10 protein-coding genes (1 of these 10 running past the window's edge) are annotated in these 57671 nt (G+C 72.8%); 6 read left to right on the top strand and 4 right to left on the bottom strand.

Features of this window, described 5'->3' with window-relative positions:
* The 3 genes in view from ABD932_RS18355 to ABD932_RS18345 are tightly spaced (at most 51 nt apart) and all read right to left on the bottom strand, a layout consistent with a single transcriptional unit that may run on beyond the window.
* On the bottom strand, positions 1 to 11730 hold the start of the coding sequence (locus tag ABD932_RS18355) for an SDR family NAD(P)-dependent oxidoreductase (RefSeq protein ID WP_345013966.1). 18090 nt of this gene lie to the left of the window's left edge; 11730 of the gene's 29820 nt are visible here — the first part of the coding sequence; the start codon lies at positions 11728 to 11730; its stop codon lies off the left edge, out of view.
* A gap of 24 nt (positions 11731 to 11754) precedes the next feature.
* Positions 11755 to 39693: a type I polyketide synthase gene (locus tag ABD932_RS18350; protein WP_345013963.1), complete on the bottom strand. Its 27939-nt coding sequence runs from the start codon at positions 39691 to 39693 to the stop codon at positions 11755 to 11757.
* Positions 39694 to 39744: 51 nt separating this feature from the next.
* Positions 39745 to 47607 (bottom strand): type I polyketide synthase, encoded by a 7863-nt coding sequence (locus ABD932_RS18345; RefSeq protein WP_345013961.1) that lies wholly within the window; start codon positions 47605 to 47607, stop codon positions 39745 to 39747.
* A gap of 263 nt (positions 47608 to 47870) precedes the next feature.
* Between ABD932_RS18345 and ABD932_RS18340 the strand changes: the two genes are divergently transcribed.
* Entirely contained in the window at positions 47871 to 48899 is a 1029-nt protein-coding gene (locus ABD932_RS18340) for an FkbO/Hyg5 family chorismatase (protein ID WP_345013959.1), read from the top strand.
* A gap of 97 nt (positions 48900 to 48996) precedes the next feature.
* Positions 48997 to 50619, top strand: a complete 1623-nt coding sequence (mhpA, locus tag ABD932_RS18335) for a bifunctional 3-(3-hydroxy-phenyl)propionate/3-hydroxycinnamic acid hydroxylase MhpA (RefSeq protein WP_345013957.1) — start codon at positions 48997 to 48999, stop codon at positions 50617 to 50619.
* A gap of 6 nt (positions 50620 to 50625) precedes the next feature.
* Here mhpA and ABD932_RS18330 read toward each other — a convergent pair whose 3' ends face one another.
* Positions 50626 to 53388 (bottom strand): helix-turn-helix transcriptional regulator, encoded by a 2763-nt coding sequence (locus ABD932_RS18330; RefSeq protein WP_345013955.1) that lies wholly within the window; start codon positions 53386 to 53388, stop codon positions 50626 to 50628.
* A gap of 370 nt (positions 53389 to 53758) precedes the next feature.
* On the opposite strand from ABD932_RS18330, the gene ABD932_RS18325 reads away from it, so the two are divergent.
* From ABD932_RS18325 to ABD932_RS18310, 4 genes are read left to right on the top strand one after another with little or no spacing between them, the layout of a single operon-like run.
* Positions 53759 to 55141, top strand: a complete 1383-nt coding sequence (locus tag ABD932_RS18325) for a glycosyltransferase (protein WP_345013953.1) — start codon at positions 53759 to 53761, stop codon at positions 55139 to 55141.
* Positions 55138 to 56199 carry a DegT/DnrJ/EryC1/StrS family aminotransferase gene (locus ABD932_RS18320; RefSeq protein WP_345013951.1) on the top strand — a complete coding sequence of 354 codons (1062 nt, stop codon included), beginning with the start codon at positions 55138 to 55140 and terminating at the stop codon, positions 56197 to 56199. Before ABD932_RS18325 ends, ABD932_RS18320 begins: the two co-directional genes overlap by 4 nt.
* Positions 56196 to 57398 (top strand): cytochrome P450, encoded by a 1203-nt coding sequence (locus ABD932_RS18315; protein ID WP_345013949.1) that lies wholly within the window; start codon positions 56196 to 56198, stop codon positions 57396 to 57398. Before ABD932_RS18320 ends, ABD932_RS18315 begins: the two co-directional genes overlap by 4 nt.
* Positions 57399 to 57432: 34 nt before the next feature.
* Positions 57433 to 57627, top strand: a complete 195-nt coding sequence (locus tag ABD932_RS18310; RefSeq protein WP_345013947.1) for a ferredoxin — start codon at positions 57433 to 57435, stop codon at positions 57625 to 57627.
* Positions 57628 to 57671: the final 44 nt, after the last annotated feature.

Genomic DNA, 57671 nt, shown 5'->3' with positions numbered 1-57671 from the left:
GATCTCGCCGATGGAGTGACCGGCGAGATGGTCGGGCTCAACGCCCCACGACTCCACCAACCGGTACAGGGCCACTTGCAGCGCGAACAGAGCGGGCTGGGTGTAACCGGTCTGGTTCAGCAGCTCCTCGTCCCCACCCCACATCACCTCACGCAGAGCCGGGTCCAGATGGACGAGTACGGCATCGAAGGCCTCCGCGAACACCGGGAACCGGTCGTACAACTCCCGCCCCATCCCCAGCCGTTGCGAACCCTGCCCCGAGAACAAGAACGCAAGCGGCTTACGGACAGCCACACCCCGAGCAAGTTCCACACCGTCCAGCAGCACCGCACGACGGTCGAACAACGTACGCGTCGTCAGCAACGAGTGGCCGATGTCCACCGGATCCCCGTCGAGACCCTTGATACGTTCGATCTGGCCCGACAGCGCCGCCTCAGACCTGGCGGACACCAGCCACGGCACGCCACCGACGGCCTCCATGTCCGGGGCGACCGGCATCTCCCCGACCGGCTGCTCAAGAATCACATGCGCGTTGGTGCCGCTGACACCGAACGACGACACCGCCGCGCGACGCGGCCGGTCAACTGAAGGCCACTCGACAGGACCGCCCAGCAGCTCCACCGACCCCGACTCCCAGTCCACCTGGGACGACGGCTCCTCCACATGCAGCGTCCGCGGAAGCACCCCGTGCTCCAGCGCCTTGACCATCTTGATGATGCCCGCGACACCCGCGGCGGCCTGGGTGTGGCCGATGTTCGACTTCACCGAGCCCAAGTACAGGGGCACATCGCGGTTCTGGCCGTACGTAGCGAGCAGTGCCTGCGCCTCGATCGGGTCGCCGAGCGACGTACCCGTACCGTGCGCCTCCACCGCGTCCACGTCGGACGTGGACAGGCCGGCGCTCGCGAGAGCCTGCCGGATGACGCGCTGCTGCGACGGACCGTTCGGCGCCGTCAGACCATTCGACGCACCGTCCTGGTTCACCGCCGAACCCCGCACCACCGCCAGAATCCGGTGACCGTTGCGCACCGCGTCCGACTGACGCTCCAGCACCAGCAGACCGACGCCCTCACCCCAGCCCGTGCCGTCCGCGCCGGCGCCGAACGCCTTGCAGCGGCCGTCGGCGGACAGGCCGCGCTGGCGGGAGAACTCGACGTAGGTGGTGGGGGTGGACATCACGGTGACGCCGCCGGCGAGGGCGAGGGTGCACTCCCCCTGCCGCAGGGCCTGTGCCGCGAGGTGGAGCGCCACAAGCGACGACGAGCACGCGGTGTCGACCGTGACCGCCGGGCCTTCGAAGCCGAACGTGTAGGACACCCGGCCGGAGGCGACGCTGCCGGCGCTGCCCTGGCCCTGGTGGCCCTCGAAGTCGTCGCCGTCCAGGAGGGAGGCGTAGTCGTTGTACATCACGCCCGCGAACACGCCGGTCGCGCTGCCGCGCAGGGACGTCGGGTCGATGCCGGTGCGTTCCAGCGCCTCCCAGGTCGTCTCCAGGAGCAGGCGCTGCTGTGAGTCGGTGGCGAGGGCCTCTCGCGGGGACATGCCGAAGAACTCGGGGTCGAACTCGCCCGCCTGGTGCAGGAATCCGCCGGAGACGGAGTACGTCGTGCCGAGGTGGTCGGGGTCGGGGTGGTAGAGGGCGTCGCGGTCCCAGCCCCGGTTGGCCGGGAACTCGGTGATGGCGTCGACGCCGTCGGCGACGAGCCGCCACAGGTCCTCGGGCGAATTCGCTCCGCCGGGGTAGCGGCAGGCCATGCCGACGATGACGATCGGGTCGTCGGTCGTCGACAGCGGCGCGGGGAGCAACCCGGCGGTGTCCCGGTCGGCGCCGAACAGCTCGTCCGCGAGGTGGGCGGCCAGCAGGGCGGCGGTCGGGTAGTCGAAGGTCAGCGTCGCGGGCAGCCGCAGTCCGGTGACCGCGCCGAGGCGGTTGCGCAGTTCGACCGCGGTGAGGGAGTCGAAACCGAGGCTCTGGAAGGCGCGTTCGGGGTCGACGGTGCCGGCGCCCGCGTGGCCGAGTACGGCGGCCACCTCGATACGCACCAGTTCCAGCAGCGATTCCAGGCGGGCTTCCGCGGAGAGTGCGTCGAGCCGTCGTACGAGGGAAGCGGCGGTGGCCGAGGCGGCGGTCCGCTTGGTGCGGGTCCGGATGAGTCCGCGCAGGACGTCTGGGATCTCGCCGCGCGCACGCAGGGCTGCGGTGTCGAGGCGCAACGGCAGCACGAGCCCGTCGCCGGCGGCGAGGGCGGCGTCGAACAGCTGGACGCCCTGGTCAGGGGTGATCGGCGGCATGCCGGACCTGTTCAGCCGCTCGGCGTCGGCTCCGTCGAGCATGCCGGTCCGGTCCCAGGCGCCCCACGCCAGGGACAGGCCCGGGAGGCCGAGAGCGCGACGGTGGGCGGCGAGGGCGTCGAGGAACGTGTTGCCCGCGGCGTAGTTGGCCTGTCCGGCCGTACCGAAGACGCCGGACGCCGAGGAGTAGAGGACGAACGCGCTGACGTCCTGGGCGAGTTCGTGCAGATGCCAGGCCGCGTCGATCTTCGGCCGCAGAACGGCCTCCAGCCGCTCCGGCGTCAGTGACTCCACCACACCGTCGTCCAGCACACCGGCCGCATGCACCACCGAACGCACGGGGTACCGCTCCAGCAGATCCGCCACCGCGGCACGATCCGCCACATCACAAGCCACGACCGACACCCTCGCCCCGGCCGCCTCCAGCTCACTCACGTCCGCCGCCTCACCCCGGCGGCTCACCAACACCAACTCATCCACACCATGCGCCTCGACCAGATGACGCGCGATCACCCGACCCAGACCACCCGTACCGCCCGTCACCAGCACCGGCCCTTCGAGCCGCACCGGCTCGGCGGGGGCGGTGAGGCGGACGACGCGCGGGACGCTCACCACGCCGTCACGGATCCGGAGTTGCGGCTCGGCGCCGCTGAGTACGCCCGCGGGCAGCGCGCCGCCAGTATCGGCGTCGGTGTCGACCAGCACGAACCGGCCCGGATGCTCCGACTGCGCCGACCGCACCAGACCCCACACCGCCGACGCCGCCAGATCACCCTCACGCGTCACGAAGACAAGTCGCTCGGCACGGTCCTCCGCGATCCACCGCTGCACCAGGGCGAGCGCGCGAGCGGCGAGCTCATGGGCCGACGCGACGACGTCGCCGTCGCTCACCAGGTACTCGACCACGGCGTCGGCGTCGGGGGCTTCGGGCGGCGCGATCGGGGTCCAGTCCAGGCCGAACAGCGAGTCGGTGGTGGCGGCGAGCTGCTGTGCCGAGACGGCGTGGGTAAGCAGGGAGTCGACGGAGGCGACGGGTGCTCCGGCCGTGTCGGCGAGCGCTAGGGACAGGGTGTTGTCCCCGCTGGTCGTGAGGCGTACCCGCAGCGCGGTCGCGCCCTCCGCGTGCAGCGAGACGCCCTCCCACGAGAACGGTACGGCTCCCTCGGTGCGCTGCCGCGCGAAGGCCACCGCGTGCAGGGCGGCGTCGAGCAGCGCCGGGTGGATGCCGAAGGTGCCGGGCTCCACGCCGTCGGGCAGCGCGACCTCCGCGAACACCTCGTCACCGCGCCGCCAGACAGCACGCAGTCCCTGGAAGACCGGGCCGTACTCGAAGCCACGGTCCGCGAAGGCGTCGTAGCAGCCCTCGATGTCGACCCGTTCGGCATCGGCCGGCGGCCAGACGGCGGCGTCGAAGTCCGCTGTCTCCGCGGCCGGGGCTAGGAAGCCGGTCGCGTGCTCGGTCCACGGCTGGTCGGCCGCGTTCTCGGGCCGGGTGTGCACGGCGACGGGCCGGCGTCCGGCGGTGTCGGCGATGCCGACGCGCAGTTGGAGCTGGGTCGCGCCCTCGACGACGAGCGGCACGGACAGGGTCAGTTCCTCGACCCGGCCGCAGCCGACCTCGTCCCCGGCACGCAGCGCGAGTTCGACGAGCGCGGCGCCGGGCAGGAGGGTGCGGCCGTGCAGCGTGTGGTCGGCGAGCCAGGGGTGGGTGCGGGACGACAGCCGTGAGGTGAACAGGAACCCTTCCGCTCCGGCGAGTTCGACAGCCGCGCCGAGGAGGGGGTGGCCGACGGAGTCGAGGCCGGCGGACCGCACGTCCGATGTGCTCGACGCCTCGGGCCAGAAGCGCCGGCGTTGGAAGGCGTAGGTGGGCAGGTCGACGCGGGTGCCGCCCGGGTAGAAGGACGTCCAGTCGACGGGGGTGCCGTGGACGTGCAGGGTGGCGAGGGCGGTCAGCGCCGCGGTCTCCTCCGGCTTGCCCTTGCGCAGGACCGGGATCGCCATCGCGTCGGCCACGTCCTGGGCGACCATCGCGGACAGCACACCGTCCGGGCCGATCTCCAGGAAGGCCACGTCACCCAGTGCCTGGACGTTGTCGTGGAAGCGGACCGCCTCGCGGACATGCCGCACCCAGTACTCGGCCTCGGTCACATCGCCGGACGCCACGAAGGGGATCTGCGGCTCATGGAACTCGATCTCGCCGATCGCCTCCCGGAAGTCCTCCAGCATCGGGGCCATCAGCGGCGAGTGGAAGGCATGGGACACCCGCAGCCGCTTCGACTTCCAACGCGACGCGATCTCCAGCACCTCAGCCTCGTCACCCGCGATGACCACGGACGCCGGGCCGTTGACGGCAGCGACGGAGACGTTCTCGGTCAGGTGCGGCAGCACCTCCTCCTCGGAGGCCACCACCGAGACCATCGCACCACCAGCAGGCAGCTCCTGCATCAGACTCGACCGCGCCGTGACGAGGAGGCACGCGTCCTCCAGGCTCAACACACCCGCGACATGCGCCGCCGCGATCTCGCCGATGGAGTGACCGGCCAGGTGATCGGGCCTCACGCCCCACGACTCCACCAGCCGGTACAGGGCCACTTGCAGCGCGAACAGAGCGGGCTGGGTGTAACCGGTCTGGTTCAGCAGCTCCTCGTCCCCACCCCACATCACCTCACGCAGAGCCGGGTCCAGATGGACGAGTACGGCGTCGAAGGCCTCCGCGAACACCGGGAAGCGGCCGTACAACTCCCGCCCCATCCCCAGCCGTTGCGAACCCTGCCCCGAGAACAAGAACGCAAGCGGCTTACGGACAGCCACGCCCCGAGCAAGTTCCACACCGTCCAGCAGCACCGCACGACGGTCGAACAACGTACGCGTCGTCAGCAGCGAGAACCCGACGTCCACCGGATCCCCGTCAAGCTCCCGGACCTGCTCGACCTGCCCGCGCAGCGCCTCCTCGGACTTCGCGGAGACGATCCACGGCGTCCTGGCAGGGGTGGTGTCCGTGGTCGCCGGTTCGGTGGCGGCGGGGCCCTGTTCGAGGATGACGTGCGCGTTGGTGCCGCTGACGCCGAAGGACGAGACACCGGCCCGGCGGGGGCGGTCGGCGGTCGGCCACGCGGTCCGCTCGACCGCGAGTTCCACCGCTCCGGCGGACCAGTCGATGTGCGACGAGGGCTGGTCGACGTGCAGGGTCTGCGGCAGTGCGCCGTGCTGCATCGCCAGGACCATCTTGATGACACCGGCGACGCCGGCGGCGGCCTGGGTGTGGCCGATGTTGGACTTCACGGAGCCGAGCAGGAGGGGCTGTTCGCGGTCCTGGCCGTAGGTGGCCAGCAGTGCCTGCGCCTCGATCGGGTCGCCCAGTGTCGTACCGGTGCCGTGTGCCTCGACCGCGTCCACGTCGGAGGTGGACAGTCCGGCCGATGCGAGCGCCTGCCGGATGACGCGCTGCTGCGAGGGACCGTTCGGCGCGGTCAGACCGTTCGACGCACCGTCCTGGTTGACCGCCGAGCCCCGCACCACCGCCAGGATCCGGTGGCCGTTGCGGACGGCGTCCGACTGACGCTCCAGGACCAGCAGGCCGACGCCCTCACCCCAGCCCGTGCCGTCCGCGCCGTCGGCGAAGGACTTGCAGTGGCCGTCCGCCGCGAGGCCGCGTTGGCGGGAGAAGGCCACGAAGGAGCCGGGGGTGGACATCACCGTCACACCGCCCGCGAGGGCGAGGTCGCACTCGCCGCCCCGCAGCGCCTGCGCGGCCAGGTGGAGGGCTACCAGGGAGGACGAGCAGGCGGTGTCGACAGTGACCGCGGGGCCCTCCAGGCCGAAGGTGTAGGCCACGCGGCCGGAGAGCACGCTCTGCGCGGTGCCGATGCCCTGGTAGCCCTCGAAGGCCTCGTCGCCGACGAGCGTGCTGTAGTCGTTGGTCATGACGCCGGCGAAGACGCCGGTGCGCGAACCGCTCAGCGAGGTCGGTGCCACGCCCGCCCGTTCGAACGCCTCCCACGCCGTCTCCAGGAGGAGGCGATGCTGGGCGTCGGTGGCCAGGGCCTCGCGGGGCGACATGTCGAAGAAGTCGGGGTCGAACAGGTCGGCGTCGTGCAGGAAGCCGCCCCGCATGACATGGGTGGTGCCGGGGTGGTCGGGGTCCGGGTGGTGGATGGACTCCAGGTCCCAGCCCCGGTTGTCCGGGAAGCCGGTGACGCCGTCGCGGCCCTCGATCACCAGCTGCCACAGGTCCTCGGGGGAGGCGACGTCGCCGGGGTAGCGGCAGGCCATGCCGACGATGACGATCGGGTCGTCGGTCGTCGACTGCGGCGCGGGCAGCTCCCCGGCGGTGTCCTGGTCGTCGCCGAACAGTTCGTCGCTCAGGTAGGCGGCCAGCGCGGCCGGGTTCGGGTAGTCGAAGATCAGCGTGGCGGGCAGGCGGATGCCGGTCGACGCGGTGAGGCGGTTGCGCAGTTCGACGGCGGTGAGCGAGTCGAAGCCGAGGCCCTGGAACGTTCGGGTGTGGTCGACGTCGTCGGCGCCGCTGTGGCCGAGCACCGTGGCGACGTCGGCGCGGACCACGTCCAGCAGCGCCGTCAGGCGCTCGTCGCGAGTGGCCCGGGCCAGGGACTGGGCGAGTCCGCTGGCGGCCGCGGCCCCCACGGCGGCGGCGCGGCGGCGCGGCGACTTGATCAGGCCGCGCAGCAGCGGGGGCGTCTCCGGGAGGCGGCGGAGGGTGGGCAGGTCGAGGCGGAGGGGCAGCAGGACGGGCTCGGCGGCGGCCACGGCGCCGTCGAAGAGGGCGAGGCCCTGCGTCACGGTGAGCGGCGGCATGCCGGAGCGCTCGACGCGCCGCAGGTCGGCGTCGGACATGGCGCTCGTCATGCCGACCGACTGCTCCCAGGCGCCCCACGCCAGTGCCACGGCGGGCAGGCCCTGGGACCTGCGGTGGCGGGCGAGGGCGTCCAGGTAGGCGTTGGCGGCGGCGTAGTTGGCCTGGCCGGCGCCGCCGAAGGTGCCGGCCGCGGAGGAGAACAGGACGAACGCCGAGACGTCACCGGCCAGTTCGTGCAGGTACCGTGCGGCGTCGGCCTTGGCCCGCAGGACGGTGCCGACGCGCTCCGGGGTCAGCGACTCGACGACGCCGTCGTCCAGGACGGCCGCCGTGTGCACCACGGCGCCCACGGGGTGCCGTTCGAGGAGGGCGGCCAGCGCGGCCCGGTCGGACACGTCGCAGGCCTCGATCTCGACGTGCGCGCCGAACTCGGTCAGTTCGGCGGTCAGCTGCTGCGCGCCGTCGGCGTCGGGACCTCGTCGGCTGACCAGCAGCAGGTCGCGGACGCCGTGCCGTTCGACCAGGTGCCGGGCCAGGACCGCGCCGAGGCCGCCGGTGCCGCCGGTGATCAGCACGCGGCCGTTCCAGGTGAGGGTCTCCAGGGGCAGTGCCACGCGGGCCAGCCGTGCGGCACGCACCTCGCCGTCGCGGACGGCCAGGCTGGGTTCGCCCGTGGCCAGGGCCGCGGACAGCAGGTCGGGGGCGTCGACGTCCGCCGTGTCGGCGTCCACACTGTCGACGTCCACCAGCGCGAACCGGCCGGGGTGTTCCGACTGGGCCGAGCCGACCAGGCCGCGTACGGCCGCCGCGGCGAGGTCGTCTCCCTCGATCGCGCCACGGGTGACGAACACGAGCCGTCCCGGCCGGTCCTGGCGCAGCCAGTCCTGGACGAGGCCCAAGGCGCGGGAGACCGCCGTGTGCACGTCCGCACCGCCGGCGAACGGCACGAGCACGTCATCGACATTCGCGTCCGCGGCCGCGGCTACGGCGTCCAGGTCGTCGTACACGAGTCCCAGCCCGAGGCCCACCACGTTCTGGCCGAGGCCGAGCGCGTCCGGCCCGAGGACCGCGACGCTCCGCCCCGCGCTCTGCGTCGTCGGCTCGACGGGCGTCCACTCGACCTTGAACAGCGAGTCGCGCTCGACGCCGGAGGCGGTCGGCGTGCCCTGCTCGTCGGCCGGGACGGGCCGGGTCTGCAGCGCCTCCACGGACGCCACGGGAGCGCCCGCCGGGTCGGCGACGGCGATCTCCATCGAGCCGTCGGCGCCGCGCGCCAGCCGCACCCGTACCGTCGAGGCGCCGGAGGCGTGCAGGGTCACGCCCTGCCAGGAGAACGGCAGTCCGCCCCGGCTGATGGAGCCGAGGTCACCGAATCCGGCGGCGTGCATGCCCGCGTCGAGCAGGGCGGGGTGCAGTCCGTACGAGGTGGCGTCCGCGTCGTCGGGCAGCGTGACCTCGGCGAAGACGACGCCGTCGCCGCCTCGCCACACGGCGCGCAGGCCGCGGAAGACGGGCCCGTAGTCGAAGCCCAGCTCGGTGAAGCGGTCGTAGGAGCCCTCGATGTCGACGGGTTCGGCGTCGGCGGGTGGCCACTGCGCGGCGTCGAATGCGACCGTGGGGGCCCCGGGCCCCAGCACACCGCTCGCGTGCTGGAGCCACGGGGAATCGATGTCTCCCTCGGGGCGGGAGAAGACCGCGACGGATCGCCGGCCGGTCTCGTCGGGGGCTCCGACGGAGACCTGCACCTGTACGGCGCCCTGCTCGGGCAGTACGAGGGGCGCGGCCAGCGTGAGTTCGTCGACGCGCTCGCAGCCGACCTCGTCGGCGGCGCGTACGGCGAGTTCGAGGAACGCGGTGCCCGCGAACAGCACGCGTCCGCCGACGACGTGGTCGACGAGCCACGGGTGGGTGCTCAGGGAGAGCCGGGAGGTGAACAGGAACCCGGCGGAGTCGGCGAGTTCGACCGCGGCGCCGAGCAGCGGGTGCTCCACGGTGCCCAGGCCGGCGGCGCGGACGTCACCGGTCGGGGTGGCGGGCCGCGGCCAGTAGCGCTCGTGCTGGAACGGGTACGTAGGCAGGTCCACGCGGCGGGCGCCGGTGCCCTCGAAGAGCGGCGCCCAGTCGACGGTCACGCCGCTCACGTGCAGCCGCGCCAGCCCTGTGACCAGCGCGGACTCCTCCTCGCGGTCCTTGCGCAGCACCGGGACGGCGACCGCGTCGAGGGCGGTCTCGGCGACCATCGCGGACAGCACGCCGTCCGGGCCCAGTTCGAGGAACGCGGTCACGCCCTGGTCGTGCAGGCGGCGTACGTTGTCGTGTAACCGCACGGCTTCGCGGACGTGCCGCACCCAGTACTCGGGGTCGGTCACGTCTCCCGTGGCGGCCACGGGAATCGAGGGGTCGTTGAAGGACAGGCCGCCGATGGCGGTGCGGAAGTCCTCCAGCATCGGTTCCATCAGGGGCGAGTGGAAGGCGTGGCTGACCTGCAGCCGCTTGGCCTTGCGGTCGCCGAGCCGGGCGACGACCTCCGCGACCTCCGTCCCGTCGCCCGCGACCACCACGGCGGACGGGCCGTTGACGGCGGCGATCGAGACACGGTCGGTGAGATGCGGCAGTACCTCCGCCTCGCTCGCCTGGACCGCCACCATCGCGCCGCCCGCGGGCAGCGCCTGCATCAGCCGGGCCCGCTCCGACACCAGCGTGCAGGCGTCCTCCAGTGACAGCACCCCGGCCACGTGCGCGGCCGCGATCTCACCGATGGAATGGCCCGCGAGCTGGTCCGGGGTGATCCCCCACGACTCCACCAGCCGGTAGAGGGCCACCTGGAGCGCGAACAGCGCGGGCTGGGTGTGACGGGTCTGGTTCAGCAGCTCCGCGTCCTCGCCCCACATCACCTCGCGCAACTGCGGGTCCAGGTGGGTGAGTACGTCGTCCAGCGCGCTCGCGAAGACCGGGAAGCGGTCGTACAACTCCCGCCCCATGCCCAGTCGTTGCGAGCCCTGCCCCGAGAAGAGCACGGCGAGACCGGTCTCCGCGTTGGCGACGCCGGTGGCGAGTTCGGTGCCGTCGGGGAGCAGTACGGCGCGGTGTTCGAGGGCGGCGCGGGCGGTGGCGAGGGTGTGGCCGACGTCGACCGGGGAGAGGGTGGCGGCCGCGGTCGTGAGCCGGGCTCGCTGTGCCTCCAGGGCGGCCGCAGAGCGGGCGGAGACCGTCCACGGGACGATGCCGGGGGTGACGGTGGCTTCCTCGGCGGTGTCGGGCTGTGCCGGGGCCTGCTCGATGATGACGTGGGCGTTGGTGCCGCTCACGCCGAACGCGGACACTCCCGCGCGGGAGGGCCGGTCGGCGGCGGGCCAGGGCCGCGCGGAGGTCAGCAGCTCCACCTTGCCGGAGTCCCAGTCGACGTTGGTCGACGGGGTGCCGACGTGGAGGGTCCGGGGCAGCAGTCCGTGCTGGAGGGCCATGACCATCTTGATGACGCCGGCGACACCGGCCGCGCCCTGCGGGTGGCCGATGTTGGACTTGATGGAGCCCAGCAGCACCGGGTTCTCGCGGTCCTGGCCGTACGTGGCGAGCACGGCGCCCGCCTCGATGGGGTCGCCGAGCGTGGTGCCGGTGCCGTGCGCCTCTACTGCGTCCACGTCGGCGGCGGACAGGCCGGCGTTGGCCAGCGCTTTGCGGATCACGCGCTGCTGCGACGGCCCGTTCGGCGCCGTAAGGCCGTTCGACGCGCCGTCCTGGTTGACGGCCGAGCCGCGGACCACGGCCAGGATCCTGTCCCCCGCGCGCCGCGCGTCGGAGAGGCGCTTGAGCACCAGCACGCCGACGCCTTCTGCCCAGCCGGTGCCGTCGGCGTCGTCGGAGAACGCCTTGCAGCGGCCGTTGCCGGCGAGACCGCCCTGGGAGGTGAACGCGGCGAACCCGGCGGGCGTCGTCATGATCGCGACGCCGCCGGCGAGCGCCAGGTCGCACTCGCCGCCGCGCAGGGCCTGGGCCGCGAGGTGCAGCGCGACCAGGGACGAGGAGCAGGCGGTGTCGACGGTGACGGCCGGGCCCTCCAGGCCGAGCAGGTAGGAGATACGGCCCGACAGCACGCTCGCGGCGAACGCGGTGGTGGCGTAGAGACCGACGTCCTCGGCGGACCGGGCGAGCAGGTCGGCGTAGTCCTGCGAGGTGGTGCCCAGGAACACGCCCGTCTGGGTGCCCCGCAGCGAGGAGGCGTCGATGCCCGCCCGCTCCAGCGCCTCCCAGGAGGTCTCCAGGAGGAGGCGCTGCTGCGGGTCCATGACGACGGCCTCGCGCGGCGAGATCCCGAACAGTCCGGCGTCGAAGCCCGCCACGTCGTCCAGGAAGCCGCCCTCGGCGGTGGCGCTCGCCAGCGCCGCCGTGTCCCAGCCGCGGTCGGCCGGGAACGGGCCGATGACGTCGCGCCCCTCGGCCACCACCTGCCACAGGTCCTCCGGCGAGGCCACCCCGCCGGGGTACCGGCAGCCGATGCCGACGATCGCGATGGGCTCCACCGCCGCCGCGATCAGCTGCTGGTTCTGCTTCCGCAGCCGGTCGACCTCCTTCAGTGACGACCGAAGTGCCTCGACGTACTGGTTGGCAGAGGAGGTCATCGCGCTTCCTTCTGGGGTCGGCCGTCAGTTCCCGGAGTTCTCGATCGCCAGGCGCAGCAGTGCTTCGCCGTCGAGGTCGTCGATCGAGTCCGCCTCGGGATCAAGCACAACAGAATCAGTGCTCGTGATTTCCCCACTGTCTTGAGCAAGTTGGAGCACGAGATCCAACAGGCCGGCCTTGCGCAGTCGGCTGATCGGGATCGAGGCGAGGGTCTCGCGGATGTGCGCCTCGGGATCGTCCGCCCGCCGCTCGCCCGTCTCGCCCAGCAGCTCGGTGCGGATGAACTGCGCCAGGGCCGCCGGGGTCGGGTGGTCGAAGACCAGGGTCGCGGGCAGCGCCACCCCGGTGGCCGCCTTCAGCCGGTTGCGCAGGTCGACGGCCATCACCGAGTCGAAGCCGACGTCGCGGAAGGCCCGGTTCGCCGAGAACGCGTCGGCCTCGTCGTAGCCGAGCGTCGCGGCGGCCTCGGCGCGGACCAGGTCGAGCAGGACCCGGCCGCGCTCGGACTCGGGCAGCGCGGCCAGCCGCTCCTTGAACCCGGAGTCGGACGGCTGCTGCGCCTCGGCTTCGGCCAGCCTGCGCACGTCCGGGATGCCGTCGAGCAGCGGGCTGGGCCGCTGTGCCGTGAAGCTGGGCGCGAACTTCTCCCAGTCGGTGTTGGTGACGGTGAGCTGCGTCCGGCCGTCGGCGACCGCCTGCCGCAGCGCCGTGATCGCGAGCTCCGGCGCCATGGTGTGCAGGCCGCGGCGGCGCAGTTGCTCCGCGCCCTCGGCGTTCTCGGCGGCCATGCCGCTGTCCGCCCAGGCACCCCACGCGACGGACGTGGCCGCGAGGCCCAGACCGTGGCGGTGGTGCGCGAGGCCGTCCAGGTAGGCGTTGGCCGCCGCGTAGGCGGGCTGTGCCCCGCTGCCCCAGCTCGCCGCGCCGGACGAGAAGAGGATGAACGCCTCGATCTCCGGGTTGTCCGCGGTGAGTTCGTGCAGGTTCCACGCGGACGTCGTCTTGGCCCGCAGCAGCCGGTTGAGCTGGTCGATGCCGAGCGCGTCGGTCGGAGCGTTGCCCTCGACGACACCGGCCGCGTGCACGACCGCCGTCAGCGGGTGCTCGGCCGGGATCTGCTCCAGCAGCGCCGCCAGCGCCGCCCGGTCGGAGGCGTCGCAGGCAGCGAGCGTGACCCGGGCGCCGAGCGCTTCGAGTTCGGCCCGCAGCTCCTGCCCGCCGGGCGCCGCGGCCCCGCGACGGCTGGTGAGGACGACGTGCTCGGCGCCGGCGTCGGCGACCCAGCGGGCGACATGACCGCCGAGCGCGCCGGTGCCACCGGTGATGAGCACCGTGCCGCGCGGCTGCCACTCCTCGCCCCGCTGCCCACGCGGCGCGGGCACCAGCCGCCGGCCGTGAACGCCGGAGGCGCGCACGGCGAGCTGATCCTCTCCACCCCCGTTGCTGAGCGCGGCGACCAGGCCCTCGGCGATACGGTCGTCGATCTCCTCGGGAAGGTCGACCAGGCCGCCCCACCGGTGCGGCAGGTCCAGGGCCGCGACCCGGCCGAGTCCCCACAGCGCCGTCTGAGCGGGGCTGGTGACCGTGTCGTCGGCGCCGGTCGTGACCGCTCCCCGGGTCACGGCCCACAGCGGCGCCGTGATCCCGGCGTCGCCGAGCGCCTGCACGAGCACTACCGACAGCGCCAGGCCCGACGACGTGGCGTCGAACCCGGGGTACGGCCGGTCGGCCGTACCGAGCAGGGACAGCACTCCGGCGGGCTCAATACCGGCCAACCGGGCGGCGAGGGTTGCCCGGTCGGTGTCCGGTGCGACATCGATGCGTACGACGTCGGCGCCGAGCGGCGCGAGCACGGACTCGGTCCATGCCTTGTCGCCCTGGTCCGCCCCGTCGATGCCGGCCGGAACGAGAGCGAGCCAGGTCCCCGTGATACCGGCGACGGGGACACCGCGCAGCCGCTCCCAGGAATCCTGGTACCGCCACGAGTCCACGGTGGACTGGGCCTTCTGCCGCCCACGCCATGCGGACAGCGCGGGCGCCACGGCCGCCGCCGCGTCCGGATCCACATCGAGCGCGGAAGCGAGGTCACCGCTGTCGACGAGGGTCCAGAACTCGGCGTCGACCGGGTCGGCCGCGCCCGAGCTGACGGCCGCCTTGGGCCAGTAGCGCTGGCGGTCGAAGGCGTAGGTGGGGAGGTCGATGCGGCGGGCTCCGGTGCCTTCGTAGAACACCTGCCAGTCGACCTCGATGCCTGCGGCCCACGCCTCGCCGAGGGAAAGGGCGAACCTGGCCGGGCCGCCCTGGTCCCGGCGCAGGGAACCGACCGCCACGACGTCCAGTGCGCCGTGATCGTCCGCGGTGGACTGCAGTGGCATCGTCAGCACCGGATGCGCGCTGGACTCGACGAACACGCGGTAACCGTCATCGATCAACGCCCGGGTGACCTTCGCGAACTCGATCGGCCTGCGGGCGTTCAAGTACCAGTACTCCGGGCCCAGTTCCGTCGTGTCGATCCGCTCGCCGGTCACCGCCGAGTAGAACGGGATACCCGCCGTCCGAGGAGTCGTCTCCGCCAGCATCTCCAGAAGGCGTTCCCGCAGCGGCTCGACCTGCGGGCCGTGCGACGCCACCGTCGAGGGCACGATCCGCGCCCGCTCACCCCGGCTCACGCACAGGTCGACGAACTCGCCCAGCTCATCCTCCGGACCAGCCACCGTGCACGCATTCGGGCCATTGATACCGGCCACCGACAACCCAGCCCAGCGACCGATGAGTTCACGCACCGCCTCGACCGGCAGCGCCACCGAGGCGACCGCACCCCGGCCGACGAGTTCGTCCGCGAACAGCTGACTGCGCAGCACGACAATCCGGACGGCATCCTCCAGGCTCAGCGCACCCGCCACGAAAGCCGCCGCGATCTCACCCTGCGAATGACCCACCACCGCGCCCGGCTCCACACCGAACGACCGCCACGTCTGCGCCAACGACACCATCACCGCGAACAACACCGGCTGCAGAATCTCGATGCGCTCCAACAGCTCCGCATCCCCGCGCAGCACGTCGATGACCGACCAGTCCACAAAGGAACCGATCACCCGGTCGCACTCGGCCACCCAGTGGGCGAACACCTCGGAGGAATCCAGCAGTTCGACCGCCATACCGGCCCACTGCGAGCCCTGACCGGGGAACACGAACACCGGACCGGGGCCGACCTCACCGGCCACACCCCGCACCAACTGCCCATCCACCAGCACCGCCCGGTGATCAAACACCGACCGCCCCAGCAAAGACCAGCCCACATCGACGCTGTCGGCCTCAAGCGCCTCCAACCGCGCAACCTGCGCATCCAACGACCGCTCAGACCGCGCCGACACCACCCACGGAACCCCAAGCCCCGAAGGCACCGGCTCAGCAACAGCCTCCTCGGAGCCGACGGCGGCCTCTTCCAGGATCAGATGCGCGTTCGTCCCGCTGATCCCGAACGACGACACACCCGCCCGACGCGGACGCTCCCCACCAGGCCACTCCACCGCCGACGTCAACAACTCCACCGACCCAGCCGCCCAATCCACATGCGACGACGGCTCAGTGACATGCAACGTCTGCGGCAGCACCCCGTGCTGCAGCGCCAGGACCATCTTGATGACACCGGCGACGCCGGCGGCGGCCTGGGTGTGGCCGATGTTGGACTTCACGGAGCCGAGCAGGAGGGGCTGTTCGCGGTCCTGGCCGTAGGTGGCCAGCAGGGCCTGCGCCTCGATCGGGTCGCCGAGCGCCGTACCGGTACCGTGCGCCTCCACCGCGTCCACGTCAGACGTGGACAGCCCGGCGCTCGCGAGCGCCTGCCGGATCACGCGTTGCTGCGAGGGACCATTCGGCGCGGTCAGACCATTCGACGCACCGTCCTGATTGACCGCAGACCCACGCACCACCGCCAGCACCCGATGCCCGTTGCGCACCGCATCCGACAGCCGCTCCATGACCACCATGCCGACGCCCTCGGACCAGCCCGCACCGTCCGCGTCGTCGGAGAAGGCCTTCGAGCGGCCGTTCTTGGCGAGGGCGCCCTGGCGGGTGAGTTCGGCGAAGGCGAGCGGGGTGGTCATGATGGTCGCGCCGCCGGCGACGGCGAGCGTGCACTCGCCGCCGCGCAGCGCCTGGGTGGCCAGGTGGATCGCGACCAGGGACGCGGAGCAGGCGGTGTCGACGGTGACGGCCGGGCCCTCGAAGCCGAAGGTGTAGGAGAGGCGGCCGGAGATCACGCTCGCCGCGAGACCGGTGGCGGCGTGGCCCTCGGTGTCCTCGGCGGAGTTGGTGAGCAGCGTCGCGTAGTCCTGGCCGTTCGTGCCGACGAACACGCCGGTCGGGGTGGATCGCAGGGAGTCCGGGTCGACGCCGACGCGCTCCAGGGCCTCCCAGGTCGTCTCCAGCAGGAACCGCTGCTGCGGGTCCATCGCCAGCGCCTCGCGCGGGGCGATGCCGAAGAACGCCGGGTCGAAGTCCGCGCTGCCGTCGAGGAATCCGGCCTCGCTGGTGACGCTCGTCGCCAGCACCGACTCGACGTCCCAGTCGCGGTCGGTCGGGAACGCGCCCATGCCGTCGCGTCCCTCGACCAGCATCTCCCAGAACTCCTCGGGCGTCGTCACCCCGCCGGCGAACCGGCAGGACATGCCGACGATGGCGATCGGCTCGTCGTCGCGCACGGGACCGCGGGCGACCACGGCGGCGTCGGCGGCGACTCCGAGCACCTCGTGGAGCAGGTGCTCGGCGAGCTCGCGGGGTGTCGGGTAGTCGTAGACGAGGCTCGCGGGCAGGCTGCGCCCGGTCGCCGTGCCCAGCTTGTTGCGCAGTTCGACGGCGGTGAGTGAGTCGAAGCCCAGGCCGCTGAAGGGCTTTGTGACGCCCACGGCAGACGGGCCGGCGTAGCCGAGCACTGCCGCGACGGCCGTGCGGACGACGTCGAGCATCACGTCCAGCGGCTCGTCCGCGTCCTGGAGCCTGGCGAGCAGGCCGGCGTCGCCGCGCGGCTCGCGTGCCCGGCTGTCGGCCGCGGGCACGGCGTCCGGCAGGATCGCGATGCCGATGGTCGCGTCGGGTTCGCCGACGGCCCGCCACATCGCCTCCACGGCGAGGGCGGGGTTCATGGCGAGGCCGTGCAGGTCGGCGGCGACGCCCTCCCCTGCGGCCATGCCGGCTCCGGCCCAGGCGCCCCAGGCGATGGAGGTCGCGGCGTGGCCGTCGGTCCGGCGCCGGGTGGCGAGGGCGTCCAGGACTGTGTTGGCGGCGGCGTAGTTGGCCTGGCCGGGGTTGCCGATCGCACCGGCGAGGGACGAGAACAGGACGAACGCATCGAGGTCCAGCTCGCGCGTCAGCTCGTCGAGGACGAGCGCGGAGGCGACCTTGGCGTGGAACACGTCCGCGAACCGCTGCGGCGTCAGCGACTCGATCACTCCGTCGTCCAGCACACCGGCGGTGTGCACGACGGCGGTGAGTCCGGGCAGGTCGGCGAGGAGGGCGCGGACGGCGTCGCGTTCGGCGACGTCGCAGGCCACCACGTCGGCCCGCACGCTCTCGCGCAGTTCGTCCCGCAGTGCGGCGGCGCCGGGCGCGTCCAGGCCCCGGCGGCTGGCCAGAACGACCCGCTCCACGCCCCGCTTGGCGAGGTCACGGGCGACGTGCGCGCCGAGCGCGCCAGTACCGCCGGTGATCAGGACGGTGCCGGTCGGCTGCCACGCCGTACCGGCCGGGCGCGGTGCCTTGCCGTATCGGCGGGCGAAGACGCCCTCGGGCCGGACGGCCACCTGGTCCTCGGCGCCCGTGAGTACGGCAGCAAGTAGCTCGGGTGCACCCTGTACGTCGACCAGGCCGCCCCACTGGGCGGGCAGTTCGAGCGCGGCGACGCGGCCGAGGCCCCAGACAGCGCTCTGTCCCACGTCGGCGATCGGCTCGCCCGCGACCGAGACCGCGCCGCGTGTGACCGCCCACACCGGGGCGGCGATGCCGCGGCGCGCAAGCGTCCGGACGAGTTCCAGCGTGCCGGACACGCCGACCGGGACACCGCCCGCGTCGGTGCCGTCCGACAGTGCCAGCAGCGAGACGACGCCGTCGTACGGCGTTTCGGGCAGTTCCTCGACGATCGTGCCGCCGACCGCAGCGGCGACCTCGGCGGCCCAGGCGTCGTCGGCCAGCCCGGCCGGCACCACGACCAGCCACGTGCCGGTGACCGAGCCCGTCGGCGTGACCGGCGTCCAGGACTCGCGGTGCCGCCAGGAGTCCACGGCGGGCTGCGCGGAGGCGGTGGCCTCCAGCAGCGTCGGCCAGTAGCGCTCGTGCTGGAAGGCGTACGTCGGCAGGTCCACGCGGCGGGCGCCGGTACCGGCGAACAGCGGCACCCAGTCCACGGTCACGCCGCTCACGTGCAGCCGCGCCAGGCCTGTGACCAGCGCGGACTCCTCGTCGCGGTCCTTGCGCAGCACCGGGGTGATCACGGCATCCGGGGCCGTCTCGGCGACCATCGCGGACAGCACACCGTCAGGGCCGATCTCCAGGAACGCCGTGGTGCCCGCGTCGCGCAGCGCCGTGACGTTGTCGTGGAACCGCACCGCCTCACGGACATGACGGACCCAGTAGTCGGGGCCGGTCACGTCACCCGTCGTCACGACCGGGATCGCCGGCTCGTGGAACGTCAGGCCGCCGACCACCGCACGGAAGTCGTCCAGCATCGGTTCCATCAGCGGTGAGTGGAAGGCGTGGCTGACCGGCAGCCGCTTGGTCCTGCGATCGGCGAAGAGTTCGGCGATCCGCTCGACCTCGGCCGCGTCGCCCGCGATCACCACGGACGTCGGCCCGTTGACGGCCGCGATCGACACACCGCCGGTGAGATGCGCGGCGGCTTCCTCCTCCGTGGCCTCGATCGCCAGCATCGCGCCGCCCGCGGGCAGCGCCTGCATCAGCCGGGCCCGCTCCGACACCAACGTGCAGGCGTCCTCCAGCGACAGCACCCCGGCCACATGCGCGGCCGCGATCTCACCGATGGAATGACCCGCCAGCTGATCGGCCCGCACACCGAGCCACTCCGTCAGCCGGTAAAGGGCCACCTGGAGGGCGAACAGCGCGGGCTGGGTGTGACGGGTCTGGTTCAGCAGCTCCGCGTCCGCACCCCACATCACCTCGCGCAACTGCGGGTCCAGGTGGGCGAGTACGTCGTCCAGAGCGCCCGCGAAGACCGGGAAGCGGTCATACAACTCCCGGCCCATGCCGAGCCGTTGCGCCCCCTGCCCGGAGAACAGGAACGCGAGCTGCTGCTCGGTGGCCTCGCCCCGGGCGATCTCCGCTCCGTCCGCGAGGACCACCCGGTGCTCGAACCGGCTACGACCGGTGGCGAGGGAGTAGGCGATGTCGAGGGGACTGGCATCGACCGCGGCGAGGCGGGCGACCTGGTCGGCAAGAGCCTGCTCGGTGCGGCCCGACACGAGGACCGGGACGACACCCGGCGTCACGCGCACCGGCTCATCCCGCTCCGGGGCGGACTCCGGCGCCTGCTCGATGATCACGTGCGCGTTGGTGCCGCTGACGCCGAACGACGACACACCGGCCCGGCGGGCGCGGCCGGTGGCCGGCCAGTCACGGCGTTCGGTGAGGAGTTCGACGCTGCCGGTCCCCCACTCGACGTTGGTGGACGGCGCGTCGACGTGCAGGGTGCGGGGTACAACGCCGTGCCGGAGCGCCATGACCATCTTGATGACGCCGGCGACGCCGCCGGCCGACTGCGGGTGGCCGATGTTGGACTTGATGGAGCCCAGCAGGACCGGTGTCTCGCGGTCCTGGCCGTACGTGGCGAGTACCGCGCCCGCCTCGATGGGGTCGCCGAGCGTGGTGCCGGTGCCGTGCGCCTCGACCACGTCGACGTCGCCCCCGGAGAGCCCGGCGTTGGCGAGGGCCTGCCGGATCACCCGCTGCTGCGACGGCCCGTTCGGCGCCGTAAGGCCATTGGACGCACCGTCCTGGTTGACGGCCGAGCCGCGCAGGACGGCGAGGACTTCGTGGCCGTTGCGCCGGGCGTCGGACAGGCGCTCCAGCAGGATCACGCCCGCGCCCTCGGACCAGCCGGTGCCGTCGGCGGCGTCGGCGAACGCCTTGCAGCGGCCGTCGGGGGCGAGACCTCCGGTGGCGGTGAAGGCGGAGTAGGCGTTCGGCGTGGTCATCACCGCGACACCGCCGGCGAGCGCGAGGTCGCACTCGCCGTTGCGCAGCGCCTGCGCCGCCCAGTGCATCGCGACCAGGGACGAGGAGCAGGCGGTGTCGACGGTGACGGCCGGGCCCTCCAGGCCGAGCAGGTAGGAGATGCGGCCGGACAGCACGCTCGCGGAGAACGCGGTGGTGGCGTAGGGGCCGGTCTCCTCCACCGAGCGGTTCAGGAGCGACTCGTAGTCCTGCCCTGTCGTACCGACGAAGACACCGGTGGGGCTGCCCTTGAGCGTGACCGGGTCGATGCCGGCACGCTCCAGCGCCTCCCAGGAGGTCTCCAGGAGCAGGCGCTGCTGCGGGTCCATGACGACGGCCTCACGCGGCGAGATCCCGAAGAAGCCGGCATCGAAGTCGGCGACGGCGTCGAGGAATCCGCCCTCGAACGTGGCGCTGGCCAGGCTGTCCAGGTCCCAGCCTCGGTCGGTGGGGAAGCCGGAGACGGCGTCGCGGCCGTCGAACACGAGCTGCCACAGCTCCTCCGGCCGGGTGACGCCACCGGGGTAGCGGCAGCCGATGCCGACGATCGCGATCGGGTCGTCGGAGGCAACCGTGGCGGCACGCACCTCGGCGGGGGCGTCGGTCCTGCCGAAGAGTTCCTCGCGCAGGTAGCCCGCCAGCGCGGTCGCGGTCGGGTGGTCGAACACCACGGTCGTGGGCAGCGGCAGGCCGGTGACGGCCTTGAGCTTGTTGCACATCTCGACGGCGGTCACCGAGTCGAAGCCCAGCTCGCGGAAGGCCCGCCCGGCCGGCAACGTGTCGGTCTCCGCGTAGCCCAGGGTCTTGGCGGCCTCGGTGCGCACGAGGTCGAGCAGGGCCCGGTCGCGCTCCACGGCGGACAGCGCGGCGAGCCGCTGCTTGAGGGCCGACTCGTCCCGTTCCACCGGGCTGTCGGCGAGGGCCTGCCGTACTTCCGCGATGCCGTTGAGCAGGGGGCTCGGCCGCTCGGCGGTGAAGCTCGGGGCGAACGTCGCCCAGTCGATGTCGGTGACGGTGAGCTGCGTCTGGTCGTCGGCGACCGCCTGCCGCAGCACGGCCATCGCCAGCTCGGGCGCCATCGACCCGATGCCGCGGCGGGCGAGTTCGTCGTAGAGGCCGTGGTCGGCGGCCATGCCCGCGTCGGCCCACGCACCCCACGCGATGGACAGGGCGTGGCGGCCCTGGGCGCGGCGCAGTCGGGCGAGTCCGTCGAGGTAGGCGTTGGCGGCCGCGTAGGCGGGCTGTCCGCCGCTGCCCCAGCTCGCCGCGCCGGACGAGAACAGGATGAACCGGGCGTCCGGCGCCAGCTCGTGCAGATGCCAGGCTGCCGCCATCTTGGCGTCCAGGATGCCGGTGACGGCGTCGAACGACAGCTCGCCGACCGGTGCGTCACCCGTGCCGACGCCCGCCGCGTGCACGACGACGGTCAGGTCGTCGACACGGTTCACGACGGCTTCGAGGGCGGCGCGGTCCGCCGCGTCGCAGGCCTCGATCGTCACCCGGGCACCGAGCGCCTCCAGTTCGGCCCGCAGCTCCTGCGCACCGGGCGCACCGGCACCGCGGCGGCTGGTCAGTACGACGTGCTCGGCGCCGGCCTCGACCAGCCAGCGGGCGACATGGCCGCCCAGCGCGCCGGTCCCGCCGGTGATCAGGGCGGTTCCGGTGGTGCGGAACTCCGGCCCGTGCTGGGCCGTGGCCCGCACCAGGCGTCGGGCGAAGACACCGCCCTGCCGGACGGCGACCTGGTCCTCGGTGCCGGTGAGCACCGCCACGAAACGCGTCGCGGACCGGTCGTCCATCTCCTCCGGCAGGTCGATCAACCCGCCCCAGCGGTACGGCAGTTCGAGCGCGGCCACCCGGCCGAGTCCCCACAGCGCGGTCTGCGTCGGGTGCGCGACCTCGTCGTACACCGCCTGCCGGGTGACCGCCCACACCGGCGCGGAGATGCCCGCCTCGGCCAGCGCCTGCAGCAGCGTGACAGTCAGGGCGAGACCGGCCGGGTGGTCCGGCGTGCCGATGAGGCCGGTCAGGGCCACCACTCCGCTCGGCACGACCGCGAGGTCCACCAGCTGTGCGGCGAGTCGGGCCCGGTCGGCATCCGCGTCGAGCTCGACCCGTACGACGTCCGCGTGCGCGCCGACGGCCGCGATCACGTCGGCATCGGTCACGCCGGCCGGGGTGACGACGAGCCATGTCCCGGACGGCGTCCCGGACACCGTGACGGGCGCCCACTGGTCGCGGTAGCGCCAACCGTCGATCGTGGAACGGGCCTTGCGCTGGGCACGCCAGGTCCGCAGCGTGTCGGCGAGCGTTTCGTCGGTGATGCCGATGGTGTCCAGCTCGCCGTTGTCGACGAGTGTCCAGAACTCTGCGTCGACGGGGTCGCTCTCGGCCGCGCTGGGCTGCAGGGGCTCGGGCCAGTAGCGGGAGTGGTCGAAGGCGTAGGTGGGGAGGTCGATGCGGCGGGCTCCGGTGCCTTCGTAGAACACCTGCCAGTCGACCTCGATGCCTGCGGCCCACGCCTCGCCGAGGGAGAGCGCGAACCTGGCCGGGCCGCCCTGGTCCCGGCGCAGGGAACCGACCGCCACGACGTCCAGTGCGCCGTGATCGTCCGCGGTGGACTGCAGTGGCATCGTCAGCACCGGATGCGCGCTGGACTCGACGAACACGCGGTATCCGTCATCGATCAACGCCCGGGTGACCTTCGCGAACTCGATCGGCCTGCGGGCGTTCAAGTACCAGTACTCCGGGCCCAGTTCCGTCGTGTCGATCCGCTCGCCGGTCACCGCCGAGTAGAACGGGATACCCGCCGTCCGAGGAGTCGTCTCCGCCAGCATCTCCAGGAGGCGTTCCCGCAGCGGCTCCACCTGCGGGCCGTGCGACGCCACCGTCGAGGGCACGATCCGCGCCCGCTCGCCCCGGCTCACGCACAGGTCGACGAACTCGACCAGCTCAGCCTCCGGACCAGCCACCGTGCACGCATTCGGGCCATTGATACCGGCCACCGACAGTGCCGGCCAGGCCTCGATCAGCTGGCGCACTTCCTCCACCGGAAGTGCCACGGAGGCGACCGCGCCCCGGCCCACGAGTTCGTCCGCGAACAGCTGGCTGCGCAGCACCACGATCCGGACGGCGTCCTCAAGGCTCAGCGCACCCGCCACGAAAGCGGCCGCGATCTCACCCTGGGAGTGGCCCACCACCGCGCCCGGCTCCACACCGAACGACCGCCACGTCTGCGCCAACGACACCATCACCGCGAACAACACCGGCTGCAAGATCTCGATGCGCTCCAGCAGCTCCGCATCACCCCGCAGCACGTCGGTGACCGACCAGTCCACGAAGGACCCGATCACCCGGTCGCACTCCCCCACCCAGTGCGCGAACACCTCGGAGGAGTCGAGTAGTTCGACCGCCATACCGGCCCACTGCGAGCCCTGACCGGGGAACACGAACACCGGACCAGGGCCGACCTCACCGGCCACACCCCGCACCAACTGCCCATCCACCAGCACCGCCCGGTGATCAAACACCGACCGCCCCAGCAAAGACCAGCCCACATCCACCGCGCCGGCCTCAAGCGCCTCCAACCGCGCAACCTGCGCATCCAACGACCGCTCAGACCGCGCCGACACCACCCACGGAACCCCAAGCCCCGAACCCACGGCACCGGACTCCGCCGACTCCTCGGGGACAGCCGCCTCCAGGATCAGATGCGCGTTCGTCCCACTGATCCCGAACGACGACACACCCGCCCGACGCGGACGCTCCCCACCAGGCCACTCCACCGCCGACGTCAACAACTCCACCGACCCAGCCGCCCAATCCACATGCGACGACGGCTCGGTCACGTGCAGCGTCCGCGGCAGCACCCCGTGCTCCAGGGCCTTGATCATCTTGATCATGCCGGCGACACCCGCCGCCGACTGGGTGTGCCCGATGTTGGACTTCACGGAGCCCAGGTAGAGCGGTACATCACGGTCCTGGCCGTACGTGGCCAACAGGGCTTGCGCCTCGATCGGGTCGCCGAGCGACGTCCCCGTACCGTGCGCCTCCACCGCGTCCACATCCGCAGTCGAGAGACCGGCGGAAGCCAGCGCCTGCCGGATCACCCGCTGCTGCGAAGGACCATTCGGCGCCGTCAGACCATTCGACGCACCGTCCTGATTCACCGCAGACCCACGCACCACCGCCAGCACCCGATGCCCGTTGCGCACCGCATCCGACAGCCGCTCCAGCACGACCATGCCCACACCCTCGGAGAACCCGGTGCCGTCGGCGTCGTCGGAGAAGGCCTTCGAGCGGCCGTCCGCCGAGACGCCGCGTTGGCGGGAGATCTCGATGAAGGTGGCCGGCGTCGACATGATCGCGACGCCGCCGGCGAGGGCGAGGTCGCACTCGCCCTGTCGCAGTGACTGCACGGCGAGGTGGGTGGCGACGAGCGACGACGAGCACGCGGTGTCGATGGACACGGCAGGGCCTTCCAGGCCGAGCACGTACGAGACGCGGCCCGAGGCGACGGAGGGGGAGCTGCCGGTGCCGTGGTAGCCCTCGAACTCGGTGCCGAGGAGCTGGGCGTAGTCGTTGTACATCACGCCGGCGAACACACCGGTCGCGCTGCCGCGCAGCGAGAGCGGGTCGATGCCGGCTCGCTCCAGGGACTCCCAGGACGTTTCCAGCAGCAGGCGCTGCTGGGCGTCGGTGGCGAGGGCCTCACGGGGTGACATGGCGAAGAACGCCGGGTCGAACTCGCCCGCGTCGTGCAGGAATCCGCCGAGTCGGGTCGCGGAGGTGCCGGTCTCGGCGTCGGCCGCGAACAGGGCGTCCAGGTCCCAGCCGCGGTCGGCGGGGAACTCGGAGATGGCGTCGGTGCCGTCCAGGACGAGCTGCCACAGCTCCTCCGGGGTGGTGACCCCGCCGGGGAAGCGGCAGGCCATGCCGACGACGGCGATCGGGTCGTCGTCCACGGCGGTGTGCACGCGTACGGCCGCGGTCTGGTCGCTGCCGAACAACTCGTCGCGCAGGAACTCGGCGAGGACGGCGGTGGTCGGGTAGTCGAAGACCAGTGTGGCCGGCAGCCGCAGCCCGGTGACGTTGCCGAGGCGGTTGCGCAGGTCGACGGCGGTCAGCGAGTCGAAGCCGAGGTCGCGGAAGGCCCGTGAGGCGTCGAACGTGGTGCCGTCGGCGTGGGCGAGGACGGCGGCGACCTGGGTGCGGACGATGTCGGTCAGCGCGTCGATGCGTTCGGCGTCGCCGAGCGGGCGCAGGCGCTGCACCAGGCCGGACGCGGCGGCCGAGCCGGCGGCGGTGCGGCGGGTCCGGGTGCGGACGAGGCCGCGCAGCAGCGCGGGGACGTCTCCCTGGGCGCGCAGGGTCGCGAGGTCGAGGCGGGCGGGGAGCAGGACCGGTTCGGCGGTGGCGAGGGCAGCATCGAACAGGGCCGTGCCCTGCTCGGCCGACAGCGGCGGCATTCCGGCGCGCACGAGGCGTTCGCGGTCGGCTTCGGTGAGGGTGCCGGTGAGGCCGGCCGTGGAGTCCCAGGTGCCCCACGCGAGCGAGACGGCGGGCAGTCCGAGGGCGCGACGGTGCGCGGCGAGGGCGTCGAGGAAGGCGTTGCCCGCCGCGTAGTTGCCCTGACCCGCGCCGCCGAGCAGTCCGGCGGCGGAGGAGAAGACGACGAACGCCGAGAGGTCCGCGGTGAGTTCGTGCAGGTGCCAGGCCGCGTCCACCTTGGGCCTGAGCACGGTGGCGAGCTGCTCCGGCGTCAGCGATTCGATGACGCCGTCGTCGAGCACGCCCGCGGTGTGCACGACGGAGCGGATCTCGTGCCGGGCCAGGAGGTCGGCGAGTGCGTCCCGGTCGGCGACGTCGCAGGCGACGACGTCCACGTGCGCGTCGAGCTCGGCGACCCATTCCGGGGTACGGCCGCTGCGGCTGGCGAGGACCAGGTCGCGGATGCCGTGCCGGTGGACGAGGTGCCTGGCGATGACGCCGGCGAGGCCGCCGGTGCCGCCGGTGACGAGCACCGGCCCTTCCCAGGCGATGTCGTCCTGTGCGGCGGCGCGGGCGAGGCGCGGCGCGTACGCCTTGCCGTCGCGCAGGCGCAGTTGCGGCTCGTCGGAGGCGAGTGCCTGCGGCGGTACGGCGGCGAGGTCGGTGTCGCTGTCGTTGTCGTTGTCGCTGTCGTTGTCGCTGTCGCTGTCGATGCTGATGAGCTGGAACCGGCCGGGGTGCTCGGTCTGCGCGGAGCGCACCAGGCCCCACACCGCCTGCCCGGCCAGGTCTCCGTGGCGGGTGACGAATGCGAGCCTGCCGGGGCGTTCCTCGGCGATCCACTCCTGGAGCAGGCCGAGGACACGGGTGGTGAGGGCGTGCGTGGACCCGATCACGTCGTCGGGGTCGCCGGTGTCATCGGTGCCCAGGGCGTGTTCGACCACGACGTCGGCGATGTCGGCGGATGTGGCGTCGGGCAGCGTGACCTGCGTCCAGTCGACGCGGAACAGCGCGTCCCGGTGGATGTCGTCGAGCGGCGTCTGCGCGAGGGGGCGTACGACGAGGGACTCGACGGACGCGACGGGGCCGCCCTCGGTGTCGGCGAAGGCGAGCTCCATGCCGTCGGCCCGGGGGGTGAGGCGTACCCGGAGGGTCGTGGCGCCGGTGGCGTGCAGGGACACGCCTTCCCAGGCGAAGGGCAGTCCGGCGCCGTCGCGGGTGAGCAGCGCGGCGTGCAGGGCGGCGTCGAGGAGGGCGGGGTGGATGCCGAAGGTGCCGGGCTCCACCCCCTCGGGCAGCGCCACCTCCGCGAACACCTCGTCGCCGCGCCGCCACACGGCCCGCAGGCCCTGGAAGACGGGGCCGTACTCGAAGCCGAGGTCCGTGAAGGTGTCGTAGCAGCCTTCGACGTCGACGCGTTCCGCACCGGTCGGCGGCCAGACAGTGGCGTCGAAGTCGCTGGTGTACGCGCCGTCGCTCAGGGTGCCGGAGGCGTGTTCGGTCCACGGTGTGTCGCCGTCGGGGCGGGAGTGGATCGCGACGCGGTGGCGGCCGTTGTCCTGCGGGGTCTCCTGCGAGGTCTCCTGTGGGGTGACGGAGACCTGGAGCTGGACGGCGTGGTCGAGGACGAGGGGCGCCGAGATGGTGAGTTCGTCGAGGCGGTCGCAGCCGACCTCGTCGCCCGCGCGGAGCGCGAGTTCCACGAATGCCGTGCCGGGCAGCAGCACCCGCCCGCCGACGGCGTGGTCGGTGAGCCAGGTGTGGGTGCCCGGGGACAGGCGGCTGGTGAAGAGCACGCCGTGGGCGCCGGCCAGGTCGACGGCCGCGCCGAGCAGCGGGTGCGCCACCGCGGTGAGGCCGAGGCCCGTCGCGTCGCCCGCGCCGGTCACGGTGGCCGGCCAGTAGCGCTGCCGCTGGAAGGCGTAGGTGGGCAGGTCGACCGTCGTGCCGCCGGTGAACAGGTCGTCCCAGCGGACGGTCAGGCCGCGCACATGCGCCTGCGCCAGGGCGGTGAGGAGTTGTCGCCGGCCGCCCTCGCCGCGCCGCAGGGTGCCCAGGGCGACGGCGTCGACGCCCTCGGCCTCCAGGGTCTGCTCGATGCCGACGGTGAGGACGGGGTGGGCGCTCGGTTCCACGAAGAAGCGGTGGCCGTCGGCGAGCAGGGCGCGGGTCGCCCGCTCGAACTCCACGGTGTGGCGCAGGTTGGTGAACCAGTACTCGGCGTCGAGTCCCGCGGTGTCGATCCGGGTGCCGGTGACGGTCGAGTAGAACGGCACGTCACCGGTGCGGGGCGTGATCGGGGCGAGGTCGGCCAGGACGCGTTCGCGGATCTCCTCCACCTGCGGGGTGTGCGAGGCGTAGTCCACGGCGATCATGCGGGCGCGGATGTCCTCGGCCTGGCAGTCGGCAACGATCTCCTCCAGCGCGGCGACCTCGCCGGCGACGACGGTGGAACCAGGGCCGTTGACGGCGGCCACGGCGATCCGGTCGCCGTACTTCTCGATGCGCGGCCGGATCCGGTCGGCGGGCAGCGACACGGACAGCATGCCGCCGCGCCGGGACAGCGCCTCGTCGACGGCCTGGCTGCGCAGGGCCACGATGCGCGCGGCGTCGTCGAGGCTCAGGGCTCCGGCGACGGCCGCGGCGGCTATCTCGCCCTGGGAGTGGCCGACGACGGCGTCGGGCTCGACGCCGTACGAGCGCCACACCTCCGCGAGGGACACCATCACCGCCCACAGCACGGGCTGGACGACGTCGACCCGTTCCAGGGACTGCTCGTCGCGCAGGACGTCGAGCAGTGACCAGTCCACGTACGGCCGCAGCGCCTCGGCGCACTCGGTGAGGCGGCGGGTGAACGCCTCGTGGGAGCCGAGGAGTTCACGGCCCATGCCGATCCACTGGGAGCCCTGCCCGGGGAACACGAACACGGTGCGGCCGCTGATGTCGGCCCGGCCGGTGACGGTGTCGTCCGGGCCGTCGCCGAGGACGACGGCGCGGTGCTCGAATGTCGTCCTGTCGTTGAGGGAGTGGGCGATGTCCAGCGGGTCGCCGTCCAGGTCCCTGATCCGTTCGAGCTGTTCGCGCAGCGCGGCCTCGGACTTGGCGGACACCAGCCTGGGGACGTTCCCGTCCGTGGGGCGCGGGGCCGGGGTTTCGGTGACGGTGGGGCCTTGCTCCAGGATGACGTGCGCGTTGGTGCCGCTGACACCGAACGACGAGACACCGGCGCGGCGGGGGCGGTCGGCCGCCGGCCACGCGGTCTGCTCGGTGAGCAGTTCGACGGAGCCCTCCTCCCAGTCGATGTGCGAGGAGGGTTCGGTGATGTGCAGGGTGCGCGGCAGCACACCGTGCCGCATGGCGAGCACCATCTTGATGACGCCGGCGACACCGGCGGCGGCCTGGGAGTGCCCGATGTTGGACTTCACGGAGCCCAGGTAGAGCGGTACGTCGCGGTCCTGGCCGTAGGTCGCGAGCAGGGCCTGCGCCTCGATCGGGTCGCCCAGCGGGGTGCCGGTGCCGTGTGCCTCCACGGCGTCCACGTCCGCCGTCGTGAGGCCGGCGGAGGCGAGGGCCTGGCGGATGACGCGCTGCTGCGAGGGCCCGTTCGGTGCCGTCAGACCATTCGACGCACCGTCCTGGTTGACGGCGGAGCCGCGGACGACGGCGAGGATGCGGTGCCCGTTGCGGAGGGCGTCGGACTGCCGCTCCAGGACGAGCTGGCCGACACCCTCGGCCCAGCCCACGCCGTCGGCGGAGTCGGAGAACGCCTTGGAGCGGCCGTCCGCGGAGATGCCGCGCTGGCGGGAGAACTCGATGAACGTCGACGGCGTCGACATCACCGTCGCACCGCCCGCGAGCGCGAGATCGCACTCGCCGCTGCGCAGCGACTGGATCGCCCAGTGCATCGCGACCAGCGACGACGAGCAGGCGGTGTCGATGGTGACCGCCGGCCCCTCGAAGCCGAACACGTACGACATGCGGCCCGAGGCCACGCTGCCCGCGCTGCCCTGGCCCTGGTGGCCTTCGAGGTCACCGCCGCCGAGGAGGGACTGGTAGTCGTTGTACATCAGGCCGGTGAAGACACCGGTCCGGCTGCCCTTCAGCGCGACCGGGTCGATGCCGGACCGCTCCAGCGCCTCCCACGCCGTCTCCATCAGCAGCCGCTGCTGGGTGTCCGTGGCCAGCGCCTCGCGGGGCGACATGCCGAAGAACTCGGGGTCGAAGAGCGCCGCGTCGTGCAGGAAGCCGCCGGAGCGGGTGTACGAGGTGCCCAGGTGGTCGGGGTCGGGGTGGTAGAGGGCGTCCAGGTCCCAGCCGCGGTTCGCCGGGAAGCCGCTGATCGCGTCGGTGCCGCCCAGCACCAGCTGCCACAGTTCGTCGGGGGTGGTGACGTCACCGGGGTAGCGGCACGCCATGCCGACGATCACGATCGGGTCGTCGTCGGCCGGGGTCGCCGTGGCGACCGGAACGAGCGCGGCCGGTGCGTCGGTGCCGAACAGCTCGCCCTCGATGTGAAAGGCGAGGGCGGCGGCGGTCGGGTAGTCGAAGATCAGCGTGGCCGGCAGCCGCAGCCCGGTGGCCGTGCCGAGACGGTTGCGCAGCTCGACCGCGGTGAGCGAGTCGAAGCCGAGGTCGGCGAACTGCTGCTCGGCGTCGACGGCGTGCGCTCCGGCGTGCCCGAGCACCCCGGCGATCTCGCCGCGCACCAGCTCCAGCAGCGCTTCGAGACGCTCGGCGTCCGCCCGCGCCGACAGCCGCGCCACCAGCGACACGGCGGTCTCGGACCCGGCGACCGAACGCTTGGCGCGGGTACGGATCAGACCGCGCAGCAGCGGCCGTACCTCGCCCCGGGCCCGCAGCACCGACAGGTCCAAGAGCGCCGGGACCAGAACGGCCTCGTCGCTCGCCAGTGCCGCGTCGAACAGCGCGACGCCCTGCTCGACGGTGATCGGCGGCAGCCCGGCGCGGCGCATGCGCTCGACGTCCGCCTCGGGCAGCGCACCCGCCATGCCGCCTTCCCAGGCGCCCCACGCCAGCGACAGCGCGGGCAGGCCGGCCGCCCGGCGGTGCTCGGCGAGGGCGTCGAGGAACGCGTTCGCGGCGGCGTAGTTGCCCTGGCCTGCGCTGCCGATGGTGCCCGCCACCGAGGAGAAGACCACGAACGCCGAGAGGTCCTCGGTGAGTTCGTGCAGGTGCCAGGCGGCGTCGGCCTTCGGCGCGAACACCGTGTCGAGGCGGTCGGGGGTCAGCGACTCGACGACCCCGTCGTCGAGGGTGCCGGCCGCGTGCACGACGGAGCGGACCGGGTGCTCCGCCAGCAGCCCGGCGAGCGCCTCACGGTCGGCGACGTCGCACGCCACCACCGTGACGTCGGCGTCCAGCCCGTCCACCCACTCCGGCCGGCTGCCGCTGCGGTTGACCAGGACCAGGTCGCGGATGCCGTGATCGTCGACGAGGTGCCGGGCGACGATCCCGCCGAGGCCGCCGGTGCCGCCGGTGATGAGCACCGGCCCTTCCCAGGTGACCTCCCGCTCCCCCGCTGTGGCCCGGGCGAGCCGGGCGGCGCGCACCACGCCGTCACGGATGGACAGTTCGGGTTCGTCGATGCCGAGGGCCCGGGCGACGAGTTCGTCGGAGCCGGTGTCGGATTCAACGGTGCTGCTGTCGGTGTCGATGATGCCGAACCGGCCCGGGTGCTCGGTCTGTGCCGACCGCACCAGGCCGCGCACGGCCGCCCCGGCGAGGCACCCGGCACCGGTGACGAAGGCGAGCTTCTCGGGCCGCTCCTCGGCGATCCACTGCTGCATCGCTTCAAGCGCCCGCGCGGTCAGCCGACGCACCGACTCGACGACGCCTTCCTCGGCGACGGCGACGACGGGCTCGATGACGACCCCGGTCGGGGGCTCGACGGGCACATCGACGGGAACCCAGTCGACGCGGAACAGCGCGTCCCGCTCCGGACCCGCGGCCCGCGCCGCCGCCGTGTCCTCCCGTACGACGAGGGCGTCGACGCTCGCGACCGGCGCGCCGGTGGTGTCGGCCAGCGCGATGGCGTACCCGTCGGCGCCCCGGGTCAGTCGCACCCGTACCGACGAGGCGCCGGTGGCGTGCAGCGACACGCCCTCCCACGAGAACGGCAGCCGGGCGCCGCCGTCGACGAGCAGCGCCGCGTGCAGGGCGGCGTCGAGCAGCGCCGGGTGCAGGCCGAAGCCCCGCACATCGGCACCCTCCGGCAGCGCGACCTCGGCGTACACGGTGTCGCCCGCGCGCCACACGGCACGCAGGCCCTGGAACAGCGGGCCGTACTCGAAGCCGAGGTCCGCGAACCGCTCGTACGCGCCGTCGACCTCGACGGGCTCGGCGGCCGGCGGCCACACCGTCGCGTCGAAGTCGCTGCCGCCCGTCCCGACAGCCAGCGTGCCCGTCGCGTGCGGCGTCCAGGGCCCGTCGACGTCGTCCTCGGGCCGCGCGTGCACGGTGAACGAACGGCGGCCGTCCACCTCCGCACCGACCCAAGCCTGCGCCTGCACGGACCCGCGCGCGGGCAGCACCAGCGGTGCGGCGAGCGTCAGTTCCTCGACCCGGTCGCAGCCGACCTCGTCACCCGCGCGCAGCGCCAGCTCCACCAGGGCGGCACCCGGCACGAACACCTCGCCGCGCACGGCATGGTCGGCGAGCCAGGGGTGCGTACGCAGCGAGAGCCGCGACGTGAAGAGATGCCCGGCTGATCCGGCGAGCTCCACGGCAGCGCCGAGCAGGGGGTGTTCGACGAATCCGAGACCGGCGGCGGCGACGTCCGTCCTGGGCGTGGGCTCGGGCCAGAAGTACTGGCGCTGGAAGGGGTAGGTGGGGAGGTCTACACGGCGGCCGCCCTCGTAGAACGGCGTCCAGTCGACCGGCACGCCGGTGACATGCAGCCGGGCCAGAGCGGTGACGAAGGCGGTCGCCTCGTCCAGGTTCTTGCGCTGGGCGGGCACGGCGTCCGCGACGAGCGCGGAGAGTACGCCGTCGGGACCGATCTCCAGGAACGCCTTCGCGCCCAACGCGGTGACGTGGTCGTGGAAACGGACCGTCTCACGGACATGCCGCACCCAGTACTCCGGGTCCGTCACATCCCCACTGGCGGTGAACGGGATCGCCGGGGCGTGGAAGGCGAGTTGGCCGACGACCGTGCGGAAGACGTCCAGCATCGGCTCCATCAACGGCGAGTGGAAGGCATGGGAGACCTTCAGCCGCTTGGTCCGGCGATCAGCAAAGCCTTCGGCTATGCGCTCGACCTCGGCCTCATCGCCCGCGATCACCACGGAAGACGGGCCATTGACGGCGGCTATCGACACCAACTCGGTGAGCTGCGCGGCGACTTCCTCTTCGGTCGCCTCGATCGCCACCATCGCCCCGCCCGACGGCAACGCCTGCATCAGCGACGCCCGCGCGGACACGAGCTTCGCCGCGTCCTCCAGGCTCAGGACACCGGCCACATGCGCGGCAGCAATCTCACCGATCGAGTGACCGGCCACATGAGCGGCCTTCACACCGAACGACTCCGCCAGCCGGTACAGCGCGACCTCGAAGGCGAACAGGGCAGGCTGCGTATGACCGGTCTGGTTCAACGCCTCCTCGTCCTCGCCCCACATCACCCCCCGCAGCGCCGGGTCGAGATGCGCGAGTACCTCATCCAGAGCACGGGCGAACACCGGGAACCGCTCATACAACTCCCGGCCCATACCGAGCCGTTGAGACCCCTGCCCCGAGAACAGCACGGCCACGGGCTTCCCGCCGCCCGCCACACCCCTGGCGATCTCCTCGCCGTCCAGCACCACCGCCCGGTGCTCGAAGAGCGACCGCGTGGTCAGCAAGGAGAACCCGATGTCGGCGGCGTCGCCCTCAACGCCGTGCAGCGCCCCGACCTGCTCGCTCAACGCCTCGTCCGACTTGGCCGAGACGATCCACGGCACCCCGCGCACAGGGCCGACCGCTGGCTCGGGGACGTCCGCCGCGGGCGCCTGCTCCAGGATCACGTGCGCGTTCGTCCCACTGACACCGAACGACGAGATACCGGCCCGACGTACCCGATCCACCTCAGGCCATGGCGTGTCGGAGGTCAGCAGCTCCACCGCACCCGCCGACCAGTCGACGTGCGACGACGGCGCGTCCACGTGCAGCGTCCTCGGCAACAACCCGTGGCGCATGGCCATGACCATCTTGATGACACCGGCGACACCGGCGGCGGCCTGGGTGTGCCCGATGTTGGACTTCACGGAGCCCAGCAGCAGCGGCCGGTCCGCATCGCGGTCCTGACCGAGCGTGGCGAGCAGCGCCTGCGCCTCGATCGGGTCGCCCAGCGTGGTGCCGGTGCCGTGGGCCTCGACGGCGTCGACGTCCGCGGTGGACAGACCGGCGCTCGCGAGAGCCTGCCGGATGACGCGCTGCTGGGACGGACCGTTCGGCGCCGTGAGCCCGTTGGACGCACCGTCCTGGTTGACCGCCGAGCCCTTGACGACGGCCAGGATCCGGTGACCGTTGCGGATGGCGTCCGACTGCCGTTCCAGTACGACGATGCCGGCGCCCTCGGCCCAGCCCACACCGTCGGCCGAGTCGGCGAAGGACTTGCAGCGGCCGTCGGCGGAAAGGCCGCGCTGGCGGGAGAACTCGATGAAGGTCGACGGCGTCGACATCACCGTCACGCCGCCGGCGAGCGCCAGCGTGCACTCGCCGCTCCGCAGCGCCTGCGCGGCCAGGTGCAGTGCCACCAGGGAGGACGAGCAGGCGGTGTCGACGGTGACGGCCGGGCCCTCGAAGCCGAAGGTGTAGGACACGCGGCCGGAGGCGAAGGTGCCCGCGCTGCCCATGCTCTGGTAGCCCTCGAACTCCGAGCCGCTGATCAGCACCGAGTAGTCGGTGTACATGACGCCCGCGAACACGCCGGTGCGGCTGCCGTGCAGGGTCAGCGGGTCGATGCCCGTGCGCTCCAGTGCCTCCCAGGAGGTTTCAAGGAGCAGGCGCTGCTGCGAGTCGGTCGAGAGTGCCTCGCGCGGGGACATCCCGAAGAACGCCGGGTCGAACTCGCCCGCGTCGTGCAGGAAGCCACCGGACCGTGTGTACGAGGTGCCGGTGTGGTCGGGGTCGGGGTGGTAGAGCGCGTCCACGTCCCAGCCGCGGTTGGTCGGGAAGCCGCTGACCGCGTCGACGCCGTCGGAGACGAGGCGCCACAGGTCCTCGGGGGAGGCGACGCCGCCGGGGTAGCGGCAGGCCATGCCGACGATGACGATCGGGTCGTGGGACAGGGCCGCCGTGGACGCGGTGGCCACGGCGGGCAGGTCCGGCGTCGGCGCGTCGGTGCCGAACAGTTCGTCCAGGAGGTGGTCCGCCAGCGCGCCGGCGTTCGGGTAGTCGAAGATCAGGGTGCTGGACAGGCGCAGGCCGGTCGCGGTGGTGAGCTGGTTGCGCAGTTCGACAGCGGTCAGCGAGTCGAAGCCGAGGCTCTGGAAGGCCCGGCCGGGGTCGATCTCGTCGGTGCCGACATGGCCGAGCACTGCCGCGACCTGGCCGCGCACCAGGTCCAGCGCGGCCTCGCGCCGTCCCTCGGCGGGCAGTGCGGCCAGCCGCTGCGCGAGGGACGCGGCGGTGTCCGAACCGGCGACCGCGCGTCGGGCGCGGACCCGGATCAGGCCGCGCAGGATCGGCGCGACCTCGCCGCGTCCGCGCAGCACCGGCAGATCGAGGCGCACCGGCACCACGGCCGCCGTACCGGCCGTCGCACCGGCCGTCAGGGCGGCGTCGAACAGTTCGACGCCCTGCTCCGCGGTGATGCCGGGGATGCCGGTACGGGCCATGCGGTCGGCGTCGGCGCCGGACAGCATGCCGGCCAGCCACGGGCCCCACGCCAGCGAGGTCGCGGGCAGCCCGGCGGCCCTGCGATGTTCGGCGAGGGCGTCCAGGAAGGTGTTGGCGGCCGCGTAGTTGCCCTGTCCTGGGGTGCCGAGGGTGCCGGCGACGGAGGAGAAGACGACGAAGGCGGACAGGTCGGCGGTGAGTTCGTGCAGGTGCCAGGCCGCGTCCACCTTGGGCGCGAGCACCGTGTCGACACGTTCGCCGGTCAGCGACTCCACGACACCGTCGTCCAGCACGCCCGCCGTGTGCACGACGGCCCGCACCTCGTGCCGTGCCAGCAGCGCGGCGACGGCGTCCCGGTCGGCGACGTCGCACGCCTCGACGACGACCCGCGCGCCCAGCGCCTCCAGCTCGGCGGTGTCCGCCTCCCCCCGGCGGCTGACCAGCAGCAGGTCACGCACGCCGTGCGCGGTGACGAGGTGGCGGGCGACGAGCATGCCGAGCCCGCCTGTGCCGCCGGTGATCAGCACCTGGCCGTCCCACTCGGGTCGGGTGCCCGCCGGGACGCCCGCCGGGGTGTCGGCCCGGAGGAGGCGAGTGAGGCGCGGAGCGGCCACCTCGCCACCGCGGATGCGTAGTTGAGGCTCATCGAGGCTCATGGCCCGGGCGACGAGTTCAACCGAATCCGACTCGGTGCCGGAGTCGGAGTCGGAGTCGATGATGCCGAACCGGCCGGGGTGCTCGGTCTGCGCCGACCGCACCAGACCCCACGCGGTGGACGCGGCCAGGTCACCGGCACGGGTGACGAACACCAGACGCTCGGGGCGCTCGTCGGCAAGCCACTCCTGGATCTTCGCCAGGACCCGCTTGGTGATCTCGTGCGCCGAGTCGACGACGTCGTCCGACGGCGCCGCGAGGTGTTCGAGTACGACGTCGGCGGCGCCCTCGGCGGGCAGCTCGACCGGCGTCCAGTCGACGTGGAACAGCGCCTCGCGCGCGATCGAGGTGCCGAGGTCGCCGCTGGGCAGCGGGCGGGTGACCAGGGAGTCGACCGAGGCGACCGGGGCTCCGGTGCCGTCGGCGAGGGCCACGGAGACCGACTCGTCGCGGGTCCGGATCCGTACCCGCAGCGCGGTCGCGCCGGTGGCGTGCAGGGACACGCCCTGCCACGCGAAGGGCAGACCGCCGCCGGCCGCGCTCAACTCGGCGGCGTGCAGCGCCGAGTCCAGCAGCGCCGGGTGCAGTCCGTATGCCGCCGCGTCGGCGTCCGTACCGGGGCCGGTGCCTTCCGGCAGCGCAACCTCCGCGTACACGCTCTCGCCGAGCCGCCATGCCGCTCGTACACCCTTGAAGGCGGGGCCGTAGGTGAAACCGGCGTCGGCGAAGCTCTCGTAGAACCCGTCCACGGGGACCGCTTCGGCCCCGGGCGGCGGCCACGCGGTCGCGTCGAAGTCGTCGTGGACGGTGCCCGCCGCGAGGAACCCGGTGGCGTGCTCCAGCCAGGGGGTGTCGGCGTCGAGCCGCGAGTACACCGTGACCGGGCGGCGCCCGGTGCCGTCCGGCGCCCCGACGGCGACCTGTACCTGGATCGACCCGCGCTCCGGCAGCACCAGCGGCACCGACAGGGTCAGCTCGTCCAGCCGGTCCAGGCCCACCTCGTCGCCGGCCCGCAGCGCCAGCTCGACGAAGGCGGTGCCGGGGAACAGCACCCGGCCCGCCACGACATGGTCCGCGAGCCACGGGTGCGTGCTCACCGACAGCCGCGAGGTGAACAGGGCACCGTCACCGCCCGCGACCTCGACCGCCGCGCCGAGCAGCGGGTGTTCGACGGCGGTCAGGCCCAGTCCGGAGGCGTCGACCGCGCGGCCGGAGGCAGAGGGCCAGTAGCGCCGACGTTGGAAGGGGTAGGTGGGGAGGTCTACGCGGCGGCCGCCCTCGTAGAACGGCGTCCAGTCGACCGGCACGCCGGTGACATGCAGCCGGGCCAGAGCGGTGACGAAGGCGGTCGCCTCGTCCAGGTTCTTGCGCTGGGCGGGCACGGCGTCCGCGACGAGCGCGGAGAGTACGCCGTCGGGACCGATCTCCAGGAACGCCTTCGCGCCCAACGCGGTGACGTGGTCGTGGAAACGGACCGTCTCGCGGACATGCCGCACCCAGTACTCAGGATCGGTCACATCCCCACTGGCGGTGAACGGGATCGCCGGGGCGTGGAAGGCGAGTTGGCCGACGACCGTGCGGAAGTCGTCCAGCATCGGCTCCATCAACGGCGAGTGGAAGGCATGGGAGACCTTCAGCCGCTTGGTCCGGCGATCAGCAAAGCCTTCGGCTATGCGCTCGACCTCGGCCTCATCGCCCGCGATCACCACGGAAGACGGGCCATTGACGGCGGCTATCGACACCAACTCGGTGAGCTGCGGGGCGACTTCCTCTTCGGTGGCCTCGATGGCCACCATCGCGCCACCGGGCGGCAACGCCTGCATCAGCGACGCCCGCGCGGACACGAGCTTCGCCGCGTCCTCCAGGCTGAGGACACCGGCCACATGCGCCGCCGCGATCTCACCGATCGAATGACCGGCCACATGAGCGGCCTTCACACCGAAGGACTCCGCCAGCCGGTACAGCGCCACCTCGAAAGCGAACAACGCCGGCTGCGTGTAACCGGTCCGGTTCAGCAGCTCCTCGTCCTCGCCCCACATCACCCCGCGCAGCGCCGGGTCCAGATGAGCCAGCACGTCATCCAGCGCCCACGCGAACACCGGGAACCGCTCGTACAACCCCCGGCCCATGCCCAGCCGTTGCGAGCCCTGCCCGGAGAACAGCACAGCAAGCTGCCGCTCCCCCACCACACCTCTGGCGATCTCCTCACCATCGAGCACCACAGCCCGGTGCTCGAACAACGACCGCGTGGTCAGCAAGGAGAACCCGATGTCGACGGCGTCGCCCTCGGCACCCCGCACCGCCTCGACCTGCTCGCCCAACGCCCCCTCGGACTTGGCCGAGACAACCCACGGCACCCCGTGCACAGGACCTGCCCCGCGCTCGGGCGCTTCCTCCGCAGGCGCCGCCTCCAGGATCACGTGCGCGTTCGTCCCACTGACACCGAACGACGAGATTCCGGCCCGACGCGGGCGCCCCAACTCCGGCCAGGCCGTGGCGGACGTCAGCAGTTCCACCGCACCCGCCGACCAGTCGACGTGCGACGACGGCGCGTCCACGTGCAGCGTCCTCGGCAGCAACCCGTGCTGCATGGCGTACACGACCTTGATCACGCTCGCGACGCCGGCGGCGGCCTGGGTGTGGCCGATGTTGGACTTGACCGAGCCGATCAGCAGCGGGCGGTCGGCGTCGCGGTCCTGGCCGTAGGTGGCCATGAGGGCGTGGGCCTCGATCGGGTCGCCCAGAGCGGTGCCGGTGCCGTGTGCCTCGACCGCGTCCACCTCGGCGGCGGACAGGCCGGCCGAGGCGAGCGCCTGCCGGATCACCCGCTCCTGCGACGGGCCGTTGGGCGCCGTAAGGCCGTTGGACGCGCCGTCCTGGTTGACCGCCGAACCCCGCACCACCGCCAGCACCCGGTGCCCGTTGCGCACCGCGTCCGAGAGGCGTTCCAGTACGAGGACGCCGGCGCCCTCGGACCAGCCGGTGCCGTCGGCGGCGTCGGAGAAGGCCTTGCAGCGGCCGTCGGCGGCGAGTCCGCGCTGCAGGGTGAACTCGACGAAGGCGTGCGGCGTGGCCATGACCGTGACACCGCCGGCCAGGGCGAGGGAGCATTCGCCGCCGCGCAGCGCCTGGGCGGCGAGGTGCAGGGCGACCGAGGACGACGAGCAGGCGGTGTCGACGCTGACGGCGGGGCCCTGGAAGCCGAAGGTGTAGGACATGCGGCCGGACAGGACGGATGCGATGAGGCCGGTGGAGGCGTGCCCGTCGCCGTCCACGGACACCAGGTCGGCGTAGTCCTGGCCGTTGGTGCCGACGAACACGCCGGTCTGGCTGCCGCGCAGCGCGGCCGGGTCGAGGCCGGCCCGCTCCAGTGCCTCCCAGGCCACCTCCAGCATGAGGCGCTGCTGCGGGTCCATGCCCAGCGCCTCACGCGGGGAGATGCCGAAGAAGTCGGCGTCGAAGTCGGCCGCCGTGTCGAGGAAGCCGCCCTCGGTGGCGAGGGAGGCGCCGGAGCGCAACGTCTCCAAGTCCCAGCCGCGGTCGGTGGGGAACGGGGAGAGGACGTCGCGTTCCTCGGCCACCACGCGCCACAGGTCCTCGGGGGTGCTGACACCGCCGGGGAAGCGGCATGCCATGCCGACGATCGCGATGGGCTCGGTGCGGTCGCGTTCCAGTTCGAGGACGCGTTCGCGAGCCCGGCGCAGCTCGACGGTGACTCGCCTCAGGTAGTCGGCAACCTTGTCCTGCTGCTCTTCCTGCACTGGTCCGTCCTCATTTCACGCGGGCACAACAAGTCATGCGGGCACAGCAAGTCACGAAGGGTCGAGCAACTCGTCGTCGATGATCGACAGGAGGTCCTCGACGGAAGCGCTGTTGATGTCGTCCTCGGAGGAACGCGGCGCGGCCGGCGTGCGCAGGCTCGCGAGGAGCTTCTCCAGGCGTTCCCGGACGGCGTCCTGGTCGGCGGCCGGCGCGGAGGGCAACGCCGCCTCCAGCCGGGTGAGTTCGGTCAGTGCCGAGCCGGTGGGCGCGGCGAGCCGGGACAGCAGGTGTTCGGCCACGGCGCGCGGCGTCGGATGGTCGAAGACCAGCCCGGACGGGACCGGCAGGCCGGTGGCGGCCCTGATCCGGTCGCGCATCTCGACGGCGGTCAGCGAGTCGAAGCCCTGGTCGCGGAACGCCTTGTCGACGCTGATCGAGTCGACGCCGGGGTGTCCGAGGACGGCGGCGGCCTGGGTGCGCACCAGGTCGAGCACGGTGGCGGTCCGTTCGTCCTCGGGCAGGGCGGAGAGCCGGTCGGCGAGGGCGGGGGCCTCACCGGCCTGGTCCTCGCCCATGTCCGTGAGGGCCCGGGTGAACTCCGGGATCTCCGTCAGGAGGGGCGCGGGGCGGGCGGCGGTGAAGCCGGGGGCGAAGCGCTGCCAGTCCGTGTGGGTGACGGTCAGGGTGGTCTCGCCGTCCGCGACCGCCTCGCTCAGCGCGGTCAGTGCGAGCCGCGGCTCCATCGGCAGCATGCCGTGCCGGCGCAGCTGTTCGGCCGTCTCGGGGTCGGAGGCCATGCCGGCGCCGTCCCAGGTGCCCCACTGCAGGGAGGTCGCGGCGTGTCCCTGGGCCCGGCGCAGTTGGGCGAGGCCGTCGAGGTAGGCGTTGGCGGCGGCGTAGGCGGGCTGTCCGCCGCTGCCCCAGGCTGCCGCGCCCGAGGAGAACAGGACGAACGCGTCGAGGTCTGACGTGAGTTCGTGCAGGTGGCGGGCCGCGGTGAGCTTGGCGGCCAGTACGGCGCGCAGCCGCTCGGGGGTGAGGGAGGCGACGGGTCCGTCGCCGGTGTCGATGCCGGCCGCGTGCACGACCGCGGTGAGGCCGGGGATGCCGGCCAGCAGTTCGCGTACGGCTTCGCGGTCGGCGACGTCGCAGGCCCGTACGGTCACCTCGGAGCCGTACTCCGTCAAGCGGGCCACGAGCTCGTCGGCGCCGGGTGCCTGCGGGCCCCGGCGGCTGGCGAGGACGAGGTGCTCGGCGCCCCGGGCCGCCAGCGCCTCGGCGACCGCGCCGCCGAGGGCGCCGGTGCCGCCGGTGATCAGGACCGAGCCCGAGGGTGTCCACCCTCCGGTGCGGCCCGCGCGGGGTGCGGGTATCAGGCGGCGGCCGAGGACGGCGTCGCCGCGCACGGCCAGCTGGTCCTCACCGAGCGGGTTGCCCAGGGCGGCGCGCAGCACTCGCGCGTCGACCGTTTCGGGCAGGTCGACGAGGCCGCCCCAGCGGCGCGGGTGCTCCAGCGCGACGACCCGGCCGAGGCCCCAGAGCGCCGTCTGCGCGGGGTCTGTCACGGGGTCGCCGTCGCCGGTCGACACCGCGCCCCGGGTCACGGCCCACAGGGGCCCGACCACGTCGGCGTCGCCGAGCGCCTGGACGAGTGCGAGGGTGGCGGAGAGGGCGTAGGGGGTGTCGTCGCCCGACGTCTGCGGGCCGGTGCCCAGCAGCGACACGACGCCCGTGCCGGCGAAGCCGCGCAGCCGCTCCGCGAGCGCCGCGCGGTCCGGCGCGCCGACCTCCAGGACCGTGCCCTCCAGGGCGGCCACGACCGCCGAGGTCCAGTCGTCCCGCTCCCCCGCCGGTACGACGACGAGCCATGCGCCCGGCGCTTCACCGGGCGGCAGGGACAACCGGGTCCAGGACTCGCGGTAGCGCCAGCCGTCGAGAGCGGAACGGCCCTGCCGGCGGGAGCGCCAGGACGACAGGGCGGGAGCCACGGCGGCGGCGGTGTCGGGGGCGAGGTCGAGCTCGGCGGCCAGGTCGCCGCCGTCGACGAGGTCCCAGAACTCCGCGTCGACCGGGTCGGCGGGGCGGGCGGCGGGCTCGGGCCAGTAGCGCTGCCGCTGGAAGGGGTACGTGGGCAGGTCGACGCGGTGTGCGCCGGTGCCGGCGAAGAGGGGCGCCCAGTCGACGTGCGTACCGGCGGCGTAGAGCCGGGCCAGCGCGGTCACCGCGGCGGCCTCCTCCGGGCGGTCCTTGCGTAGTAGCGCGACCACTGGTACGTCGTCGGCCGGGGACGTACCGGAGGAGGTGGCGTCGAGCGCGTCCGGTACCAGCGCGGAGAGCACCCCGTCGGGGCCCAGTTCCAGGAAAGCCGTCGCGCCCTGGTCGCCCAGGGTCCGTACGCCGTCGTGGAAGCGGACCGTCTCGCGGACATGGCGGACCCAGTAGTCCGGCGAGGTCAGCTCGCCGGGCGCGGCGAGCCGGCCGGTCAGGTTCGACACCACGGGAACGCGTGGCTCGGCGGCCGGTACGTCGGCGACGGCGGCCCTGAAGTCCTCCAGCATCGGGTTCATCAAGGGCGAGTGAAACGCATGGCTGACCAGGAGACGCCTAGTCTTGCGGCCGGGGAACCGCTCGACGAGCGTGCGCACTTCGGCCTCGTCGCCCGCGACGACCAGCGAGCGGGGGCCGTTGACGGCGGCGATCGACACCAGGTCCGTCAGGTGCGGCAGCACCTCGTCCTCGGTGGCCTCGACGGCGACCATCGCGCCGCCGGCGGGGAGTTCCTGCATCAGCCGGGCCCGCGCGGACACCAGGCGGCAGGCGTCGGCCAGGGTGAACACGCCTGCGACGTGGGCGGCGGCGATCTCGCCGATGGAGTGCCCGGCGACGAAGGAGGGGGTCACCCCGAGGGACTCGACGAGGCGGTACAGCGCGACCTCGACGGCGAACAGGGCGGGCTGGGTGTGCCGGGTCTCGTTCAGCGCGTCGACGTCGTGGCCCCACATCACCTCGCGCAGCCCGGGGTCCAGTTCGGCGAGGGCGGCGTCGAACGCGGCCGTGAACACCGGGAACCGCTCGTACAACTCCCGGCCCATGCCGAGCCGTTGCGAGCCCTGCCCGGAGAAGAGGAGCGCAAGCTGCCGGTCCTGGGCCGTGCCGCGCGCGATCTCGGTGCCGTCGGCGAGCACCGCCCGGTGCTCCAGCGCGGTCCGGGTCGTCGCCAGCGACAGCGCCACGTCCAGTGGGGCGGCCTCCAGCGCCGCCAGGCGGTCGAGCTGGGTGTCGAGGGCTGGGGCGGTCCGGGCCGACACCACCCAGGGCACGACGGAGGGCGCAACCGAGGGCGTGTCCGCCGGATCGTCCGGCTCGGCCTCGGGCGCGGGGGCCTCCTCGAGGATCATGTGCGCGTTGGTGCCGCTGACGCCGAAGCCGGAGACGCCGGCCCGGCGGGGGCGGCCGGGGTCGGTCCACTCCTTGGGGGCGGTGAGGAGTTCGACGCCGCCCGTGCTCCAGTCGACGTGGGTGGAGGGGGCGGTGATGTGCAGGGTCTTGGGCAGGACGCCGTGGCGCAGGGCCATCACCGTTTTGATGACCGAGGCGACGCCGGCCGCGGCCTGGGTGTGGCCGATGTTGGACTTGACCGAGCCGAGCCACAGCGGCCGGTCGGCGGGCCGGTCCTGGCCGTAGGCGGCGATGAGGGCCTGAGCCTCGATGGGGTCGCCGAGGGTGGTTCCGGTGCCGTGGGCCTCGACGGCGTCGATGTCGGAGGGGGTGAGTCCGGCGGCGGCGAGCGCCTGGCCGATGACCCGTTGCTGGGAGGGCCCGTTGGGTGCGGTCAGGCCGTTGGAGGCGCCGTCCTGGTTGACGGCGCTGCCGCGCAGCACGGCCAGCACGCGGTGCCCGTTGCGGCGCGCGTCGGACAGGCGTTCCAGTACGACGAGGCCGGCGCCCTCGGACCAGCCGGTGCCGTCGGCGCTGTCGCTGAACGCCTTGCAGCGCCCGTCGGCGGAGAGGCCGCCCTGCCGGGAGAACTCGACGAACGTGGCCGGCGTCGACATGACGGTGACGCCGCCGGCCAGCGCGAGGGAGCACTCGCCCTGGCGCAGTGAGCGTGCCGCCCAGTGCAGGGCCACCAGGGAGGAGGAGCAGGCGGTGTCGACGGTCACGGCGGGGCCCTGCAGGCCGAGGGTGTAGGCGATGCGGCCGGAGACGACACTGCCGGCGGTGCCGGTGGTCCAGTACCCCTCGGTGCCCTCGGGCGCGGCGGTCAGGCCGGTGCCGTAGTCGTGGTACATGACGCCGGTGAACACGCCGCCGTCGGTGCCGCGCAGCGTCGCCGGGTCGATGCCGGCGCGTTCCAGGGCCTCCCAGGACACCTCGAGGAGCAGCCGCTGCTGGGGGTCCATGGCCAGGGCCTCGCGCGGTGAGATGCCGAAGAAGCCGGCGTCGAAGTCGGCGGCGTCGTGGAGGAATCCGCCGTGGCGGGTGTGGCTGGCGCCGGCGGCGAGGGCGTCCAGGTCCCAGTCGCGGTCGGTGGGGAACGCGGACACGACGTCCGTGCCGGTGTCGACGATCCGCCACAGGTCCTCGGGGGAGGTGATGCCGCCGGGGAAGCGGCAGGCCATGCCGACGATCGCGATCGGTTCGTCCAGCGGTACGGATGCGGCGTCGGTGGGCGCCGTGGCGGGGCGTTCGCCGAGGATTTCGGCCCTGAGGTGGCGGGCGAGCGCGGTGGGCGTCGGGTGGTCGAAGGCGACCGGTACGGCCAGGTGCAGGCCGGTGGCGGTGGTGAGCCGGTTGCGGAGGTCCACGGCGTGGGCGGAGGTGAGGCCGAGTTCGCGGAACGTCCTGCGCGGGGCGACGCGTTCGGTACCGGTCAGGGCGAGCACGGCGGCGACCTCGGTGCGTACGAGGTCGAGCAGGAAGGTGTCGCGCTCCTCCGGTGTCCGGGCCGTGAGGTGCTGCCGCAGTTCGGTCAGCCGGTGGTCGTCCGGCGCCGTCAGGGGTGCGGAGACGTCGATCAGTCCGCGCAGCAGCGGGGGCACTTCGGCCTGTGCGGTGCGCTCGCGCAGGGCGGCGCTGTCGATGCGCATGATCACGGCCTGGGTCATCCCGGCCCCGGTGGCGATGTCGAACATCGCCGTGAACTCCTGGTGGGGCAGGTCACGCACCTGGCCCGTGGTGGTGGGCGCGTCCGGGGAACCGGCGGCGAGGAACAGGGCGGGCAGGCCGCGGTCGCGGCGGTAGCAGGCCAGCGCGTCGAGGAAGGCGTTGGCCGCCGCGCGCTCCTGCGAGCCGGGCAGGCCGAGGGCGCCGGCGACGGTGGACAGCATCACGAACGCGCGTACGTCGCCGTCCTTGGTGAGCTGGTGCAGGTTGACCGCGCCGGAGACGGCCGTGCGGAACGCGTCGCGTTCGTCGGGCCCGGTGGCGCCGGGTGCGTCCGCGTACTCGCCGTCGCAGTGGACGATCGCGCCGACGGGCCGCTTCAGTCGGCCGAGCGCTTCGGCGAGGGCCTTGCGGTCGGTCACGTCGCAGGCGGCGACGGCCACCCGGGCGCCCAGTGCGGTGAGTTCGCCCTCCAGCCGGGCGGTGGCGTCGTCGCCCCGGCCGCGGGGGCCGATCAGCAGCAGGTGCCGGGCGCCGTAGGCGGCGACGAGGTGCCGGGCCAGGGCGGCGCCCAGTGGGCCGGCCGCGCCGGTGACGACGACGGTGCGCTGGGGGTCGACTCCTTGCGCGAGGCCGGAGTTGACGGTGGCGGACACCCGCTTCAGACGCGGTGCCAGCACGCTTGCGGAACGCACCGCGAGCTGCGGCTCGTCGGTGGCGACGGCGGCCGGCAGCACGCCGGGCGAGGTGTCGTCGGCGTCGATGTCGACGAGGGTGAACCGGTGCGGGTGGGCCACCTGCAGTGAGCGGAGCAGCCCCCACACCGGGGCGTGCAGGAGGTCGCGCACGCCTTCCTCGCCGGCGGCGACCGCGTTGCGGGTGAGCACGACCAGGCGGCAGGGGGCGAGGCGGTCGTCGCCGGCCCAGGTCCGGAGGATGTCGTGCACCTCGTCGGTGGCCGTGTGCGCGGCGCGGGCGAGTCGGCCGCCGGGGTCCAGGTCGTCGGGGAGGCACAGCACGGCCACGTCCGGCGCGGGCTCGCCGTCCGCCAGGGCGGTGTGCAGGGCGGCGGCGTCGGTGTGGGGGGTGACCTGGAGTCCGGTGGCGGTGAGGGCGGCGGTGAGGCCGAAGCGGTCCGGTCCCACGACGGCCCAGCGGGCGGCGGCCTGGAGTCCGGCGGTGCGCAGCGAGGGCAGTGGCGCCCAGTCCATGCGCAGCAGCGCCTCGTGCTGGCCGCCGCTCGCCGCGCGCAGCCGTGCGGGGCGCTCGCGCAGGACGTGCCGGGTGATCTTGCCGGAGCTGGTGCGTGGGATGTGGTCGATCTCGTAGACGGCCTCGGGCACCTTGAAGCCGGACAGTTGGGCGCGGCAGGCGTCGTAGAGCTGTTCCGGGTCGAAGCCGTCCTCGGCGGGGACGACGAAGGCGATGGGCACCTCGCCGAGCACGTCGTGCGGGGTGCCGACGACGGCGGCGTCGAAGACGCCGGGCACCTTCAGCAGGACCTGCTCCACCTCGCCGGGGTGGATGTTCTCGCTGCCGCGGATGATGAGTTCCTTCACCCGGCCGGTGATGGTGAGGTAGCCGAACGCGTCGCGGCGCGCGAGGTCGCCGGTGCGGTACCAGCCGCCCGGCATCGCCTGTGCGGTGGCCTCGGGCTGGTTGTGGTAGCCGAGCATGAGGTTGGGGCCGCGCACCCAGACCTCGCCCTCGGCGCCCTGCGCGACGTCCTCGGCGGTGTCGGGGTCGACCAGACGCACCGTCACCCCGGGCACGGGCAGTCCGCAGGAGCCGGGGATGCGGGTGCCGTGCGGCCAGTTGACGGTGATGAGGCCGCAGGTCTCGGTGGAGCCGTAGCCGTCGAGGAGGGGGATGCCGAAGACCGTCTCGAACTCGGCGCGCAGCGGGGTGGGGCAGTTGGAGCCGGCGGTGAGGCAGCGGGTGAGGGTGGTCGCGCCGGGGGGCGCGGGGCGTGAGCGGGCCGCCTCCAGGAGGTGGTGGTACATGGTCGGGACGCCGGCCATGAAGGTGTAGGTGTCCTCGTCGAGGGCGTGCAGCACCTCGTCGGCGGAGAAGCCGTCGAGGAGGCGTGCGGTGGCGCCGGTCGCGGTCACGCCGATCACGCACAGCACGTGGGCCAGGGAGTGGTGCAGCGGCAGCGGCCACAGCACCGTGTCGTCCTCCGAGAGGCCGACGACGGGTGCGTAGCAGGCGGCGACCGACCACAGGCAGGAGCGCTGGGTCGACAGCACGCCCTTTGGCTTGCCGGTGGTGCCGGAGGTGTAGAGCATGAACGCGGCCTCGTCCAGGCCCTGGTCGTCGCGGGCGGGCTGCGCCGGGTCGCGGCCGACGAGGTCGTCGTACGACACCAACGTGCCGCTGCCCGGGCGGGGTTCGGGGGCGTCGCCGGTGACGACGACCCTGAGGTAGGGGCGGCCCGGCAGCAGGGTGCGTACCTGTTCCAGGTGGGCGGGGTCGGTGATGACCACGCGGGCGCCGCTGTCGTCGGCGGCGTAGGCGAGTTCGGCGTCGGCGCAGTGCGGGTTGAACGGCACGGCGACGCCGCTGGCGCGCGTGACGGCGAGGTAGCTCTCGACGATCTCGACGCCGTTGCCGAGATGGATCAGCGTGCGGTCGCCGGGTTGCAGGCCCAGGTCGGCCAGATGTCCGCCGAGGCGCCGGGTGCGCCGCTCCAGCTCCGCGTACGTCACGGTGCGCCGGTGGTCCTGGAAGGCGACCTTGCCGGGGATGCGCTCGGCGTGATCGCGGAGCAGGTCGGACAGGGGCCGGATCAGTTCGGTGCGAAACATTCCGACGACGCTCCCTCATTACGGGCGACAGGCGCGATGCTGACGTCGAGCATGCCCGAACAACAAGTAGGAAAAATCCGAGTCCTCGGGCCGCCGGAAGCGCTCCCCCTATCGAATCCGGGGCACCGGGCGGAACCACCCCTATGACCCCCCTATCCGCACGCAGCTCCAAAGGTCCACGCCGGGCGGGCCCGAAATGCCCGTACTGCGGGTGCTACGAATGAGGCCGATCGATTTCCTGATCCCGAGAAGGGCGTTCTTCGATGACTCAGGTGAATCCGGCGGTCGGCCTCGGCCTTCCTTCCTCCACTTTCATGAATCCGGCCGATGTCACCGACGCGGTGCTCGGCGGGAACGTCCTCGGAGTCGTCAACTACACGACCGAGCCGACCGATCCGGGCATCGAGAACGGCGCGCTGACGATCGGCCTGCACATGGCGCACACGGCGGACGAGGCGTTCGCCGAGGTGTGGATCACCGACCGGCCGGTGGAGACCGGAGTGGTGCGGGAGGTCGCCTACGCGCACGACGGCGAGTATCTGATCGTGGCGGGCCGCATCCCCCAGGCCGGTCGCTATACGGAAGCCACCCGTGCCGCGTACTGCACCGCGCTGGAGCTGATGGACGGCCTCGGCTACAAGAACTGCTTCCGAATGTGGAACTTCGTGGCCGACATCAACGGGGACAACGCCGACGGCCTGGAGGTCTACCGCGACTTCTGCCGGGGGCGCGCGGAGGCGTTCGAGCTGTTCCACTTCGGGGACCAGGAGGTGCCCTCCGCCACCGGCATCGGCGCGCTGGGCGGCGGGATCTCCTTCTACTTCCTGGTCAGCCGGTCGGCCGCGCCGACCTCGGTGGAGAACTCCAAGCAGGTGTCCGCCTACCACTACCCGCAGCAGTACGGCCCGCGCCCGCCGAAGTTCGCGCGCGCCACCTACCTCGCCGAGACGCACACCGACCGCAGCGGCGGGCAGATCTATGTGTCGGGCACCGCGAGCATACGAGGACACGAGACGCTGCACGAGGGCGATCTGGTGAAGCAGGTGGAACTCTCGCTGGACAACATCGCCCACCTCATTTCCCGGGACAATCTCGCCGCCCATGAGATCGAGCGGCGCACCGGACTGAGCGACCTCGACAACATCAAGGTGTACGTGCGCCACCGCGAGGACATTCCCGTCGTACGCCGAATGTGCTCGGAGTATTTCTCACCCGCCGCGAGGACCGCCTATTTGAACGTCGACGTCTGCCGTTCCGGTCTCCTGGTGGAGATCGAGGGAATCGTCCCCTGAAGCCCTGTCGCACAACTGGGCAATCACCTCGACACCTCGGCCCTATCATCCGGGAGGCGTGATCGATTCCGTTTCCCGACCGCGGAGATGCCCCCCCATGATGCCGTCCTCAGCAGCGCGCTCCGGCCCCGCCGCCTCCGGTCTCACCGCGGACGTCGCGGTGGTCGGGTGCGGCCCGGTGGGACTCGTCCTTTCCATCCTGCTGGCCCACCGCGGATGGCAGGTCGTCATCCTGGAGAAGTACGAGAACCAGTACCCGTTCCCGCGCGTGGTCGCCTTCGACGGCGAGACCGCGCGCACGTTCGCCACGGCGGGCATCGGTGCCGAGCTGATGGAACTGGGCGAGCCGCTCGGGCAGTACATGTTCCAGAACGGCGCGGGCCGGGAGCTGTTCAGCTTCGAGGCACCGTACGAGCCCGGCCGCGACGGCTGGCCGATCGCCACCGTCATGCACCAGCCGACGTTCGAGAAGGCGCTGCGCGCGCACGTCGCCGAACTGCCGAACGTCACCGCCCTGTTCGGGCACGAGGTGCGGCAGATCACCGACCACGGCGACCATGTCGAGATCACCGCCCCGGGCGCCGGCGAGCCGGCGGGCGGGCGGGTCACGGCGTCGTACGTCGTCGGATGCGACGGCGCGAACAGCTTCGTGCGCGACGCCATGGGCGCGAAGCTGACCGACCTCGGCTTCGCGCACGACTGGCTGCTCGTCGACGTCGTGTTCCACGAGCCGCGCTCGTTCCGCCCCAACGACGTCCAGATCTGCGACCCGAACCGGCCGACCACGATCGTCGCCTCCGGCCGGGGCCACCGCCGCTGGGAGTTCATGCGGCTGCCGGGCGAGTCCGTCGAGGAGCTCAGCACCCACGAACGCATGTGGCAACTGCTCGCACCGTACGACGTGACGCCCGAGAACGCCGATCTGACCCGCAACATCGTCTACACGTTCCAGGCGGCCCTCGCCGACAGCTGGCGGGCCGGACGGCTGCTGCTGGCCGGTGACTCGGCGCACCTGATGCCGCCGTTCGCGGGGCAGGGCATGTGCTCGGGCATCCGGGACGCGGCGAACCTGGCGTGGAAGCTGGACCTCGTGCTGCGCGGCACGGCCCGCGACACGCTGCTCGACGTGTACCAGGCGGAGCGGTCCCGGCAGGTGCGGCACACCATCGACATGTCCATCGAGGTCGGCAGGATCGTCTCCGAACTCGACCACGCGGCCGCCGCACGCCGCGACGCCTATCTGATCGGCCTGCACTCCCGGCCCGACGCGCCGTCGCTGTCACCGTCGTGGTTCGCCCTGGAGGACGGTGTCGTACGCCGTGACGCCTCGGGGGCGGTGGCGCCGCGGGCCGGTGAGCTGTCGCCGCAGGGCGTGGTCGCACGCGGCACGGTCAAGGACCGCTTCGACGAGGTGGCCGGCCGGGGCTTCCAGCTGATCACGACCGTCGACCCGTACGAGTCGCTGTCCGAGGACGACCTCGACTTCCTCAAGTCGATCGGGACGCGCCTGGTCCGGGTGCTGCCGGCGGGGATCCCGCCGAAGCGGGCGCGGGACCACGAAGTGGTGGACGTGCAGCGGACGTATCTGCCCTACCTGGCGCAGACCCGCCAGACGGGGGTGCTGGTGCGGCCGGACCACTATGTGTTCGGGTTCGCCGCGGACCGCGCCGACCTGTCGGTGCTGGTCGGTGAACTGCGCGAGCAGCTGCACCTGGCCTGAGACGGTTCAGGCCGTGTCCGGCAGATGGCTGTGCAGGCCGGTCGGCAGGTCCTTGCGGTACTTCACGTTGAGTTTGCGGTAGACCCGGGTGAGGTGCTGCTCGATGGTGCTCGGGGTGATGAACAGCTTGCCGGCGATCTCCCGGTTGGTGAGGCCGACCGCGGCGAGCGCCGCCACGCGCCTCTCCGCGTCGGTGAGCCGGGAGATCGGGTCGGTCGGCGGCTGTTCCTCGGATGACTCGTCGTCGGGCCCGCGCCGGCTGGGCAGGAGTTCGTCGCGCAGCGCCGTCGCGTCGCACACGTTCGCCACGTGCCAGGCGCGCCGGGCGACGCTCCAGGCCCGCCGGTGCTCGCGCAGCGCCTGGTGCGCGTTGCTCAAGTCGCCCAGTGCGCGGGCGAGTTCGTACTGGTCGCCGCACTCCTCCAGGACGGCGACGGCCTCGTCGAGCAGCCGGGGCCGGTGCTGGGGCGCGGTGGTCGCCGCGAGCAGGCGCAGGGCCACGCCGCGGGTGCGCGAGGTCTCCGGGCCGAGCCGGGCGAGCTGTTCGCCCAGGAGCCGTTTGGCCTCGTCGCGGTTCTTGCCGTGCCGCAGCCACGCCTCGGCGGCACTGGTACGCCATGGCACGAGCACCGACTGGTCGATGCCCCACTCGGTCATCAGCTCGCCGCACGAGAGGAAGTCCGCGAGCGCGGCGTAGTGCCGGTCGGTGGCCAGGTAGTGGTGGCCGCGGGCGTGCAGGTAGGGCAGGCCGTAGCGGCTCTGGAACATGGCGTCGGGCACGGGCTGGGTGAGGTGGGCGGCGGCCTCCTCGTGCCTGCCCTGCTTGGTCGCCGTCTCGACGAGGACGCCCAGCGGGACGCCGACCGCGACTCCCCAGCCGCCCGGGGGCATGAGGGTGAGCGCGTCGCGGGCGTGGGCGTGGGCCCCGGCGAGGTCGCCCTCGCGCAGGGCGATGTCGCCGCGCACCCCGGCGTAGAGCGCCTGTGCCACGGCGAGGTCCCTGGCCCGGGCGTCGTCGAGGAGTTTGTCGCACCAGGACCGGGCGAGGTCGAGGCGGCCGGCGTGCACGAGGGCGTGCAGCGCGGGCAGTGCCGTCTGGGGCCCCCAGGACATGCCGTCGCTCGGCCGCGCGACCTGCAGCACGTGCTCGGCGTCGGTGACGGCGTGTTCGTCGGGCCCCTGGGTGAGGACGGTCGTCAGCGCCGTCACGGCCCTGAGTGCCGGGCCGGTGGTGCCGCCGGCCGGTCCGCTGTCGCGGTCGGTCCCGGCGGGTGGCCGGGTGCGGCGGGCGAGCGGCGGGTGGGTGCAGGCCAGCCACAGCTCGGTGGTCCGGTCGGCGGTGCCTGGCTGGTGGCGGGCGCGCCGCAGCCGTTCCATCGCCTCGGCCGCCTCGTCGACGCGCCCGTGCCACAGCAGGGGCGGCACCAGGGAGCGCACATCGCGGTCGGACAGCCGCCCGGCGCGCATCGCGTCGGTGACGGTGGTGAGCCGCCGGCCCGCGGCGGCGGGGTTGACCCGCGACTCCACGCGCACCAGCTTCGCCGCGATCGCCGCCCGCCGGTGGGCCTCGGGGCAGGCGCGGTGGGCGCGTTCGAGGCAGCGCAGCGCCGTGTCGATCCGTTCCTCGCGCAGCGCGTGCTCGGCGGCCTCCTCGAACACCGGTACCGCCCAGCTCTCGTCGGCCCTGTCGGCTCCGTCGGCGCGCAGCAGGTAGGGCGCCACCTCGGTCGCGGGCGCTCCCTCGTCGTGCAGCAGCAGAGCGGCGCTCCGGTGGGTCCGGCCGCGTTCGTCGGCGGGCATGTCGTCGAGTACGGCGGTGCGGGCGGCGTCGGTGCGGAAGCGGCCGTCGGCCAGCAGCCCGGCGTCGGTCAGGAGGTCGAGCGCCGAACGCACCGCCTCGACATCGAGGCCGGCGAGGCGGCCCAGCCGCCCGACGGTGGCGTGGGCGCCGGTGACGGCGAGCGCGCGGGCGACCGCCACGACGTACGGCTCGCAGCGGTGGACACAGCTGACGAGGGCCCGGCGGAACCCGGGGCCGGGCGCCGGTGCGCCGTCCGCGTCCGGCCCGGCCGTCCGCCGGTCGGCGAGCAGGCACCGGGCCAGCAGCGGGTTCCCCCCGGTGAGCGCCATGGCCTCGCGGCCCGCGTCGGCGCCGCCGAACAGGTCGGTCATGCCCGCCTCCGACAGGGGCGCCACGCCGATCTCATGGCAGTGCGGGTGCCGTGACAGCTCGGTGTGCAGCGGGGAGTGGGCGACGCCGGGGCTCGCCGTGCGGGCGAGGAGCAGCAGGATGCCGGCCCGGCCGAGGCGGCGGACGAGCGACAGCAGCCAGTGCAGGGACTGCGGGTCCGCGTGCTGCACGTCGTCGACGCCGATCACCAGCGGGCTGTCCGCGGCGAGGTCGAGCAACGCCAGGCACAGCGTGTGCAGTTGGTGGGCGGTCGCGGGTCCCGCGGTCCGGGCCGCCGCGTCGAGCAGGTCCCTGACCTCGGCCGGCGCGCCGAGCGCATGCAGGAGCTGGCCGGCCACGCCGAAGGGCAGGTCGCGTTCGAGGGCCGAGCAGGTGGCGGACACGAACCGTTCGCCGCAGCGCTCGCCGAACCGGTGCAGCAGCTCGGTCCTGCCGCAAGCCACCGGGCCCGTCACGAGGGCGACCCGGCCCGATCCGGCGACGGCGTCCGACAGCAGCGCGGTGAGGTCGGCCCACTGGGCGTCGCGTTCGATCAGTCCCGTGCACCCCGCCTCGGCGCGCCGGTCCGTGCCGGTCATGTCGCTGCACCTCTCACCTGGGGCCCTTCCGACGGAGTCCGCGCGGCGTCGCGATGCCCGTCAAGCGCTCTCACCGCACCGCGAGAGCCTGCACCGGACGCCGCTCCCTCTGGTACGGAGATCCGTCAGAAGGGCCCATGGCCGCGTGCTCATCGTCGCGGCCGCGAACGGGGTGCCGAAAGCGCAGCACAGAGGTTCTAGGGCATCACCTGGACATCGGGCGGGCGGCAACTCTAGGGCTTCACCTCGACATGGCCCGCACCCGGCGACACCGGCACGCGGCGTCGGGCAGGCTCGGCGCCACCAGCAGATTCCGCCACGCCAGATCCCGCCATGCCAGATTCCGTCATGCCGCCTGAAGGGTGCAGCCATGAGTCAGCGGCCGATCCTGTTCGTCAGCCTGCCCGAGAGCGGTCTGTTGAACCCGATGTTGGTGCTCGCGGAGGAACTGTCCCGTCGTGGCGTGGCCGACCTGTGGTTCGCCACCGACGACAAGGCGCGCGAGGAGGTCGCGGCGACGGCGGTCGGCTCCCCCGTCGAGTTCTTCTCCCTGGGCGAGGTCGTCTCCGAGATGTCCTCGGTGACCTGGGACGACAGCACGTATGCGGCGGTGACGCAGCGGTCGCGGTTCAAGGCGCGGCGCGCCGTGATCGAGCAGACCGACCGGCCCGCGCTGCGGGTGCCCAAGTACCGGGCGCTGGAAGAGGCGGTGGAGAAGATCCGGCCGGCCCTGATGGTCGTGGAGAGCATGTGCCAGTTCGGCTGGGAGCTCGCCATCTCCAAGGGGATCCCGTTCGTGCTCAGCGACCCGTTCGTGCCGTCGAACCTGCTGACCTCGGCCGTGCCGATCGGGCCCTCGCACACCCCCCAGGGCTTCCCGGTGCCGCACTCGGGCCTGCCCGCCGACATGTCGTTCCTGCAGCGGTGGCAGAACAGGCTGTTCCAGTGGCGGACGCTGGCCATGGCGTTCGGGAAGTTCAACAAGGAGCGCAACGCGGTCGACGCGCGGGTGCGGGCGGAGCTGGGCATCGCCCCTGAGGCGTACGGCCAGTTCTGCCGCGTGGAGCGGTCGGAGCTGGTGCTGTGCTACTCGATCCCGGAGATGGACTACGCCTTCGACATCCCGGCGAAGCTGCGCACGGTCGGCGCGCTGGTGCCGCCGCTGCCGCAGTGCCCGCCCGGCGAGCTGTCCGCCTGGCTCGACGCGCAGGGGTCCGTGGTCTACATGGGCTTCGGCACGATCACCCGGCTCACGGCCGGGCAGGTGCGGGCGTTCGTGGAGGTGGCCAGGCGGCTGGAGGGCCGGCACGCGGTGCTGTGGAAGCTGCCGCGCGACCAACAGGCCCATCTGCCCGCGGACCTGCCGGGGAACCTGCGGGTCGAGACCTGGGTGCCGTCGCAGCTGGACGTGCTGGCGCACCCGAACGTGAAGGTGTTCTTCACCCACGCGGGCGGCAACGCGTACACGGAGAGCATCCACTTCGGCAAGCCGATGGTGTCCCGCCCGCTGTGGGTCGACTGCTACGACCAGGCCGTGCGCGCCGAGAGCTTCGGCGTGGGGCTCACGCTGTCCAAGCCGCACACCGTCGACCCCGACGACGTGCTCGACAAGCTGACCCGCGTGCTCGACGACCCCGCGTTCACCGAGAACGCCCGGCGCCTGGCCGCGCTGCAACAGGCCGCAGGCGGCCGGACCACCGCCGCCGACCTGATCCTGGACCTGCCCGCGCTGTCTTCGGAAGTGAGTCGATGAGCTTCACGTATCCCGTGTCGATGCCGTCACTGAAGGGCAACGAGCTCGACTACGTCACCCAGGCCGTCACCAGCGGCTGGATCTCCTCGCAAGGGCCTTACGTGCCCCGCTTCGAGGAGGCGTTCGCCGCCTACAACGGGGTGGCCCACGGGGTGGCCTGCTCCTCGGGGACGACCGCGCTGACGCTCGCGCTGCGCGCCCTCGGGGTCGGTCCCGGCGACGAGGTGATCGTGCCGGAGTTCACGATGATCGCGTCCGCGTGGGCGGTCACGTACACGGGCGCGACGCCGGTGTTCGTGGACTGCGGCGACGACCTCGACATCGATGTGACGAGGATCGAGGAGAAGATCACCCCGCGCACCAAGGTGATCATGCCGGTGCACATCTACGGCCGGCGCTGCGACATGGACGCGATCCTGGAGCTGGCGTACGAGTACAACCTGCGCGTGGTGGAGGACTCCGCGGAGGCGCACGGCATCGCGCCGACCGGCGACATAGCCGCGTTCTCCCTGTTCGCCAACAAGATCATCTCGGCGGGCGAGGGCGGCATCTGCCTGACCGACGACCCCCACCTGGCGCGCCAGATGGCGCATCTGCGCGGCATGGCGTTCACCCGGGACCACAGCTTCCTGCACAAGAAGCTCGCCTACAACTTCCGCATGACCAACCTCCAGGCGGCCGTGGCGCTGGCCCAGACCGAGCGGCTGGACGAGATCCTGGCCACCCGGGCACGGATCGAGAAGCGCTACGACGAGGGACTGCGCGGCATCGACGGCATCACCCTGATGCCGCAGCGGGACGTGCTGTGGATGTACGACCTGCGCGCCGAACGCCGGGAGGAACTCCGGGAGTTCCTCGCCGGCCAAGGCATCGAGACCCGCCTGTTCTTCAAGCCCATGAGCCGCCAGCCCGGCTATCTGGACCCGGTCTGGCCGACGCTGAACGCGAACCGCTTCGCCGAGGACGGCCTGTATCTGCCGACGCACACCGAACTGACCGAGGAAGACCAGGAGTTCATCGTGGCGCAGGTCCGCGCGTTCTACGAGGTGTCGTCATGACCTCCTCCCCCACGGCCGGCGCCGAGGCCGACGCCGAGGACGAGATCGTCCCGTTCGTGCTGCGCCGCCCCGGCGCCCCGTTCCCGCCCCCCGAGTACACGGAGTTCCGGCAGCGGCCCGGCCTGGTGAAGGCCGCGCTGCCCTCGGGCGACACGGTGTGGCTGGTGACCCGGCACGAGGAGGTGCGCCAGATCCTCACCGACCCGCGCATCAGCGCCAACCCCGCGCACCCGGGCTTCCCCCGCCCGTCGCGCACCGGGGGCGTGCCCACCGCCGACGAGGTGCCGGGCTGGTTCGTGGCGCTCGACCCGCCGGACCACACCAAGTTCCGCAAGGCGCTGATCCCCGAGTTCACGGTGCGCCGCATCCGCGCCCTGCGGCCGGTCGTCGAGGAGATCGTCGACCACACCATCGACCAGATGCTCGCCCGGGGCGACACCGCCGACCTCGTCGAGGACTTCGCGCTGTCGGTGCCGTCGCTGGTGATCTCGTCCCTGCTCGGCGTGCCCAAGGTGGACCGCGGCTTCTTCGAGGCCAAGACGAAGGTCCTCGTCACCATCAACTCGACCGACGAGGAACGCGACAACGCCTCCCAGCAGCTGCTGCGCTACCTCAACCGGCTGATCGCGATCAAGACCAAGCGGCCCGGCGACGACCTGATCAGCAAGCTGGTCGAGGGCGGGCTGCTGTCCCCGCAGGAGCTCTCCGGCGTCGCCATGCTGCTGCTGATCGCCGGTCACGAGACGACGGCGAACAACATCGCCCTCGGCGTGGTCACCCTGCTGAACGACCCCCGGTGGATCGGCGACGAGCGCACGATCGAGGAACTGCTGCGCTTCCACTCGGTCGCCGACCTGGTGGCGCTGCGCGTGGTGGTGGAGGACATCGAGATCGGCGGCCGGCTGCTGCGGGCCGGCGAGGGCGTCGTACCGCTGGTGGCCGGCGCCAACCACGACCCCGCGGCCTTCGACCACCCGCATGTGTTCGACCCGTCCCGGTCCGCGCACGGGCATGTGGCGTTCGGCTACGGCGTCCACCAGTGCCTGGGGCAGAACCTGGTGCGTCTGGAGCTGGAGGTCGCCTACCAGAAGCTGTTCGCCCGCATCCCGACCCTGCAGATCGCGGTTCCGCCGGAGGAACTGCCGTTCAAGTACGACGGGGTGCTCTTCGGACTCCACGCACTGCCGGTGCGGTGGTAGCTCCCCTTCAGCGCCCCTTCCCGGAGGAAAGATCATGACGCGCATCAGTGTGGACACCGACAAGTGCATCGGGGCGGCGCAGTGTGTGCTGACCGCGCCCGAGGTGTTCGACCAGGACGACGACGGGTTCGTCGCCCTCCTGCAGGAGGAGCCGGAGGGACAGGAGGAGCGTTCGGCACGGATGGCCAGGTCGGTCTGTCCGGCTCAGGCGATCACCGTGCACGAGTGACCCGCCCCCGACCGCTTCCGAGCATCGAAACGGCCCCCGCCCTC

It is taken from the genome of Streptomyces shaanxiensis (genome assembly GCF_039537145.1).
Lineage (GTDB): Bacteria > Actinomycetota > Actinomycetes > Streptomycetales > Streptomycetaceae > Streptomyces > Streptomyces shaanxiensis.
Note: the sequence above shows the minus strand (reverse complement) of the source record. Positions and strands in the feature narration are given on the sequence as shown.

Coding starts and splice junctions, on each gene's coding strand:
- ABD932_RS18315 (WP_345013949.1), top strand. CDS start 56,196: ATGACCTCCTCCCCCACGGCCGGCGCCGAGGCCGACGCCGAGGACGAG.
- ABD932_RS18310 (WP_345013947.1), top strand. CDS start 57,433: ATGACGCGCATCAGTGTGGACACCGACAAGTGCATCGGGGCGGCGCAG.
- ABD932_RS18330 (WP_345013955.1), bottom strand. CDS start 53,388: ATGACCGGCACGGACCGGCGCGCCGAGGCGGGGTGCACGGGACTGATC.
- ABD932_RS18345 (WP_345013961.1), bottom strand. CDS start 47,607: ATGTTTCGCACCGAACTGATCCGGCCCCTGTCCGACCTGCTCCGCGAT.
- ABD932_RS18340 (WP_345013959.1), top strand. CDS start 47,871: ATGACTCAGGTGAATCCGGCGGTCGGCCTCGGCCTTCCTTCCTCCACT.
- mhpA (WP_345013957.1), top strand. CDS start 48,997: ATGATGCCGTCCTCAGCAGCGCGCTCCGGCCCCGCCGCCTCCGGTCTC.
- ABD932_RS18325 (WP_345013953.1), top strand. CDS start 53,759: ATGAGTCAGCGGCCGATCCTGTTCGTCAGCCTGCCCGAGAGCGGTCTG.
- ABD932_RS18320 (WP_345013951.1), top strand. CDS start 55,138: ATGAGCTTCACGTATCCCGTGTCGATGCCGTCACTGAAGGGCAACGAG.